The sequence below is a fragment of the Kitasatospora sp. NPDC058406 genome (assembly GCF_042722765.1).
Classification (GTDB): Bacteria; Actinomycetota; Actinomycetes; order Streptomycetales; family Streptomycetaceae; genus Kitasatospora.
In genome coordinates, this window is record NZ_JBHXKE010000014.1 from 1 (window position 1) to 46,738 (window position 46,738).

The 46,738-nt window shown below is 74.8% G+C and carries 37 protein-coding genes and 2 pseudogenes; 22 read left to right on the forward strand and 17 right to left on the reverse strand.

The features are described from left to right. A partial coding sequence (locus ACFWOG_RS04965; protein WP_380354895.1) for a sortase domain-bontaining protein occupies positions 1–287 on the forward strand: 287 nt, incomplete at its 5' end. A 109-nt stretch (positions 288–396) separates the two neighbouring features. Here ACFWOG_RS04965 and ACFWOG_RS04970 read toward each other — a convergent pair. The 3 genes from ACFWOG_RS04970 to ACFWOG_RS04980 form a co-directional block, all read right to left on the reverse strand. Beyond that, positions 397–1,428, reverse strand: coding sequence for a methyltransferase (locus tag ACFWOG_RS04970; protein ID WP_329951000.1), 1,032 nt, complete (start codon positions 1,426–1,428; stop codon positions 397–399). A 183-nt stretch (positions 1,429–1,611) separates the two neighbouring features. Continuing rightward, on the reverse strand, positions 1,612–2,709 hold the full coding sequence (locus tag ACFWOG_RS04975; protein WP_380354898.1) for a nitrous oxide reductase family maturation protein NosD: 1,098 nt from the start codon (positions 2,707–2,709) through the stop codon (positions 1,612–1,614). Positions 2,710–3,152: 443 nt separating this feature from the next. Next, a complete protein-coding gene (locus ACFWOG_RS04980; protein ID WP_380354901.1) occupies positions 3,153–4,469 on the reverse strand; it encodes a cytochrome P450 in 1,317 nt (438 codons plus the stop codon). Positions 4,470–4,658: 189 nt separating this feature from the next. Between ACFWOG_RS04980 and ACFWOG_RS04985 the strand changes: the two genes are divergently transcribed. The 4 genes from ACFWOG_RS04985 to sph all read left to right on the forward strand — a co-directional run bounded on the left by ACFWOG_RS04985 (position 4,659) and on the right by sph (position 10,182). Further along, a complete protein-coding gene (locus ACFWOG_RS04985; RefSeq protein ID WP_355405063.1) occupies positions 4,659–5,642 on the forward strand; it encodes a deoxyribonuclease IV in 984 nt (327 codons plus the stop codon). Positions 5,643–5,721: 79 nt separating this feature from the next. Beyond that, positions 5,722–6,879 carry a PQQ-binding-like beta-propeller repeat protein gene (locus ACFWOG_RS04990; protein ID WP_329950996.1) on the forward strand — a complete coding sequence of 386 codons (1,158 nt, stop codon included), beginning with the start codon at positions 5,722–5,724 and terminating at the stop codon, positions 6,877–6,879. Between the two features lie 93 nt (positions 6,880–6,972). Then, on the forward strand, positions 6,973–9,069 hold the full coding sequence (locus tag ACFWOG_RS04995; RefSeq protein ID WP_380354905.1) for an MMPL family transporter: 2,097 nt from the start codon (positions 6,973–6,975) through the stop codon (positions 9,067–9,069). 72 nt (positions 9,070–9,141) lie between these two features. Then, entirely contained in the window at positions 9,142–10,182 is a 1,041-nt protein-coding gene (gene sph / locus ACFWOG_RS05000; RefSeq protein WP_380354908.1) for a sphingomyelin phosphodiesterase, read from the forward strand. A 70-nt stretch (positions 10,183–10,252) separates the two neighbouring features. Here the strand turns inward: sph and ACFWOG_RS05005 are convergent, their stop codons facing one another. Both ACFWOG_RS05005 and ACFWOG_RS05010 read right to left on the reverse strand, forming a co-directional pair. Then, positions 10,253–10,492, reverse strand: coding sequence for a hypothetical protein (locus ACFWOG_RS05005; RefSeq protein WP_380354911.1), 240 nt, complete (start codon positions 10,490–10,492; stop codon positions 10,253–10,255). A gap of 9 nt (positions 10,493–10,501) precedes the next feature. Next, positions 10,502–13,669 (reverse strand): SNF2-related protein, encoded by a 3,168-nt coding sequence (locus tag ACFWOG_RS05010; protein WP_380354914.1) that lies wholly within the window; start codon positions 13,667–13,669, stop codon positions 10,502–10,504. 419 nt (positions 13,670–14,088) lie between these two features. Here ACFWOG_RS05010 and ACFWOG_RS05015 point away from each other — a divergent pair, with 419 nt between their 5' ends. Further along, positions 14,089–15,183, forward strand: coding sequence for a DUF5677 domain-containing protein (locus ACFWOG_RS05015; RefSeq protein ID WP_380354916.1), 1,095 nt, complete (start codon positions 14,089–14,091; stop codon positions 15,181–15,183). Between the two features lie 95 nt (positions 15,184–15,278). Here ACFWOG_RS05015 and ACFWOG_RS05020 read toward each other — a convergent pair whose 3' ends face one another. Continuing rightward, the gene (locus ACFWOG_RS05020) at positions 15,279–17,387 is read right to left on the reverse strand and encodes an ATP-binding cassette domain-containing protein (RefSeq protein ID WP_380354919.1); all 2,109 of its coding nucleotides are present in this window, start codon (positions 17,385–17,387) and stop codon (positions 15,279–15,281) included. A gap of 293 nt (positions 17,388–17,680) precedes the next feature. Then, a complete protein-coding gene (locus ACFWOG_RS05025) occupies positions 17,681–19,369 on the reverse strand; it encodes an FAD-dependent monooxygenase (protein ID WP_380354924.1) in 1,689 nt (562 codons plus the stop codon). A gap of 264 nt (positions 19,370–19,633) precedes the next feature. Here ACFWOG_RS05025 and ACFWOG_RS05030 point away from each other — a divergent pair, with 264 nt between their 5' ends. The 10 genes and pseudogenes from ACFWOG_RS05030 (at position 19,634) to ACFWOG_RS05075 (ending at position 33,615) form a co-directional block, all read left to right on the forward strand. Further along, positions 19,634–25,129 (forward strand): hypothetical protein, encoded by a 5,496-nt coding sequence (locus ACFWOG_RS05030; RefSeq protein WP_380354927.1) that lies wholly within the window; start codon positions 19,634–19,636, stop codon positions 25,127–25,129. Further along, positions 25,126–26,760, forward strand: a complete 1,635-nt coding sequence (locus tag ACFWOG_RS05035) for a CATRA conflict system CASPASE/TPR repeat-associated protein (RefSeq protein WP_380354930.1) — start codon at positions 25,126–25,128, stop codon at positions 26,758–26,760. Before ACFWOG_RS05030 ends, ACFWOG_RS05035 begins: the two co-directional genes overlap by 4 nt. After that, positions 26,757–27,092, forward strand: a complete 336-nt coding sequence (locus ACFWOG_RS05040) for a hypothetical protein (protein ID WP_355405082.1) — start codon at positions 26,757–26,759, stop codon at positions 27,090–27,092. Before ACFWOG_RS05035 ends, ACFWOG_RS05040 begins: the two co-directional genes overlap by 4 nt. Positions 27,093–27,329: 237 nt before the next feature. Further along, positions 27,330–27,521, forward strand: coding sequence for a DUF1508 domain-containing protein (locus tag ACFWOG_RS05045; RefSeq protein WP_329880092.1), 192 nt, complete (start codon positions 27,330–27,332; stop codon positions 27,519–27,521). Between the two features lie 123 nt (positions 27,522–27,644). Next, positions 27,645–28,799 (forward strand): annotated as a pseudogene (locus ACFWOG_RS05050) (glycosyltransferase family 4 protein); the annotation flags it as partial. 260 nt (positions 28,800–29,059) lie between these two features. Further along, on the forward strand, positions 29,060–30,256 hold the full coding sequence (locus ACFWOG_RS05055; protein WP_380354933.1) for a glycosyltransferase: 1,197 nt from the start codon (positions 29,060–29,062) through the stop codon (positions 30,254–30,256). Between the two features lie 147 nt (positions 30,257–30,403). Then, complete coding sequence (locus tag ACFWOG_RS05060) at positions 30,404–31,390, forward strand: SGNH/GDSL hydrolase family protein (RefSeq protein WP_380354935.1); 987 nt, start codon at positions 30,404–30,406, stop codon at positions 31,388–31,390. A 91-nt stretch (positions 31,391–31,481) separates the two neighbouring features. After that, positions 31,482–31,829 (forward strand): hypothetical protein, encoded by a 348-nt coding sequence (locus ACFWOG_RS05065; protein WP_380354937.1) that lies wholly within the window; start codon positions 31,482–31,484, stop codon positions 31,827–31,829. Positions 31,830–31,961: 132 nt separating this feature from the next. Further along, a complete protein-coding gene (locus tag ACFWOG_RS05070; RefSeq protein WP_380354940.1) occupies positions 31,962–33,083 on the forward strand; it encodes an NUDIX domain-containing protein in 1,122 nt (373 codons plus the stop codon). Positions 33,084–33,207: 124 nt separating this feature from the next. Next, positions 33,208–33,615, forward strand: a complete 408-nt coding sequence (locus tag ACFWOG_RS05075; RefSeq protein ID WP_329950987.1) for a DUF6188 family protein — start codon at positions 33,208–33,210, stop codon at positions 33,613–33,615. Positions 33,616–33,733: 118 nt separating this feature from the next. Here ACFWOG_RS05075 and ACFWOG_RS05080 read toward each other — a convergent pair whose 3' ends face one another. The 6 genes from ACFWOG_RS05080 to ACFWOG_RS05105 all read right to left on the reverse strand — a co-directional run bounded on the left by ACFWOG_RS05080 (position 33,734) and on the right by ACFWOG_RS05105 (position 37,749). Next, positions 33,734–34,141 carry a VOC family protein gene (locus ACFWOG_RS05080; RefSeq protein ID WP_380354942.1) on the reverse strand — a complete coding sequence of 136 codons (408 nt, stop codon included), beginning with the start codon at positions 34,139–34,141 and terminating at the stop codon, positions 33,734–33,736. 153 nt (positions 34,142–34,294) lie between these two features. Then, on the reverse strand, positions 34,295–34,669 hold the full coding sequence (locus tag ACFWOG_RS05085) for a hypothetical protein (RefSeq protein ID WP_329880100.1): 375 nt from the start codon (positions 34,667–34,669) through the stop codon (positions 34,295–34,297). 143 nt (positions 34,670–34,812) lie between these two features. Continuing rightward, complete coding sequence (locus ACFWOG_RS05090; RefSeq protein WP_329950986.1) at positions 34,813–35,220, reverse strand: roadblock/LC7 domain-containing protein; 408 nt, start codon at positions 35,218–35,220, stop codon at positions 34,813–34,815. 82 nt (positions 35,221–35,302) lie between these two features. Then, positions 35,303–36,547: a hypothetical protein gene (locus ACFWOG_RS05095; protein WP_380354944.1), complete on the reverse strand. Its 1,245-nt coding sequence runs from the start codon at positions 36,545–36,547 to the stop codon at positions 35,303–35,305. Beyond that, positions 36,544–36,927 (reverse strand): hypothetical protein, encoded by a 384-nt coding sequence (locus ACFWOG_RS05100; protein ID WP_329880103.1) that lies wholly within the window; start codon positions 36,925–36,927, stop codon positions 36,544–36,546. The genes ACFWOG_RS05095 and ACFWOG_RS05100 overlap by 4 nt, the downstream gene beginning before the upstream one ends. Positions 36,928–37,410: 483 nt before the next feature. Beyond that, positions 37,411–37,749 (reverse strand): hypothetical protein, encoded by a 339-nt coding sequence (locus ACFWOG_RS05105; protein ID WP_380354947.1) that lies wholly within the window; start codon positions 37,747–37,749, stop codon positions 37,411–37,413. Between the two features lie 226 nt (positions 37,750–37,975). On the opposite strand from ACFWOG_RS05105, the gene ACFWOG_RS05110 reads away from it, so the two are divergent. From ACFWOG_RS05110 to ACFWOG_RS05130, 5 genes are all read left to right on the forward strand, one after another. Beyond that, the gene (locus ACFWOG_RS05110) at positions 37,976–38,305 is read left to right on the forward strand and encodes a hypothetical protein (protein ID WP_380354949.1); all 330 of its coding nucleotides are present in this window, start codon (positions 37,976–37,978) and stop codon (positions 38,303–38,305) included. 366 nt (positions 38,306–38,671) lie between these two features. Further along, entirely contained in the window at positions 38,672–39,490 is an 819-nt protein-coding gene (locus tag ACFWOG_RS05115; protein WP_380354951.1) for a beta-propeller fold lactonase family protein, read from the forward strand. 133 nt (positions 39,491–39,623) lie between these two features. Next, positions 39,624–40,076, forward strand: a complete 453-nt coding sequence (locus ACFWOG_RS05120) for an iron chaperone (RefSeq protein WP_380354954.1) — start codon at positions 39,624–39,626, stop codon at positions 40,074–40,076. Positions 40,077–40,222: 146 nt separating this feature from the next. Beyond that, entirely contained in the window at positions 40,223–40,864 is a 642-nt protein-coding gene (locus ACFWOG_RS05125) for an alpha-ketoglutarate-dependent dioxygenase AlkB (protein WP_380354957.1), read from the forward strand. A gap of 147 nt (positions 40,865–41,011) precedes the next feature. After that, the gene (locus tag ACFWOG_RS05130) at positions 41,012–41,848 is read left to right on the forward strand and encodes a VOC family protein (RefSeq protein WP_380354959.1); all 837 of its coding nucleotides are present in this window, start codon (positions 41,012–41,014) and stop codon (positions 41,846–41,848) included. A 101-nt stretch (positions 41,849–41,949) separates the two neighbouring features. Here the strand turns inward: ACFWOG_RS05130 and ACFWOG_RS05135 are convergent. The 4 genes and pseudogenes from ACFWOG_RS05135 to ACFWOG_RS05150 all read right to left on the reverse strand — a co-directional run. Beyond that, positions 41,950–42,165 (reverse strand): annotated as a pseudogene (locus ACFWOG_RS05135) (nucleotidyltransferase domain-containing protein); the annotation flags it as partial. A gap of 55 nt (positions 42,166–42,220) precedes the next feature. Then, on the reverse strand, positions 42,221–43,069 hold the full coding sequence (locus ACFWOG_RS05140; protein WP_329880114.1) for a carbohydrate ABC transporter permease: 849 nt from the start codon (positions 43,067–43,069) through the stop codon (positions 42,221–42,223). Then, on the reverse strand, positions 43,066–44,043 hold the full coding sequence (locus ACFWOG_RS05145) for a sugar ABC transporter permease (protein ID WP_329950978.1): 978 nt from the start codon (positions 44,041–44,043) through the stop codon (positions 43,066–43,068). The genes ACFWOG_RS05140 and ACFWOG_RS05145 overlap by 4 nt, the downstream gene beginning before the upstream one ends. A gap of 33 nt (positions 44,044–44,076) precedes the next feature. Continuing rightward, the gene (locus tag ACFWOG_RS05150; RefSeq protein WP_329880117.1) at positions 44,077–45,387 is read right to left on the reverse strand and encodes an extracellular solute-binding protein; all 1,311 of its coding nucleotides are present in this window, start codon (positions 45,385–45,387) and stop codon (positions 44,077–44,079) included. A gap of 321 nt (positions 45,388–45,708) precedes the next feature. Between ACFWOG_RS05150 and ACFWOG_RS05155 the strand changes: the two genes are divergently transcribed. Continuing rightward, positions 45,709–46,590 (forward strand): IclR family transcriptional regulator, encoded by an 882-nt coding sequence (locus ACFWOG_RS05155; protein ID WP_329880118.1) that lies wholly within the window; start codon positions 45,709–45,711, stop codon positions 46,588–46,590. Positions 46,591–46,738: the final 148 nt, after the last annotated feature.

Genomic DNA, 46,738 nt, shown 5'->3' on the forward strand with positions numbered 1-46,738 from the left:
GGCACGTGGACACCACCAAGGGGCCCGCCGTCTTCCTGCTGCTCAGCCTGCTGATGCCGGGTCACAAGGTCGAGGTCCAGCGGGCCGACGGCACGATCGCCGTCTTCTCGGTGGACTCGGTCGAGACCTTCGCCAAGGACGCCTTCCCCGACCAGAAGGTGTACGGGAAGACGCCGGACGCCCAGCTGCGGCTGATCACCTGTGGCGGCGTGTACGACAAGAAGCGCCGCGACTACCTGGACAACGTGGTGGTCTTCGCGCACCTGGAGTCCTCGCGCAAGGCCTGAGCCTTAGGGCCCGGGCCTTCGGCCCGGGTGCGGCGAGGACGGCGACCGCCGGCCCCTTCTCCGAGGAGGGAGCCGACGGTCGCCGTCGTCGCGCGGACCGGAGCGGCGGTCAGCCGCGGACGGTGGCCTCGAAGGCGTGCAGGTAGGGGTTGACCGGGCGGACCTCCGCGACGGACAGGCCGGCCTCCTCCATCAGCCGGACCAGGCTCGCCTCGGAGTGCTTCGCACCGCCGACGTTGAGCATCAGCAGGAGGTCCATGGCGGTGGTGAACCGCATCGACGGGCTGTCGTCGACCAGGTTCTCGACCACCACGACGCGCGCACCCGGCGTGGCCGCCGCGACCACGTTGGCCAGCGTGCGGCGGGTGCTCTCGTCGTCCCACTCCAGGATGTTCTTGATGATGTAGAGGTCGGCGTGGACCGGAATGGCCTCCCGGCAGTCGCCCGGCACCAGCCGGGCCCGCCCGGCGAAGGCGCCGCCGTCCCGCAGCCGGGGGTCGGCGCCGGCGACCACCTTGGGCAGGTCCAGCAGGGTCCCGTGCAGGGTCGGGTGCTTCTCCAGCAGGCTGGCCAGGACGTGGCCCTGGCCGCCGCCGATGTCGACCACCGAGTCGATCCCGGTGAGGTCGAGGTACGCGGCGAAGTCGGCGGCCGACTGCCGGCTGGAGGTGGTCATCGCCTTGTCGAAGACCTTCGCGGAGTCCCCGGCGTCGCTGTGGAGGTAGTCGAAGAACTCCTTGCCGAACAGCTCGGGGAAGACGTTGCGGCCGGAGCGCACCGCCTCGTCGAGCTTCGGCCAGGCCTCCCAGGTCCACGGCTCGGTGCACCAGAGGGAGATGTAGCGGAGGCTGTTGGGGGCGTCCTCGCGCAGCAGGCGGGACATCTCGGTGTGCTCGAAGCGGTCGCCGCCCGCCTCCTCGAAGATGCCGTAGCAGGTGAGGGCGCGCAGCAGACGGCGCAGCTGCCCGGGTTCGGTGCCCAGCTCGGCGGCGAGGTCGGTGACGGTGGTGGGCGTGTCGCCGAGCGCGTCGGCGACGCCGAGCCGGGCGGCCGCGCGGACGGCGGCGGCGCAGGCGGCGCCGAAGACGAGCTCCCGCAGGCGCATGGCGGCCTGCGGGGTGGTGGCGGGTGCGGTGGTCATGTGCCGTCTCTCTGCTTTCTGCAGGGTTCTGCGGGTTGCTGCGGTCTCTGACGGGGGCGAACGAGGGTCTTCGGGGTGCCCGCCGCGCCTCCGGGGCCGGAGGGGAACCGGGGCCGGAGGCGCGGCGGGTGGGGTCGGGCGGTGTGCGGGCGGTGCGCGGGCGGCGGGGCCGGTCCGGCCGGATCAGCAGTGGCCGGCCGGCTCGGAGACCGCGCAGTGGTTGCGGGCGAAGGCGTTGTCGGTGCCGGTGTCGCGGTCGGCGAGGTCGGCCGGGCCGTTGCCGACGACGAGGTTGTCGGCCACGGTGTTGCGGGCGTTGGCCACGCCGACCACGCTGTGGACGAGCACGATGCCGCCGGAGAACGGCGAGGCCCCGACGTTGTCGCGGACCTGGTTCTCCGTCACCGTGGTCTCCTCGGCGCCGGTCAGCACGATCCCGGCCCCCTGGATGTGGTCCAGGCGGGGGTTCGGCGGGCAGTAGCGGTTGTTCGCGACGACCCGGTTGCGGGTGACGGTGAGCGCGCCGGCCCGGGGCACCCCTTCGTCGCCGACGACGAAGACGCCGCCGCAGTTGCCGTGGATCTCGTTCTGCTCGACGCTCAGGTCGCGCAGGCGGCGGACGGTGACCCCGATCCGGTTGTCGGCGAGCAGGTTGCCGCTCACCACCGTGCCGTCGGCGGAGAGGGCGCCGCCCTCGCTGTCCACGGTGTTCGCGAGGAAGACACCGGACTGGCCGTTGCGGGTCGACTCGTTGGCGGTGATCACGCCCCGGGTGGACCTCTCCTGGCTGATGCCCTGCTGGCCGTTGTCGTGGACGTGGGTGGCGCGGACGGTCATGCCGTCGGTGCCGGTGGCGTTGATCCCGTTCTTGCGGAAGCCCGTGACGGCGAGCGCCTCGACGGTGACGCCCGTGAGCGGCCGGTCGTCGGCGCCGACCACGCAGAGGCCGTGCCCGGCGGTCGCACAGGCGGCAGCCGTCTCGGGGACTCCTGCCCGGGCGGTGACGGCGGGCAGGATCACGCTCTCCGGGCCGGCGCCGCGCAGGGTGAGACCGGGGGTGGCGATCCGGACGCTGCCCCGGTACTCGCCGGGGAGCAGCTGGACGGTGTCGCCGGGGAGGGCCGCGTCGACGGCCTGCTGAATCGATTCTCCGGGCCGGACCAGGTGCAACGGCCCGGCGGCCTGGGCCGGGGCGGCACCGAGGGCGGTGAGGACGGTGGTCAGGGCTGTCGTGGCGGCGGCGGTGGCCGCGGCGAGGTGGTGGACCCGTCGCGTGGGCATGAGTGGTGACCTGCTTTCTGGCGCGCTCGCGGGGGGACGCCGGCGCGGTGACGCGGTGTGGGCGGGGGATGACGGCCGGTGGGTGTCGGCCGAACCGACGCTAGGTGCGCGCCGGTGCCCCCGCCACCAGGGTTGGGCTGCCGGACTGACGGAGCGTCGGACCGGGGCCGTGCCGGAGCGGGCGGCGGGCCGGAATGGCGGCGGGCCGGAACGGCGGCGGGCCGCCGCGGGAAGGCGACGGATGCCCGGAGCGGACCGGGAACGGCGTCGCGCCCGGCCGCAGGGTGCGGTCGGGCGCGCGGGGCGAGCGGGCTGAGCGGGGCGGGCGGCAGGGGGCGGCGGTCCCGGGGCCGGAGGCACGCCGGTGAGGGGTGGAGCGGGGGCGGGGGCGGGGCCGGAGCAGGGGCGGGGGCGGAGCCGGAGCGGACCCGGCGGTCGAAGGGTCAGCCGGCGGGTGTCCCGAGGCGGACCGGCAGGGCCGCCAGGTGCCAGGCGACCGGGTTGGGGCCCCGTTCGACCGCGGTGGGGGCGACGGCGAGTGCCAGCTCCGGATACATCCGCAGCAGGGCGCCGAACGCGGCCACCGCCTCCTCGTGGGCGAGTACCGCGCCGATGCAGCGGTGGGCGCCGTGGCCGAATCCTAGGTGGACTTCGTGGTGCGGCGCGGCGGCCCGGCAGAGGTCGAGCCGCTCGGGTTCGGCGAAGACCCGGGGGTCGTGGTTGGCGCCGGCGAGGATCGGCATCACGGCCTCGCCCTTGCGGATCAGCGTGCCCGCCAGCCGGAGGTCCTCCGTGGCGTAGCGGGGCAGCGCACCGAGCGTCGGACCGCACCAGCGCATCAGCTCGTCGACGGCGGCGGGCAGCCCGGAGAGATCGGCGCGGAGCCCGGCGAGCTGCTCGGGGTGGGCGAGCAGCGCGGCCGTCCCGTTGCCGATCAGCGTGGCGGTGGTCTCGTGGCCGGCCACGATCAGGTTGAGGATCAGCGAGACCGTCTCGACCGGGTCCAGGGCCGTACCCTCGGCGGCGGCCAGCTGCGAGACGAGGTCGTCGCCGGGCTCCGTCCGTCGACGGTCGATCAGCTCCCGGGCGGCGGCGACCATCGCGCGCAGCGCCTCGTCCAGTCCCTCCCCGGCGCCCCGGCCGAGGTAGGAGCTCCAGGTGCGCCACTGCGGCCGGTCCGGCTCGGGGATGCCGAGCAGCTCGCAGATGACGGTGACCGGCAGCGGGTAGGCGAAACGGGCGACGAGGTCGGCCGTGCCGTCGGCGTCCGCGTGCTCGCGCAGGGCACGGGCGTGCTCCTCCGCGAGCCGCTCGATCCGGGGGCGGAACCGGCCGACGGTGCCGGCGGTGAACGAGGGGTGGACCAGCCCGCGCAGCCGGCGGTGCCGGGCGCCGTCCGCGTCGAACACCCCGGCGCGCAGGTACCTCTCGCACTCCGGGGGCAGGCCGCGGGCCCGCCAGACCTGCTCGGTGCGGTGGGCGGGCGTGGCACCGGGCACGTTCGCGACGTCGTTGACGAAGCGCGGGTCGCCCAGGACGGTGCGGACGTCCTCGTAGCGGGTGGCGATCCAGACCGGGTCGACGCCCGGGACGGTGCCGCGGGCGAGCGGGGCCCGTTCGCGGATCCGGGAGAAGACCTCGAACGGGCGGCGCACCAGCTCCGCGTCGCGCAGGTCGACCGTCTCGAACGGCCCGGCGGCCCCGGTGGCCCCGGTGGACTGGGTGGACTCGGCAAACTCGGCGGGCTCGGTGACGGTCATGGGAGCCTCCCTCGGGCCTCGGTTCTCGCTGCTCCCACGGATAGTGGCGGGCCCTGCACCGGCCTGTCCGGCTTCCCGGCTCCGATTCACTCGATCGAGCAAGAACGAGGCAGTCCCCGGAGGGACCGTCCGTGCACGACGACAGCCCGGCATCGGACCGCCGGCGGCCCGCGTGACATGCTCGGAGCCATGGACACCGCCACCACCACGACCGTCGCACCCGCCGAGCCCGCGGCGGGGGCCGTCCCCCCGTTCGGCGCCCGCCGCAACCCGGTCGGCGCCCATGTGCCGGTGGCCGCGCGAGGGCTGGCCGGGACGGGCCTGGCGTACGCCCGGCGGGTGGGCGCGGAGACGGTGCAGGTGTTCGTGGCCAACCCGCGCGGCTGGGCCACTCCCCCGGGCAACCCGGCCCAGGACGCCGAGTTCCGGGCCGCCTGCGCCGAACAGTCGATCCCGGCGTACGTGCACGCGCCGTACCTGATCAACTTCGGCTCGGACAATCCGGCGACCCGGGAACGCTCGGCCACCTCGCTGCGCCACTCGCTGCTGCGCGGGCACGCGATCGGCGCGCTGGGCGTGGTGCTGCACACCGGTTCCGCGGTCGGCTCGGCACCGGGCGGCGGCTCCCGGCGCGACGAGGCGATGGCGCAGGTCAGGGAGGACGTCCGCCCGCTGCTGGACGAACTGGACGCGCTCGGCGAGGACGCGCCCTGGCTGCTCCTGGAACCGACGGCGGGCCAGGGCAGTTCGCTCTGCGCGCGGATGGAGGACCTCGCCGCGTACGTGGACGCGCTGGACGGCCACCCCCGGGTCGGAGTGTGCCTGGACACCTGCCACGCCTTCGCCGCCGGTCACGACCTGGCGGTACCGGGCGGGGTCCGGGAGACGCTGGACGCCCTGGTCGAGGCCGCCGGCCCGGGCCGGCTGCGGCTGATCCACGCCAACGACTCGGAGGACGTGGTCGGCGCGCGCAAGGACCGGCACGCCAACATCGGGGCCGGCCGGATCGGCGCGGAGCCGTTCCGGGAGCTGTTCGAGCACCCGGCGACGGCGGGCGTCCCGCTGGTGGTGGAGACCCCGGACCGCAAGCACGGCGGCGACGGCACCGGCCACGCGCTGGACATCACCGCCCTGAAGGAGCTGCGGGCCCGGGCGGCCGTCCCGGCGGTCTGATCCACCGGGTGCCGCATACCCGGCGAAATCCGTGCGCGACGGGGGGAACCGCCCGGGGCCGCAGACGGTCGTCCTCGGTGTGAACGCAAACGAACAACGGATCGACCCGGTGCCCCGGCCGCTCGGCCGCCGGCGTCTCCTGCTCAGCGCCGCCGGGGGCGCCGCCGCGCTCGCCGTCGGCGGGGGAGCCGGCTGGTGGGCGCGCCGCGACGCCGACACCGGCCACCGGCTGTGGAGCCGGACGCACACGGGCGGCCGGATCGCCCTGCCCCCGTCCCCCCGGTCCTCGTTGTACCTCGCGGGCCTCGACGGGACGGTCGAGGCCCTCGACCTGCGGACCGGGGCCGCGCGCTGGAGCACCGCGATCGGTTTCCGCAAGCCCGCCGACCCCTCGTACGGCTGGCCCGTCGCCGCCGGTGACGGACTCGTCTGCGTGGCCACCGACTCCCAGGTACAGGCCCTGGACGCCGCGTCCGGGACCCTCCGGTGGACCGCGGAGGCACCGGAGGCACCGGAGGGTCCGGGGTCCGCCTCGGTCCGGGGCACCGCGGTGGACGGCGGCGTCTTCGCGACCTACGACGACCGGCTGCACGCCTACGACACCGCCACCGGCGCCCACCGCTGGAGCACCACGACGGCGGGCGGGTTCGCACCCGTCGTCGCCGGTGACACGGTCTACCTCGCCGGGGACGAGGAGAGGATCACGGCGGTCGACGCGAGCAGCGGCGAGCGGCGCTGGGAACAGCGCGCCGTCGGCGGGCTGGGCGGCAGGCCCGTGGTCCACCAGGGCGTCGTCCACCTCACCACCGCCGACCAGCAGGCACCGTCCGTCCTCGCGCTGGACGCGGCGACCGGCCGGGTGCTCTGGCAGCGCGCGCGGTTCGGCCACTGGCTGCTCTCGCCCTCCTCGGTCGCCGACGGCACGGTCTGCCTGAGCCGGAGCGACCAGGTCACCGCACTGGACGCCGTCACCGGGGAGACCCGCTGGACCGCGCAGGTGCCGCCCGGCCTGGGCGCCGGCACGAGCAGCACGACCGTCGCCGACGGCATGGTCTACGTCGCGCTGAACGACGACCGGCTCCACGCGCTCGACCTCGCCACCGGGCGGTTCCGGTGGCGCGACGAGCCGTCCTCCTTCGGCACCCAGTACACCGACCTGTCACTCGCCGCCCACGACGGGGTCGTCTACCGCGGCAGCCGCACCGGCGTCTACGCGGCGGCGGCCTCGCCGACGTGACCCGCGGACGGACCGTGGCGTAACCCGGGCTGCCGAGGAGCGGAGGCGGTGGGAGGCTGGAACGACTGACGCCTCACAGGCTGGGAGTTTCCGATGAGCCCGTCCCGGAGACTGGCCACGCTGCCCTGCGGCCGCCGCAGCAAGTGGGTGGTGCTGGCCCTGTGGCTGGTCCTGCTGGTGGTGGCGGGCCCGCTGGCGGGCAAGCTCACGGACGCCGAGGACAACCAGGCCTCCAGCTGGCTGCCCGGCAACGCCGAGTCCACCCAGGTGCTCACCGAACAGCGCGCGTTCCAGCCGGTGGACACCGCCCAGGCCGTGGTGGTCTACGAGCGCCCCGGCGGGATCACCCCCGCCGACAAGGTCGAGGCGGCCCGGGACGCGGCGGCCTTCGCCTCGACCCCGCACGTGCTGGGCCAGGTGGTCGGGCCGGTGGAGTCGGCGGACGGTCAGGCCCTGCAGACCATCGTGCCGATCGACATCGGCACCGGCGGCTGGCAGGACCTCCGCCCCGCGGTGGACAGCCTGCGGGACACGGCCGCCGCGGACAGCCTCGGCATGACCACACACGTCACCGGCCCGGCCGGGATCGGTGCGGACCAGGCCGAAGCCTTCGCCGGCATCGACAGCACGCTGCTCGCGGCCACCGTCAGCGTGGTGATCATCCTGCTGCTGCTCACCTACCGCAGCCCGGTCCTCTGGGTGCTGCCGCTGTTCTCGGCGGCCGGGGCGCTGGTGGTCTCGCAGGCGGTGATCTACCTGCTGGCCGAGCACAGCGGACTGACCGTCAACGCGCAGAGCGCCGGCATCCTGATCGTGCTGGTGCTCGGCGCCGGTACGGACTACGCGTTGCTGCTCACCGCCCGCTACCGGGAGGAGCTGCGCCGTCACGAGGACCGGCACGAGGCGATGGCGTTCGCCCTGCACCGGGCCGGGCCCGCGATCCTGGCGTCCTCCGCCACCGTGGTCGCCTCGATGCTCTGCCTGCTGATCGCCGAGATGAACTCCACCAGCGGCCTCGGTCCGGTCTGCGCGATCGGCGTGGTGGTGGCGCTGGCCGCGATGACGACCCTGCTGCCGGCGCTGCTGGTGATCGTCGGACGCTGGGTGTTCTGGCCGGTCAAGCCCGCGTTCGGGACGCCGGAACCGACCCGGACCGGCCGCTGGGCGCACGTGGGGGCGTGGATCGGGCAGCGTCCGCGCAAGGTGTGGATCGGCACCTCGCTGGCGCTGGCGGCCTGCTGCGTCGGCCTCGTCTCACTGAACGTCACCGGTCTGAGCACGGCCGGCACCTTCACCGGCAAGCCGGACTCGGTGGTCGGCCAGGAGGTGCTGGAGCAGCACTTCCCCGCCGGGACGGGTGCGCCGCTGACCGTCATCAGCACGGCCGCGGAGGCCGAGGCGGTCCGCGCGGCGACACTGGCGACGGCCGGGGTGGCGTCCGCCTCGATGCCGAGGACGCACGAGGGGGAGGCGCTGTTCCAGGCCACGCTGGCCGACCCGCCGGACAGCCCCGCCGCCGAGAAGACCGTCGACCGGGTGCGGGACGCCGTCCACGCCGTGCCGGGCGCCGACGCCAAGGTGGGCGGCTCGACGGCGGTGATCCTGGACGCCGGACGGGCCGCGACCGCCGACAACCGGGCGATCATCCCGCTCGTGCTGGGCGTGGTGCTGGTGATCCTGGCGCTGCTGCTGCGAGCGCTGACGGCGCCGCTGGTGCTGGTCGCCACGGTCGTGCTGTCGTACGCGGCCGCACTCGGGATCAGCGCGTTCTTCTTCGAGCACGTCTTCCACTTCGAAGGGGTGGACCACGCGTTCCCGCTGTTCGTCTTCGTCTTCCTGGTGGCACTGGGGATCGACTACAACATCTTCCTGATGACCCGGGTGCGGGAGGAGTCCGCGCATCGCGGCACCCGGGCGGGGGCGGTGGCCGGGCTCGCGGCGACCGGTGGGGTGATCACCTCGGCCGGACTGATCCTGGCGAGCACCTTCGCGGTGCTGGGCACCCTGCCCGTCGTCGGGTTCGCCGAGATCGGGTTCGCGGTGGCGCTGGGGGTGCTGCTGGACACGCTGGTGGTGCGGTCGGTGCTGGTGACGGCGGTGACGATGGATCTGGACCGACACATGTGGTGGCCGAGCAAGTTGGCCAGGCAAGTTCCTCCGCCCAAGGAGGAGTTGGCCAGACAGCTTTGAGTTACCGATGAGTTCATATGGTTATCGTTCACTGTCTTGCCGGGCGTGGCCCGTCCCGCATTGACTGCGGTCATGCCAATTCCCTCCACGCGCCGCCCGGGCGCGCGCCTCGCCGCGGCCTGCACGGCCGCCGCCGCCCTGCTCGCCCCGCTCGCCGCCGCACCGAGCGCCGGCGCGGCGACCACCGCCCCCGGGTCCACCCCGGCCGCCACCACCGCCGGGGCCGCGGCGGTCCTCACCGTGCCGGCGCTCAAGGTGCTGACGTACAACGTCTTCCTGATGAGCAAGAACCTCTACCCCAACTGGGGCCAGGACCACCGGGCCAAGGCCATCCCCGCCGCCGGCTTCTTCCAGGGCCAGGACGTGGTCGTCCTCCAGGAGGCCTTCGACAACGCCGCCTCCGACCAGCTGGTCGCCCAGGCGTCGGCCGCGTACCCGTACCACACCCCCGTCGTCGGCCGCTCCACCAGCGGCTGGGACGCCACCTCCGGCAGCTACAGCTCCAGCACCCCGGAGGACGGCGGGGTCACGCTGCTCAGCAAGTGGCCCATCCTCCGCAAGGAGCAGTACGTGTTCAAGGACGCGTGCGGGGCGGACTGGTGGTCGAACAAGGGCTTCGTCTACGCCGTGCTCGACGTCAACGGCCTGCGCACGCACGTGATCGGCACCCACCTCCAGTCCACCGACACCGGCTGCTCCGCCGGCGAGCCGGCGGCCGTCCGGGCGGCCCAGCTCAAGACGATGAAGTCCTTCGTCGACGCCAAGAACATCCCGGCCGCCGAGCCGGTCGTCCTCGCCGGCGACCTCAACATCGACTCGCACGGCACCGAGTACCCCTCGCTGCTCGCCAACGCGGGCGTCGCCCCCGCCGACACCCGCACCGGCTGGGCCGACTCCTTCGACACCGCCGACAACTCGATCGCCGCCTACCGCTACCCCGGTGAGCCCAACGAGGACCTCGACTACGTCCTCTACCGCGCCGACCACGCGCGCCCGGCGACCTACGGCAACACGGTGGTCCGGTTCCACAGCTCGCCCTGGACCGTGAGCAGTTGGGGCAAGAACTACACCTACACGGACCTCTCCGACCACTACCCGGTGACGGCCGGCTAGCGACCTCCGCCGCTACGGCGGGCCCGCCCGGCGGCCCGCCGTACCGGCCCGCCGGGCGGCCGGCGCGTGCTCAGCCCGCGCCGGTGAACCGCCGGTAGGCGACGGCCAGGGCGGCGTCCAGCGGCCGGCCGCGCACGGTGATCCCCGTCGGGCCCAACTCGTCCAGCGCGGTGACCGGTTCGCGGCCGTCGTCGACGGGGGGCGGCACCCTCCCCTGCCAGAAGGTGTCGAGGAGCTCGGCAAGCGGACGCTCCCCCGATGCGGATCCCGACGTGGATCCCGGTGCGGCTCCCGGTGCGGATTCGGACACGGCTGCGGATCACTCCCCGATCACGTCGGCGGACAGGGTGAGCAGCTCACGCAGCCGCTCGGTGGGCAGTTCGGCGAGCCACTGCTCGCCGTCACCGACCACGGCGTCGGCCAACGTCCGCTTGGCCGCGATCAGTTCGTCGATCCGCTCCTCGACCGTACCGACGCAGAGCAGCCGCCGGACCTGCACCACCCGACGCTGCCCGATCCGGTGCGCGCGGTCGGTGGCCTGGTCCTCGACCGCCGGGTTCCACCACCGGTCCAGGTGGATCACCTGGTTCGCGGCGGTCAGGTTGAGCCCGGTGCCGCCGGCCTTCAGCGAGAGCAGGAAGACCCGCGGCCCGCCCGGCGACTGGAACCGTTCGACCAGCTCGTCCCGGCTCGCGCGCGGCACCCCGCCGTGCAGGTACAGCACCTCCTCGCCCAACCGCCGCCGCAGGTAGGGCCGGAGCATGCCGCCGAACTCCGCGTACTGGGTGAAGACCAACGCCCGGTCGCCCTCCGCCAGCGCCTCCTCCAGCACCTCCACCAGCCGTTCCACCTTGCCCGACCGGCCCTCCAGCGCCGTCCCGTCGTGCAGCAGCTGCGCCGGATGGTTGCACACCTGCTTGAGCCGGCCGATCGCCGCCAGCACCGCGCCCTTGCGCTCCACCCCGCGCAGCCCGCCCAACCGCTCCAGCAGGTCGGCGACCACCGCCCGGTAGAGGCCCGCCTGCTCGGCGGTCAGACCGCACCGGACGGTGAACTCCTGCTTGGCGGGCAGGTCCTGGACGATCGACGGGTCGCTCTTGCGGCGGCGCAGCAGGAACGGTCCGGCGAGCCGCCGCAGCCGCGCCGCGGCGTCGGCGCTGCCCGCCTGCTCCACCGGGATCGCGAACCGCTCCTTGAACCCCTCCGCGGTACCGAACAGCCCCGGGTTGGCGAAGTCCAGTACCGCGTGCAGGTCGGCCAGCCGGTTCTCCACCGGCGTGCCGGTCAGCGCGATCCGCGGGCCCGAGCGGAGCGACCGGAGCGCGCGGGACTGCCGCGCGGACCGGTTCTTGATGTGCTGCGCCTCGTCCGCGACGATCCTCCGCCACGGGATCCGGCGCAGCTCGGCGGTGTCCCGCTGGACCAGCCCGTACGTGGTGATCACCAGATCGGCGTGGTCGGCGGCCGGCCCGGGCTCGGCCCGGTCGGCGCCGTGGTGGACGTGCACCCGCAGGCCCGGGGTGAACCGGGCGGCCTCCCGCTGCCAGGTGCCGACCATCGTCATCGGGCAGACCAGCAGGACCGGCCCGGTGTCGCCGCGTTCCTTCTCCAGGGCCAGCAGCGCCAGGGTCTGCACGGTCTTGCCGAGACCCATGTCGTCGGCCAGCACGGCGCCGAGGCCCAGCCGGCCCAGCGCGTCCAGCCAGGCCAGTCCCCGCCGCTGGTACGGACGGAGCGTCCCGGTGAACCCGGCCGGCAGCACCGGCACCCGGTCGGCCCCGCCCGGCCGCCCGGCCAGCAGCTCGCCGATCGGCCCGGTGGCGTGGACGGCCGCCACCGGCAGGCCGTCGACCACCGCTCCGTCGTCCACGGCCAGCCGCACCAGCTCGGCCGCCGCCATGACCCCGCTGCCCCGCTCGGCCAGGAACCGCACAGCGGCGGCGAGTTGGGCCGCGTCGACCTCCACCCAGCGACCGCGCAGCCGGACCAGACCCTGCTGGGCGGCCGCGAGCTCGGCCAGCTCCTCCTCGGTGAGTCCCAGTTCGCCGATGGCGAGCTGCCACTGGAAGGCCAGCACGGCGTCCCGGTCGACCTGGGCCGTCCGCTTGACCGCGCCCGGCCCGTCGCCGGGCGCACCCGCGGTGAGCACCAGGCCGAGCCGGGGCCGCCGCTGCCACCAGGCCGGGAGCAGCACGCCGAACCCGGCGAGGGTGAGCGCGGGCGCGCCGTCCCGCAGGAAGCGCAGCGCGCCCTCCCGGTCGAGGTCCGCCCCGGCCGGAAGCGGCCCCGTCAGCACGGCGCGCAACGGCGGGTGGACCCGGGCGGCCCGCTCCAGCTCGGCGAGGAACGCCTCGGCCGGGTCGGGGACCAGCCGGGCCAGCGCCTCGTAGGCCGGGTCCGGATACCCCGGCCGCAGCGCGGCGGCCGGCACCACCAGCGACGGCCGCTCCACCGCCTGGACCATCAGGTCGAGCCGCCAGGCGTCGGCGACCGCCCCGCCGTCGGGGTCGTCCGGATCGGGACCGAGCGGTTCGGCGAGTCGGAACCCGAGCCGGACCGGAGCGTCCGCCGGCCGGGCCGACTGCCAGCCGGCCAGCCGCTCGGGCAGGCCGTCGGGCGGCGGTCCGCCCAGGCGGCCGTCGGGCGAGTGGAGCGCGGCGAGGAACGGTTCGGCGGGCGGGTCGAGATCCGCCAGGGCGGCGCGGGCCTCCTGGTCGACGAGCGTGCCCAGCACCTCGGCGAGCAGGGCGGCGGCCGTCGGGGCTGACGTGGTCGGGGTCGGGGTCGGGGTGGTCGGAGCGGCCACGGCGGTCGGGGTGGGTCCGGCGGGCCCGGACGCGGTCGGGGCGGCGCCGCCGGCCCGGTGGTCCTCCGCCCGGCAGACCGGCGGGCACCCGGCGACCAGCGCCGTCGCCTCACGGCGGGCCGGGGCGTCCAGGGCGGGTCGCCAGCGCGCGTACCACTCCCCCGCCTCCTCGGCCGGCGCAGGCACCAGCCGCCCCCGCCCGACCAGCCGCCAGGCGAGGTCGTGGACGGCCGCCAGCCAGCGCACCGACGCGCCGTACGCCAGCTCGGCCGACGTACCGTCCGGGAGCCGGACGGTCGCACCCGGCCAGTGCGGATCGTGCAGGGCGCCGAGCAACTGGGCCGCCTGCGCCGGGTCGAACAGCAGCGTCGGCACCCGCCAGGGGGCCAGCCCGATCCCCCGGGGCGCGGCACCGACCGGCAGGTCCGGCGACGGCACCGGGCGCCCGGCGAGCGAGGGCAGCAGCAGTCCGGTCCACCGCTCCGACGCCTGCTCCGCCAGCCACCCCACCCCCGGTCCGACCCCGCCCAGCAGCCGGACCACCTCGTCCGCCGCGCACGCGAACGGATGCCCGCCCCGGCCCCGCTCCACGGGGCCGCGATCACCCCGGTACGCCGCCGCGTCCTCCACCCACACCGCGAGCCGGCCGTCGGCCCGCCAGAGTGCGTGCAGGGCGTACATCGGCGGACGGAGCCTCTCGGAGGGGACGGCGGGGGTACGGGACCGTACGGGAACGACGGACCTCCCACCCTAGCCCGCCCCTCCGACAACACCCCCGAACGGCAAGCGGGGCGGCAACCCGGACGGCAAGCGGAGCGGCAAGCGGGGCGGTGCCCGCGGGCCGGGCGCCCGTCGGCGGACCCGGCCCGGCCTCCACCCGGATGCGTCACCACGCCGCACCACGCCGCACCGCGCCGGAAAGGACGCCCGGGAACGGTTCACCCGGCAGCGTCATCTGCGAAAGGATGCCGTCGTGCACAACGCGTCGAGCCGGTCGGAGAGCCCCGAACCGGATCAGATTCCTCTACGGCATCGGGACCACGGTCGCTGAAGCGCCGTCGATCCCGCCATGCCCGATCACCCGAGAGAGCTACGCTCACGTGACTGCTCCTGGAAACACCCGCACCGCCGGCACCTCGTCGGCCGGCCCCGCCCCGGCGGACCCCGCCGAGGAGGACGAGGCCGTCTCCTTCGCCCGCCGCTTCCTCGCCCGCGGTCCGGAGAGGCTGCTCGCCGAGGACCGCGCGGATCGCCGGCTCCGCCGGACCGTCCGGCGGCACTGGGGACCGGCGTTGGACGCCTACCGTCTCGTCCTCGCGGCGGTCCTCGACCTGCAGGGCGACCTCCACGCGAAGTGCTCCGCAGAGGCGGCCGCCCGGCAGGACGCCGGGTTCGAGGCGCTCTCCCGGTTGCAGGCGCGGGCCGTCCAACTGGCCAGGGACGTGCACGACGACCTCGACGGCGGATTCGTCGACACGGCCTTCGCCCGCTGGCGGGGCCTGCACGAAGTGTCCGTGATCGCGCAGGTCCTGGCCGAGTTCGGCCGGGTCCCCGCCTACACCGACCTCTCCGAACGCTTCCTCCTGCACGACATCGTCCACAACGCCGGCGACGCGCGGCTCTACCAGGAGCACTACGAGAAGCTCGGCTGGGAGTCGCTCTCCACCGACACCATCGCCAGGATCGAGGCGACCCGCGACGAGCTCGTGCACCAGTTCGGTGAGCACTACGCCTTTCCCTACGGCTGGGCGATCGGGCTGCCGGGGATGGAGGCGGGCGTCAACCAGAACGCCCTGTACCGGCTGGCCGAGATCCACCCCCTGCACCCCCTCCACCGCTGGTCCGGGCACTTCGTCCAGTCCGACGCCAGGAGCGCCGCGTTCACCGTGGTCGACCTGGCCGAGGGCGTGCGGCCGGTGGCCAGGACCACGACGTCCGGACTGGACGGGCCGGCCTGCTGGGCCATGGACTCCCTGTTCCGGTGCACCGCGGTGTTCGCCCTCTACGCGCCGCCGGCACCTTCGCCGGACCTGCTCTGCGTGGGCAACACCGGTCGGCTGGACGGGATCGAGATCCTCATCGACCACGCGGCGCAGCTGTTCGACGCCGCCGACGTCGCCGAGCGCCGCGCCACGGCACGGAACCTCGCCAAGCAGCGGACGAGGCCGCACGAGCCGGCCGACGCGTTCGGATAGGGCGCGTCCCGGCCGCGTCCCGGACTGCGAGGCCGGGCAGTGTTCCGAACCGCGTCGGGGGCCGGCCGGGGTGACCGGCCGGCCCCCGTCGCGGGTCAGGGGGCGTCGGAGCGCTGGGCCGGGACGGACCGGTCCCGCTGGAGGTCGAGGAGTTCACGGAAGAGCCCGCCGGGCCGGGCGGCGAGTTCGTCCCAGGTCCCGGTCTGGACGACGAGGCCCTGGTCCATGACGACGACGCGGTCGGCGAGGCGGGCGTTGGCGATGTTGTGGGTCACCAGAAGGATGATCCGACCGGGTGCGAAGCCGCGCAGGGCGTGCAGGATGCGGTGTTCGGCGCGCGGGTCGAGGTCGGAGGTCGGCTCGTCGAGGATCAGCAGACCGGGGTTGAGGGTGGTGCGGTAGAAGGCGCGCGCCACGGCCGCACGCTGCCAGCCGCCGCCGGACAGTTCGGCGCCGCCCATCCAGCCCTGGGCGAGCAGGGTGTGCCAACCGGACCGCAGCCGGGCGACGGTCTCGTCGAAGCCGGTGTGCCCGGCGGCCCGCCGGACCTCCGCCAGGGTGGTGTCGCCGACCGCCCGGGAACGGCCGGCCAGGTCGGCCCGGCCGGCCCGGTCCGGGTCCTCGGTGCGCTCGGCGTCACCGACGTGTCCGAGGTGGATGTTCTCGGTGGCGTTCAGCGGCCAGCGGGCGAACTCCTGCGGGACGCGCGCCACCCGGCGCCACAGGCCGTCGGCGTCGAGCTCCTCGATCGGCACGCCGTCCCAGGTGATCCGGCCGCCCTGCGGGAGGTAGAGACCGGAGATCAGCTTGAGGAGCGTGGACTTCCCGCTGCCGTTCTGACCGATCACCGCGACGATCTCGTCGCGACGCAGCGTCAGGCTGACGCCCCGCAGCGCCGGATCCTGCTGCTCGCCGGGGTAGGCGTAGCTGAGGTCGGTGACGGCGACCGTGGCCGGCGCACCGGGGACGACGGTGCCCCGCCGGATGCGGTGGCCACCGGCCTCGTCGAGGAAACGGAAGTAGTCGTCCAGGTAGAGGCCCATCCGGTAGAGGCGGGCACCGTTGCCGACCACGCCCTGGATGCCGCCGCCGGCGGTGCGCAGCGCGAAGGTGGCGGAACCGGCGGCGGCCAGCCCGATCCGGTCGGAGGCGACCAGGTAGAGCAGGGTGCCCCAGACCAGCGCGGCGCCCGCGCCGGTGCCGAACGCCGCGTACAGGGAGACCCGGGTGGCCCGGCGGACGGCCCGGTCGGTGGCCACGGCGATCCGGTCCTCGGTCTGCCGGTACTTGTCGAGCATGAACGGCGTGACCTGGTCCGACCTGACCTGGTCGGCACGGCCCTTGTCGATGAGGAACCAGCGGTAGACCCGCAGCGCCGCCCGCTCCTCGTTGGTGCCGACGGAGGCGAGGTAGTGGATGCGGGCGGTCCGCACGGCGGCGACGCCGGTCGGCACCGAACCGAGCAACAGGAACGGGACCAGCCACGGGTGGAGGGTGGCGAGGACGCCGGCCGCGGCGAGCAGGCTCACGGCGGAGGCGATCACGTCCTGGGCGTTGGAGAGCAGGTCGGGCGTGGTGGCGGCGCCCCGGTCGGCGGCCTCCCAGCTCTCCGCGTAGGCGGGTTCGTCGTAGGCGGCGAGCTCGGCGGCGCAGCCGGCCTCGATCAGTGCGAGGTCGGCCTCGCGGTTGATCCGGGGCGACACCCGCCCGGAGAGGCTGGTGACGGCGATGGCGAGGACGGCGCGCAGCGCGACGGAGGCGGTGAGGACGGTGAGGGAGGGGGCGGCGTCGCGGAGGTGGTCGGTGACGGGCCCGGGGACGAGCAACGCGTCGAGGGTGCCGGTGGTGAAGTAGAGGGCGAGGGCGCCGAACACACCGGACAGGGCCTGGCAGACGAGCAGCAGCACGGTGGCGGAGCGGTCCGCCCGCCACGCGAGGGAGAGCGCCCTGCGGACCAGGTGCGGCAGACGCCGCACCATGGCGAGGGTGGAGATCGACGCGCCGGCCTTGAGCCGGTTGTCGCCGTAGAAGCGGGCGCGGAACTCCTCGGAGTGCTCCGGCTCCCCGCCGTCCTGCCGGTCGGTCAGACCGTCCTCGGTCAGGCCGTCCTCGGGCAGGTCACCGTCGGTCGGACCGTCCTCGGTCGGACCGTCCTCGGGCCGGTCGCGGTCGGGCCGGTCATGTTGCGCGTGGGACTGCGTCACGTTGCTCCCTGGGTCGTCTGCCGGTGCGGCACGGGCGACCCCCTTCCCGCTGCCGGTGGGCGCGCGGGAGCGGCAGCCAAGCCGGGCGGCTCGGCTGCGGACGGGTGGGGTCTCGCCGGTGCGGTCCCCGATCCTGGCAGCGGTCCACCGGGCTCCTCGGCGTGTCCCGACGGCACTCACTCGATCCGGCGAAGTCCGTGTCGGCATCGGCGAGTTGGTGGCGATCAAGCCCCGCGCCCCACCGGTGCCGCGGCCACGGGAGACGGACGCCCGCGGCACCGGGCTCCCACGCGTCAGGCGGTGCTTCCCGTCGCGCCCGGGGCCGCGAAGGCGCGACGGAGTTCGGCGGCGGGGCCGCCCGGATCACCGGCGGGCAGGCGCGCGGCCAGGTAGCCGTCCGGGCGGATCAGGAAGGCCGCTCCCGCGCCCGTCCCCGCGTCCGCGCCGTCGCGTGCGCCGTCGCCCGGGGCGTAGGCCGCCCGGAACGCCCCGGCGACGTCCCGGACGTACGGGAGTCGCAGACCGTCCGGCCGGGAGTCCGCCCCGGCGGCCAGGACCACGTGGACGTCGAGGAGGCCGTGGGCCGCCGAACGCGCGGCGGCCGCGGTCCCGTGGAGTCGTTCCGCCGGTGTTCCCGCGTCGGCGTACAGCAGCAGGGCGTGCCGGGGGCTGCGCAGCAGGTCGAACAGGCGCTGCGGGAAGGCGGTCAGCGGCCGCTCCAGCCCGCCGCAGTCCGGCGCCCGGTCACCGGCGAGGGGGCCGTGGCCGCCGCCGGGGTCCCCGGCCCCGCCGCCGGGCGGGGTCAGCGGTCCGCCGCGGTAGCCGACCAGCAGTTGGGCCTCCCGGAGCAGCAGGGTGGTCAGGTCGTCCGGGTCGGCGTCGAAGCCCGCCCGGGCGTGGCGCACCGTGCGTCCGACGACCTCCTCGCCCACCGCGTGGCGTTCCGCGTGGTAGCTGTCGAGCAGTCCGTCGGCGGCGATCCCCCGGACCGCGAGGGCGAGCTTCCAGGCCAGGTTGTACGCGTCCTGGACCCCGGTGTTCATGCCCTGGGCACCGGTGGGCGGGTGGATGTGGGCCGCGTCGCCGGCGAGGAGGAGCCGGCCCTCCCGGTAGCGGTCGGCCAGCCGGTGGCTGATCCGGAAGACCGACGACCAGCGCAGCGCGGTGGCCGTGGTGGGCTGCGGCGACAACCGGTCGAGCACGGCCTGGATGTGCCGCAACTCCGGTGCGCGGCCGCGTTCGAGACCGTGAGCGACCTCCCCGGACGGCGCGGAGGCCAGCTCGGGCGGGACGAGCATCGACATCCGGTACCGCCGTCGGCCCGGCAGCGGTATGCAGACCAGCAGGTCGTCGGCGACCCCGTCGGCGTCCAGGTGGGTGGCGCGCACGCCGTAGCCGTCGGGGAGGTCCCAGTCGACCTCGACGTCGCCCAGCATGTACTGCTCGGGGAAGGCGTCGCCCTCGAAGGCGATCCCGGCCGCACGGCGCACCCGGCTGTGCGCGCCGTCGCAGCCGACGACGTACCGCGCGGCCGCCTCCCGCGGCCCGTCCGGCGTGGCGAGCGAGACGCGGACGTGGTCGTCGCGCTGCTCCAGGTCCAGCAGTTCGGTGCCGCGCTCGACGGCCGTCCCGTAGCCGGCGAGGTGGTCGGTGAGCAGCCGCTCCGTGGTGTACTGCGGGAGCGCGGCGAAGCGGTACGGCACGTCGGCGGGCAGGTCGAGGTCGATCCGCGGGCCGGGATCGCCGTTCACGAAAATCAACTGGCCCCGCATCGGCACGGCTTCGTCGAGGACCTCGCGGACCAGCCCCATGGCGTCCCAGACCTCCAGGGTGCGGGGCTGGATGCCGACCGCCTTGGCGTACGGCTGCGGGGCGGGCAGACGGTCGACGATCCGGCACTCGACGCCGCGGCGGCGAAGCTCCGCGGCGGCCGTCAGTCCGACCGGCCCCGCCCCCACGACCAGTACCTCGGTGTCACCCATGACCACTCCTCGGTGCCGGGAGCACACCCGTCCGTGGTTCCAGGCTGCCCCGCCCGCACGCCGACGCGCCACTCGGCCCGGCGCCGCGGCCGTCCGGCCCCCGCCGGCGGCCCACCGGCCCGGCCGGCCCCGGGCGCCCCCGGCGGGCCCGGCCGGTCCGGGACCGCGGAGGGTTTCCGTCGTGTCACGAAACCACCACAGCCGGACCCGGCGTGCGCCGCTCCTGCCAGAATCGTGACCGCGGACCGGCTACCAGGGGGAAGCATGGACCACACGCAGTCGGACCCGGCGACGGACGACGGCACGGCAGCCGGGCCCCCCGAGCCCGGCCCACCGACCGCGGGGCGGCACACCACCAGTACGCACTTCGTCGGCATCGGTGTGGCCGCGTACCGGGAGGGACTGCCGGACCTGCCCTCGCCGGTCCGGGACGTGACCCGCCTCGCCGCCGCGCTCCGCAAGGTGTGGCAGGGGCCCGCGGCCCGTACCGGCCACACCTTCTCGACCACCCTGCGCACCGACCCGACCTCCCGGGACATCGCCGAGCTGCTCGCCGGCCCGGCGCTGCCGCCGCACAAGATCCCGGGCCCGGCCCGGTCGTCCTACCTGTTCGTCCTGTGGAGCGGCCACGGTGACCTGGCCGGTGACCGGCTGCTGCTGGCGACGGCCGACACCGCCGTCACCGCCTCCGGGTGGGACCCGGCGGTCGAGGCCCGGAGTCTGGTCGCGTGGGCGGCCGCCGCCGGCGCCCGGCAGCTCCTGCTGGTGGTCAACTGCTGCTTCGCCGGGGCCGTCACCGGGCTGGAGGAGGTCGCCGACCGGATCGCCAACGCGGTCGACGAGGCCGAAGGCGCACGGGACTTCCTCTGGATCGGGCTGCTCGCCGGCGCCGACACCGGACAGCGTGCCGCGGACGCCCTGATGACCCACCACCTGCGACGGGTCCTGGAGAAGGGTCCGGCCGAAGCGCGCCGCGGCCGGGCCCCCTGGCTCGCCGGCCAGCCCATGGTGTCCGCGCAGGACGTCGTCGACGAGCTGATGGACGGCTGGTCGCAGGACGTGGGGCCGTACTCCGCCCAACGACCGGTGTTCCGCCCCAACCTGCAACGGCCCGACATGCGCCACCGCGACCGGACCGAGTGGATCGAGATGTTCCCCAATCCCCTGTACCGGCCCGGCACCGGCCCTCAGGTGGTCCAGCACCTGCTGGAGGCGGCGCGCGGCTCCGGCGTCCTCCCCGCCCAGTTGCTGTTCAGCGGACGGCGGACGGAGGTGGAGCTGGTGGTCGGCCGGGTCCGGTCGGGAGTGCCCGGGCTGCATGTCGTCACCGGCCCCGCCGGCACGGGGAAGTCGGCGATCGTCGGACGCGTCGTCAGCCTGTCCGACCCCGCGGAACGGGACCGGGTGCTCGCCGGGGACCAGGACCCCGGCCATGCCGACCCCGGAGCCGGCTCGGTGCACGCCAACGTGCACGCCCGTGGGCGTTCGGCCGAGGACCTCGCCGCCGAGCTGGACGACCAGCTGATCGGCGCCGGGATCATCGACGCCGCCGACGACGGGGAGCCCCGCACCTGCACGGCCCTGGTCGCCGCGGTCCAGGCCGCCCGCACCACGAGGAGGCCGCGCGACGACGGGAACGACGGGAGCGGTGCCGGTTGCCCGGTGATCGTCTTCGACGGCCTCGACGAGGCCCGGACGAGGCGGACCCGGACCGCCAACGACACCTGGCGCCGCGACGCGTTCGACATCGCCGAGCGGCTCGTCCTCCCGCTCGCCGAGACCGCCACCGTCGTCGTGTCGACCCGCGACCTGCCCCGGGACGACGGGCCCGGCGAGGATCTGCTGCGCCTCCTCTGCGGCGCGCGCCCGCCCGCCCTGGACCTGGCGGCCGAGGAGTACCTCGCCGGGGCGGAGGAGGCCGTCCGGGGCTACGTCCGGCGCCGGCTCACCGGACTGCCCGGACACCCGGCCGCCGGGCCGGGCGGCGCGGCAGGACCGGACGGCCCGCTGTCGGTCGCCGACGCCGACCGGGTCGCCGACCACGTCCTCGCCTCCGTACCGGCCGACCGTACGGGCGTGTTCCTGCTCGCCCGCGTCATCACCGACCAGCTGGCCGCGCGACTCACCGGTACCGTCCCCTCCGGCCGCGCGCCGGGCGACGCGACCGACGCGGACAGCGCCGGTGACCGCACGGCGGCCCGGCCGGACTGGCTGGACCGGCTCAGCGGCAGCCTGGAGGAGGCCGTCCGACGCGACCTCGCCGACGTCGCCGCCCCCACCCGCGAGGCTCTCGCCGCCGACCCGCCCGCCCACGCCCGGATCCTGCTCACCGCACTCACCTGGGCCCTGGGCGCCGGCTTCCCCGAGGCCGAGTGGCTGAGCGTGGCGAGCGCGATGGCCCGCCGGCGCGAGCTGCTGGCCCCCGACGACCGCTACCGGACCGAGGACGCCGACTGGCTCCTCGGCGCCCTCGGCCGCCACGTCACCCAGGACGTCCTGGACGATCCTGCGGGAGGGGTCGGCCCCGCCGTCTACCGCATCGCCCACCAGAGCGTCGTCGACCTGCTGCACCCGCCGTTCAGCCCGACCCGGGCGGCCCCCTTCGACACCGCCGCGCAGGAGGTGTTCGACGCGCTGTTCGCCGAGGCCCGCGACCGGATGGCGGACGGTCGGTCGCTGATCGAGGCCCGCTACCTCTGGCTGCGGCTCAGCGACCACGCGGCCCGGGCCGGCGAGGACGGCGTGGCCGGGATCGCCGCGCTCGGTGAGATCACCGAGAACCTGATCAGCCTGGCCGTCACCGCCGGCACGGTGGCGGAGCAACTGCTCGACCACGGCTTCGGGGACCGCGCCGCGGCGATGTACGACCTCGCGATCGGCAGCTGGCGGGCCGTCGCGGCGTCGGACCCGTACCCGGGAGTCCGCGGAGCGCTCGCCGAGACACTGGAGAACGCCGCGTCCGGTGTCCTCATCGGCGGCGGCGCCCCCACCGCCTACCTCGCGCTCATCCAGGAGGCCCGCGACCACTTCGAGTTCGTCGTGGCCGAACTCGGACTGTCGGCCGCGGGGAGCGACCTCGCCCGGGTCCTCGCCAAGGAGGCGGACCTGTGGACGACCATCGACCCCCCGCAGGGCCGCGAGCCGGCCGAGAAGGCGCTCCGGCTCACCCTGCACCGGTCCGCGGCCGACCTGCGGCTGATCGCCCTCGCCGCCAAGATCGCGGTGGAACAGTCCTGTGGCACACCGGAGAACGCCCTGAGCGCGCTGCGGGAGGTCCTGGAGCTGACCCGGCTCGGAGGCCGGCCGTCGGACGACCCGGCGACCGTGCCCCCGGCGACCTCCGAAACGCCGACCGGCGCCCCCGAGCCCCACGGGGCCGGCGAACTCCTGGACGACGACGTGGAGGCCCCCGACCCACAGACCACCGTCGTGCTGAACCAGGCCGCGACCGTCCTGTACCGGCTCGGCCGGTTCGCCGAGGCGGAGACGGCACTGACCCGGGCCGTCGCGGGCTGGCGGGCCATGGCCCGCACGACGCCGGAACGCGTCCGGTGGCCGATGGGTGACACCCTCGGCGTCCTGGCCGGCGTCAGGTGCGCGCGCGGTGACGCCCGGCGGGCCGTCGAGGCCGGGCGGGAGGCGGTCGAGCTGCTCGACGTGCCCCACCGCGACGGGGGGGCGAACGTCCTCCTGCTGGCCAAGGCCGAGGCCAACCTCGCCGAGGCCTACGCCCTCGACGGCTCCGCCCGCGAGGCGATCACCGTGGCCACCAGCGCCGTCGGACGGCTGCGCCCGCTCGCCCCGGACCAGCCGGGCGCGGCGGTGATCCTGACGGTCGCGCTGTTCAATCTCGCCGGCGGGTACGCCATCCACTCCGGGACCTCCACCGCGGCGTCGACGCGCACCGAGGGGCTCCACCTCGTCCCCCTGGCACTCGCCGACGAGGCCATGGACCTGCTGGACACCCTGGTCGGAGCGGATCCGGTGCGCTTCACCTCGGACTGGCTGACCGGGGCCGGCAGCTACCTGGCGGTCTGTCTGACCCTGGGGAGGCCGGAGGACGCCCTGCCCCGTCTGGACCTCGTCCTGGAGACCGCCCGGCGCCGGTACACCGGCGAGGGCGACCCGGACCCGGCCGTCTTCGTCAAGGCCCTGCGCCACGTCGGCGAGGTGCTGGAGGACGGCCGTCCGCGCGGCGACGGAGCCGAGGACACCGCCCGGCGGCACACGATGCTGGTCCGGGCCGTCTCCTGCACGGAGGAGGCCGTCGAGGTGCTGCGGAGCTGGGCCGAGCGGGAACCCGACGCCGTCGCCGACCTCTGCGAGGCCCGGTTGGACCTGGCCCGTCTGCTCCGCCTGCTGGCGGCCGAGTGGCAGGAGACCCGGCCCGGCGACGCCGAACGGGCCGAGGGCCTGGAGACCGAGACGCTGGAACGTCTCCGTACCGCCCGGGCAGCCGAGCCCGACCGGTACGCCGACCAGCTCGCCGCGGCCCTCGACTCCCGCGCCCGCCGGGTCCCGCGGGAAGAGGCCGTCGACCTGCGCGGCCAGGCGTTCGAGCTGCTGCTCGGGCTGGTCCGGGCCGACTCCTTCGACGACACCACCCAGCGCACCCACGCCGTGGCGGGCCGGCTCGCCGCCGACCTCGACGCGCTCGGCCGAGGTGCCGAGGCGGCGGTCGTCTGGGAACGCCTGGCCGCGCAGCCGTCGCCGTTCGCCTTCACGGCCCGGTTCCGTCAGGAGGGCTGGGACACCGCCGCCTGCGTCGCCTACCTCGTGGAAGCCTTCGCCGCACCCGGGCTCACCGACCAGCTCACCCTGGAACTCCTGCTGGCGGCGCAGCAGTTGCGAGTCGACGACCCGGAGGAGTTCGACCGGCGCTGGCTCGAACTCTCCGGCGAACCGCCGCCGCCCGGCATCACCGAACCCGTCGACCTCGACCAGGTCTCCCTCCTCGAAGTCTGGCTGCTCCAGCCCACCCTGGAGGCTCAGCACGACATCCTCACCCGACATCCTGAGCTGCTGGGCCCGGAACTCGACGAGGTCGTCGCCGACCTGCCGGACGTCATGGCCCGCCCCCTCGCACCCGGCGTCGCCCCGCTGCCGATCCCGGTACTGCGCGGGCTCCGGTGGCTGGCCCGCACCTACGGCGTGGCCGAGAGCGCGGCGGACGCCGTCCGGGCGCGGATCGAGCGGTTCCTGACCGCGCCCCCCGCCGAGCAGTTCGCGATCATGGAGGAGGACGGCCCGTTCCTCGTCGGAGTCGCCGACACCCTGCTCCCCGAGGAGCCGAACTTCTGGCTCGCGGAGCCGGGCCTCGTCATCGCCTGGTGCCTGATCGCACTGGAGCGTACGGAACACCCCGGCCCCGACCCGGGGTGGCGGCGACGCGCAGCCGCGGAACTCGCCGATCCCGGCGGCCTGATCGATCTCAGCCGCGAGTCGCTGCTCGGCGCCGTGGACGGCCGGCCGGCCTTCGCGCTCGCCATGATCGCCCACCACACGGCGGACGACGAGTTCTACGGCGGCGTCGCCCTGCTCTTCGCCGCCATGGGAGGGATCCTGGCCGGCGTGTGGGCGCCCGACACCTGGGCAGCCGCCTTCACCGACGCCTTCCGCACACTCCCCCCGGAAGCCGCCGCCGTCATCCGGTCCGACCTGCGCGCGCTGGCCGCGTCGGACCCACGGTTCGCCGCACTGGCCGAGGTCGAAGGCGAGACAGGCAGCGGAGCCGCCGGCGGCGTCGAGGGGGACCGATGACGAATGCGGGCACCGCGCCGAACGGCCGCCCCGGCCCCGCACCACAGCCGTCCGGCCCGCCCGGCACCCCCTCCGCCGCCCTGGACCAGCAGTGCCTGATCGGGTACGTCTTCACCCCCGCCGACGCCCCGGGGCTGGCCCGGATGGCCGAGCTGTGGGCCGACGCCGTCCGGCACTGGCCCCTGACCGCCGGACCGACCGGCACACCGGCCGTCCGACCGGGCGTCCCACCCGCCGTCCCACCCGCCGACCTCCCGGCCGCCGACGGCGTGCTGTGCCTCGCCCCGGCCCGGCCCGGCACACCGGGCCTGCATCAGATGCTGCTCCGCCGCTACCGCGACCGGCTCTGCCTGGCCGTCACCCTCTCCCCGCCCCACGGCGACTGGACGGCGCTGTACGAGCAGTGGCGCCGGGCCGTCCCGGGCGACCACCCCGCCGAACTCGGGCAGGCCGTCGTCCTCACCGCCGTCACCCCCCTCGCCGGCCCGCCGACCGCGCCTCCGCCGGCCACCACCCCTTCGCCGTCCGCAGCGGCCGCCGCAGGCGCCCTCCACGACGCCGTCCTCGCCGCCCTGCCCGGCACCCCGCCGACGGCCCTCGCCGTCGCCCCCGGCCCGCTGCCGGTGTTCGAACCCCCGCCCCGCGGTACCGTCTCCGCGCCACGCGTGCTCGCCGTCCTCTGCGCCCCGGGCCAGGAGGCCGAACTCGACGGCTGGACCTGGAGCGACGGCACGGCCGCACTCACCCCGCTCGCCCGGTACCTCCTGCACGCGGCCGGTCTCCGCCGCCTCACCACCGCGCTCGACACCCGGCAAACCCGGGCCGACACCGTCGCCGCCGACCTCGAACGCGCCATCGCCGCCCTGCACGCCCTGCTCGACGGGCCGTCCACCGACGACCTCGTCCCGCACGGCCGCCGCCTGCTCGTCCGCACCCGGACCGAGCTGCTCAGCCTGGTCACACTGCGGACCAGGCTCGCCCAGGACGCCCGCGACGCCGAGATCGTCGCCCACAACCTCCGGGTAGCCCTCGGCGCCCGGCACACACCGGGGCAGGACACCACCGACTACGGCTTCGGGGCCGACCTCGCGACCGCCGCCCGCCTCGCCCACCGCGCCCAGGACGGCGCCGCCTGGCTCGCCTCCGTGGAGGAGCGCACCCAACTGATCGTCGCCGCCGCCGAGACCGCCGTGGCCGAACAGCTCCGGCTGCGGTCCGAGCGGGAGTCCCGCCGGTTCGAGCAGGTCACCCGGCGGAACACCGCGATCGTCGGCTCCCTCCTCATGCTCCTCGCCGCCGTCCAGTCGCTCCAGTACGCCGTCCCGCTGCCGGGCCGCCTCAAGCCCGCCGTCATCGCCCTGCTGGCCGCCCTCGCCCTCCGGCTCTCCCTCACCACCCCACCGGGAGTCCCCCGGCGGACCCGCTACTCCGTCGTGGCACTCGCCGTCACGGCCGGCACCCTCGCCTGGTGCGCCGAGGGCCTCGGCGGCGCCCTCCTGCACGCCGCCGTCAGCCCGGGCCGCAGCCTCGCCGTCGCCCTCGGCGCCGCGCTCTGCGCCACGGCCGCCGAACTCCTGCGCCGACGCGGCCGGTCGTCACGGCCGCCCGGTTCCTCTACTCTCGGCCCATGACGGCCAACCCTCCCACCCCGCTCGCCACCCGCATCGGACCAGAACTGGCCGAGGAAGCCGAGGAGTTGCTCGACCTCGTACGCCTCTGGCAGCTCCGCGCCTGGGCCGAGGTCGACGGCCTCCTCGCGGAGGTCGAGGCGGCCGTCGCCGCCGGCGACCGCGTGACCGTCGGCCGCCTCCTCAACGCCCTGCGCACCAAGGCTCCGGAGATGGCCGTCCAGGAGGTCAACGACCTCCGCCCGATCTCCGCCGACAGCGCCGAACGCATCGACCGCATCCTCGTCAACGACACCACCCCGGACAACCCCGCTCCCCCGCCCCCGGCCGCCTGACCCCGGCCGCCCCCGCCCCGCTCCCGCCGGCCCCGCGTTCACGAGGCCGCCGCGACCGTCGCCGGCCGGTACGAGGCACTCCGCCGCCACCGTGCCGCCGGATCGGCGCGCCGGTCGACAGGGGCCGCCCGTGACCCGTTCGGCGGAAACCCGAATGCATCATCTGGCAAGCAGCAGAAGGCTTTTGAGCCTACGGTGCGGTTCGAGGGGGCTTCCAGACGAGAGGTGAGCACTGCCATGGCAGGAAAGTTCGAGCTGTACACGGACGAGAGCGGCATGCACCGGTTCCGGCTCAAGGCGAGCAACGGCACCGTCGTGGTGACGGGCGACCCGCAGGAGAACCGGGACGACTGCATCAAGAGCATCGAGTCCCTCCGGAAGCTCGCTCCCTACGCGGAGCTGAAGGAGGCGGCCGCCCGGCCGGCCTGAGCGCCCCGGTAGGCCCCTCGGCGGGCGGGGACGCGGGTCGGCGGGACAAATCGCCGACCCGCGTTCGTTTGTACGACAGATCCCTTTGGCCACGTGCACGCCGGACCCGGACAGAACTCAGGCATGCGTGTCGTCATCGTCACCGAATCCTTTCCCCCCGAGGTCAACGGCGTCGCCCACAGCGTGCTGCGGACCGCCGAGCACCTGCTCCGCCGGGGCCACCAGCCGCTCGTCGTCACTCCGGCGCCCGCACGCGGCGCGCAGAGCCCGTCACACACCTTCGGTGCCGGTCCGGCCATGGCCGACCTCCCCGTGGTGCGGGTCCCGTCCGTCCCCCTTCCCGGCTACCCCCAGGTCCGGATCGCACTGCCCAGCCGCCGGCTGGCCGCCGCGATCCGGGGTCACCGGCCGGACCTGGTGCACCTGGCCAGCCCGTTCGTGCTCGGCGCGCGCGGCGCACAGGTCGCCACCCGGCTCGGCCTGCCGGTCGTCGCCGTCTACCAGACCGACCTGGCCGGGTACGCGCACGCCTACCGGGCCGGGCGCGGACTCGGCGAGGCCGCCGCCTGGCACCGGATCCGCTCCGTCCACGGCCTCGCCTCCCGGACGCTCGCGCCGTCCACCCCCGCCGCGCAGGACCTCACCGCGCACGGCGTCGCCCGGGTCCAGCTCTGGCCGCGCGGCGTCGACTCGGCCCGCTTCCACCCGCGCCACCGCGACGAGGCCCTGCACCGGGCGCTCGCCCCCGGCGGCGAGGTCCTGGTCGGGTACGTCGGGCGGCTCGCGCCGGAGAAGCGGGTCGACCTGCTGGCCCGGACCTCGGCCCTGCCGGGGGTACGGGTCGTGATCATCGGCGACGGACCGTCCGCGCCGGGGCTGAAGGCCGCCATGCCCGGTGCGGTGTTCCTCGGCCGGCGCACCGGGGAGGAGCTGGCCCGCTGCTTCGCCACGCTGGACGTGTTCGTGCACACCGGGCCGCTGGAGACCTTCTGCCAGACCATCCAGGAAGCGATGGCCAGCGGGGTCCCGGTGGTCGGCCCGGCCGCCGGTGGACCGCTGGACCTCGTCGCGCACCACCGCACCGGCCTGCTCGTCCCGCCCCGGGACGGCGCGGCGGTCGCCCGGGCGGTGACCGCCCTCGCCGAGGACGCCGAGCTACGGGCCGCGTACGGCCGGGCGGGGCGGGCCGAGGTGACCGCCCGCACCTGGGAGGCGGTCGGGGACATGCTGCTGCGGCACTACGCGGAGGTGCTGGCGGAGCACCACGGGGCGACGGCGGCGACGGCATCCACGCCGGAGCCGGTAGCCGTGCCGGTGCCGGTGCCCGCAGCCGTGCCCCTACCGGTAGCCGTGCCGGTTCCGGTGCCGGTGCCGGTGCCGGGGAGCGTGCAGGCCGCTGCACCCCGGGCGGACACCACCGGCCGGAACGGCCTGCACGCCGTCCAGGAGACCGCCGACGCCGCCGGGAGCGCCGCGGGAACCCGCGCGCACGCCACCCGGGACGCGGCCGGCACTCCGGTCACGGAGGAGCTGACGGCATGACCGCCGGACCGCTGCGCATCGTCCGGGTGGCGAACTTCGTCACCCCCGTCTCCGGCGGGCTGCGGACCGCACTGCGCCACCTCGGCGCGGGCTACCGGGCCGCCGGGCACGCACCGGTGCTGGTCGTCCCCGGCGAGCGGCGAGCCACGGAGGAGGGCGAACAGGGACTGGTCGTCACCCTCCCCGGGCGGGTCCTGCCCGGCAGCGGCGGCTACCGCCTGCTCACCGACCGGCGCGCGGTCGCCACCGAACTGGAACGGCTCGCACCCGACCGGCTGGAGGTCTCCGACCGGACCACCCTGCGCTGGACGGGCTCCTGGGCGCGACGGCACGGCGTCCGATCGGCGATGGTCTCGCACGAGAGTGCCGCCGGACTGCTGCGCACCTGGGGCCTGCCCGGCCCGGTCGCCGGCGCGGCGGCCGACCGGCTCAACGGCCGCACCGCCGGGTCGTACGACACGGTGATCTGCACGACGGACTGGGCCGCCGCCGAGTTCCGCCGCCTCGGCGTCCGGAACGTGGCCCGCGCGCCGCTCGGCGTGGACCTCGCCGCCCTGTGCCCGCCGGGCGCCGACGAACGGGCCGAGGAACGGGCCCGGTACGCGACACCTGGCGAGGTGCTGCTGGTGCTCTGTTCGCGGCTCTCCCCCGAGAAGCGTCCCGAGCACGCGCTCGACGCCCTCGCCGAGCTGCGCGCGCGTGGCCTGCCCGCCGTCCTCGCGGTGGCCGGCGCCGGACCGCTCAGGTCGCGGCTGGCCGCCCGGGCCGCCCGTGACCGGCTGCCCGTGCACTTCCTCGGGCACCTCGCCGGGCGCGACGCGGTCGCCCGCCTGCTCGGCTGTGCGGACGTGGTCATCGCCCCCGGGCCGGTGGAGACCTTCGGGCTGGCGGCGATGGAGGCGCTGGCCTGCGGCACGCCGGTGGTCGTCAACCGCTGCTCCGCCCTGCCGGAGCTGGTCGGCCCGGCCGGGGTGGCCGCCGAACCCACGGGCGCCGGGTACGCCGACGGAGTGCACGACCTCCTCGCGCGCCCCGAAGCGGCCCGGCGCGCCGCCGCCCGCGCCCAGGCCGAGCGGTACGGCTGGCCCGCCGCCGTGGCCGCCTTCCTGGCCGCTCACGGTGCATCCGGCACACCGGGCGCACCACATGCATCCGGCGCATCCGGCGCACCGGGGACCCACGACGCGGGATAGCGGAAGCCCACGGGCCGCAGGCAGGGAGCCGCAGGACCGGCGCGGAGCAGGAGGGCGGCCCCCGTCCTCCCGCTCCGGCGAACGCGCATGCGCATGCGCAGGACGGAACGGCCGGGCCGGAGGGCCCGGGAAGGTGTGGGAGGTGCGATGAACACGATCGCGGCGGTGGACGAGGGAGACGGCACCGTTCCGGGTGCCGCTCACGGGGCGACACGGGCGAGTGCACGACGGACCGGCGAACCGGTCCGGTTCGTGGCACTCGGGGATTCACTCACCGAAGGGATCGGCGACCCGATCGCCGACGGATGGCGCGGCTGGGCGGCGCTGCTCGCCCGGTCACTGGCCCCGCCGCACACGGGTGTCGAGTTCACCAACCTCGCACGGAGCGGCGCACTCACCACCGACCTGACGGCCGAGCAGCTGCCGACGGCCCTGGCGCTGCGTCCGCAGCTGGCGGCCGTGGTCGCCGGCGGCAACGACACCCTGCGGTCCGGCTTCGACGTCGCACGGACCGCGCGGGCGCTCGACGCCGTCCTCGGCCGGCTCACGGACGGCGGCGCGCAGGTGCTCACCGCCTGCCTGCCCGACCCGGGCACGCTGCTGCGGCTGCCGCCTCCGCTCGCCCGGCCGCTGGCCCGGCGGATGCGGGCGGTGAACGCGGTGGTGCACGCCCTCTCCGTCCGCCACGGGAGCGTCCACCTGCACATCGCCGACCTGCCCTGGAGCGCCGAGCGGCAGTTGCTCAGCGTCGACCGGCTGCACCCGAGTGCCGAGGGCCACCACCTGATCGCCCGGGGCTTCCACGGCCTGCTCGCGGACGCCGGGCGCCCGCTCGGTCCGGCCCCCGTCCCGGAGCCGGTCGAACCGCCGCCGGGCACGCTGGCCGACCTCTGGTGGATGGCCACCCGGGGCACCCGCTGGGTCGTGGACCGCAGCACGGACCTGCTCCCGGGCCTGCTGGCGCTGGCCGCCGTCGAGGGCTCCGCCCGCCTCCGGGGCACCACCTGCCGTCAGGACGAGCTGATGACCCGCGCCACGACCGCCGCCCTCACCTCCCTCCCGCCCGTCACCTCCCTCGGGCGGGCGGCCGGCTCCGAACAGGACGGCGGGGGCCGCCTCCCGTCCGGCAATTGATCTTGTGCTGCGGTCGGGGCCGGGCCACCATGTGGTGCACCAGGACGCGGCCGACCGAGGTCACGCCCGCCTCCGCGAATGGGGTGACCCGTTGTCAGGTGTGGATTCCACCGGTCCCGGGAAGCTTCGCTGGTCCGGCCGACTCGGCCGGCAGCCCGCCTCGCTCCGCGAGGTCGACGGCCGGCACCTGCTGCAGATCGGTGACAGGTCCACCCTGCTCGACGCCCGCACCGGCGTCCGGCACCGGAGCAGCCTGCTGAGCAGGCGCATCATCGTGCACCACCCGGACCGGGCCCCCTTCGTCCACCGCTACCGGCTCCCGTGGATGCTGCAGCTGGCCCCGCTCTGGGAGACCGCGTACGACCGCTGGTCCGCCGAGGCCGACGACCCGGGCCTGACCCTGATCGAGCTGCTGGGCGGGGCGGACGACTGGGACTAGCCGAGCAACCCGGATCGGCCAGCTGCCCGGCCGGTCGTCGACGGACCGGCTCCGGCCGCTCCTCCGGACCCGGGGAACCGTCGGGGGCGGTCGGGGTGTCAGGGTAGGGAGGACGGCGGAGGGAGCGGAACGTTGACGGAGCGTACGGGGCATGCGGGGCGCGAGTTGTTGGCGGCGGCCGGGGTGTTGTTCCCCGACCGGCGGGGGCGGGTGCTGGTGGTCCGGCTGCCGTACGACCGGGAGCACCCGGTGGCCGTACCCGGCGGGGGCTGGGAGCCGCAGGACCGTTCGCCGCGCGACACGGCAGCCCGGGAGATCGCGGAGGAGCTGGGGTTCACGCCCCGCCTCGGGCCGCTGGCCTGCCTCGACTGGACGCTCGACCACTCCCGTCCGCCGATCGCCGCCCACCTCTACTGGGCCGACCCGCTGACGCCGGAACAGGCGGCGGCGATCAGGCCGGACCGGGCCGAGGTCGGCGGCTGGGCGTGGCTGACCCCCGAGGAGGCGGGCCACGCGCTGCCACCCCGGCTCTCCCGGCGGGTGACGGCGTGCCTGCGGGCGCCGCGCTCGGCCGCGCCGCTGGAGCTGGAGGACAGCCTTCCGGCCGGGCACACCCTCGACCACCTGGCGGCGGGACCGCCGCCCGCGTACACGGGACTGGCAGGACTGCGGCTGGAGGGAGCGGAATCGCCGGGCGTCGCGGCGAGGGCCCCCGGGCTCGTCGCGCCCCCGCTGGACCGGGAGGCCTACATCGCCACCCGGCCACGGATCCGGGCCAAGGCGCGGACGGTGTTCACGGACCGGGCGGGCCGGGTCCTGCTGGTGCGGCTGCGGCCGTGGGACGGCCCGAAAGGCAAGGTGCCGTACTGGGTGCTGCCGGGCGGCGGCGTCGAGGCGGACCGGGAACTGCCGCGCGCCGCGGCCCGCCGGGAGGTCCGCGAGGAGCTGGGGTGGGCGTGCGAGCCGGGCCGGCTGCTGGCCGTGGACTGGCTCCCCGGCCGGGACGCGGACCCGGCGAGCACCCGGGACACCGCCGTGCTGGTGTACGTCTTCGACGGTGGCACGGTGACCGAGGAGCGGCTGGCCTCGATCGCCCTGGCCGAGGACGAGCTGGTCGAGTGGCGGCTCTGCGATCCGGCCGAGGCGCGGGCGCTGCTGTCGGCCTCGTCGTGGGCCAGGACCTCGGCCGCGCTGGCCGCCCGCGGGCGGCCGGGCGGACCGGCCGAGCTGGTCGGCGGCCGACCGGCGCACTGAGCGCCGGGGCACGCGGAAGCGGCCGGACGGCCGGCGCACCGGGGTGACGGGCCGGGTGGCGGCCCGGCCGACCGACGGGACGAGCGGCGAGACAGGTGGCGGCCCGCCGGTCCACACTGGTCGCATGCAGAACGGGATCGGAGCACGGCAGACGATCGAGGACGCCCTGGCCGGCCGCCGGGTGGCGTCGGTCAGCGGCGGCGGACGGCTCGACCTCACCCTCGACGGTCCGGTGACCGTCCGGGTGGCGCACGAGTTCCGCTTCTCCGCGCCGTCGGAGGTGGAGCACTTCTACCCGGAACTCACCGTCCATCCCACCGGCGCGCTGCTCGGCCTGGTGGGCCGGACCGTCGACGGGGCCCGCGTGACCATGGCCGGAGGGCTGGAGCTGGTCTTCGACGGGGTCGGCACGCTGTCCGTCCCGCCGCACGCCCTGCTCGCGCCCTGGCGCGTGTTCACGCCCGAGGGCGCGGTCTGCACCGGTCTGCCCGGCGGCGAGGTCGCGTGGTCGGAGGACGGCAGGACCGGCTGAGCCCGCCCGGGCAGGCCCGAGCACGCCCGGCACCTGCTGTCCCGAGGCAGCCGACCGGGCGGCCTTCCCGGAGTGGCCCTCGGCCCGGAACGGCCGTCCGGGGTGAACGGTCGACCCGTCAGTCCTGGGCGATGGCCGGGTCCATCCAGATCACCTCCCAGAGGTGCCCGTCGAGGTCGGCGAAGGTGCGCCCGTACATGAACCCACCCTGTTCGGTGGCCTCACGCGGCTCCACGGCTCCCGCGGCGACCGCCTTGTCCACCAGCGCGTCGACCTCGGCGCGGCTGTCGACACCGAGCGCCAGGATCGTCTGGGCGGTCGCGGAGGTGTCCGGGATCTCCTTCTCGGAGAAGGACTTGAAGAACGGCTCGGTCAGCAGCATCGCGAAGATGGAGTCGCTGATGACCAGACAACCGGCCTTCTCGTCGGTGAACTTCGGGTTGAAGGCGTAGTCCATCGACGTGAAGAACTCGATGGACCTGGCGAGGTCCTTCACGGGGAGGTTGACGAAGATCTTGGTCGACATTGCACGGGCCTTTCTCGTCACGACGTCCGTCTCGACGGCCGTTCTGCTGAACGAACCTCAGCCTTGCAGACGGCACCGACACCCGGCCCGGACCCCGCGCCGCGCGTCGCGGGGTCCGTCGCCCGTACAGAGGCCTGAGCGGTCGGAGGCCGGTCAGACCTCCAGGTCCGCCTCGATCTTCGTCAGCTGGTGGCGGGCCATCGCCAGGTTGGCCCGGCCCTTGTCCAGGGCCAGGTAGAGGAAGAGCCCGTTGCCGCTGCGGCCGGTGAGCGGGCGGATCAGGTGGTACTGGCTGCTGAGCGTGATGAGGATGTCCTCGATCCCGTCCTTCAGGCCCAGCATGTCCATGGTGCGCATCTTCGCCCGGACCACGTCCGTGTTCCCTGCGGCCGCGACGTTGAGGTCGATGCCACCGGCTCCGTCGAGGGTGGCCAGGGCCATCCCGCTGTTGTAGTCGACGAGGGCGGCGCCGATGGCGCCTTCGATCACGGTGAGGGCCTGCTTGAGCGCGCCTGCGGCGTCCGTCATGTCGGTTCTCCGGTTCGGTGGTGGGGTTTCAGGTCGGACAGGTCAAGAGGGTGGAGCAGGTCGAGAAGGTGGAGCGGTCGTGAGGGAGGAGCAGGTCGAGAAGGTGGTCGGGTCGTCGGGTGTCCGGTGCTGCGTGCCGCCGGTCAGAAGGCCGCTTCCCTGGACTCCCGCACCTCCTTGGGCGCGAGGGTGTCGTCGAGGAGCGCGGCGATGCGCTGGGCGGAACGGCGGGCCTCCAGGTGCAACCGGCCCACGTTCGCGTCCGGGTGGGCGAGGAGCGTGAGGACGCAGCTTCCGCCGGCCGCGTACGTGGCGACGTAGCCGTGCTCGCCCCGGACGAGTGACTCCCGGAAGTCGCCCTGGCCGGTGCTGTCGGCGAGCCGCTGGGCCAGGCCGAGCGAGGCGGCGGTCATCGCCGCCAGGCTCGACGGCTCGGTCCCGTGGGTGTCGTGCGCGACGAGCTGGCCGTCGACACCGGCCACCAGACCGCCCGCGAGGTGTGGTACCCGATGCCTGAGGGCGCGGAGTTCGGCGAGCAGTTCGGTCTCCAAGGCGATCAGTTGTCTCCTTCCGACACGCTGCTTGAGCGCCCGCCTCATGGCCGTGAGGGCGGGGTCGCGGGCGGAGAGTGGTTCAAAGTCGGGCCTCCAGAAGGGTTCTGACCCGGATCAGCAACGCGATGTCCGGATCGGGGGCGGTCAGCGGGTGGGCTGCCGGGGTCGAAGGTCGGGCGGAGGCGGCGGAGGCGGCAGCGACGGACGCCGCGTAGGCGGCCGGGGCCAGCGCGGCCAGCGCCGCACCGGGTACCCGCCGGTGCAGACCGCCGGACGCGGACGGTTCCCCCGGGGCGTCCCCGCTCCCCGACCCGGCCCCGCTCCCGACCCCGGGGTCGGAGCCGGCAGCGACACCGGCACCGGAGCCGGGCTCGGACTCGGCCCCGGGCCCGAGCAGCAGTCCTGCGGCGGCCAGCCGGCGGACGTCCACCGTGGTGGCGAACGCCGAGCGGCCGAGCAGCCGCGCCAGCTCCGCCGGGGTTCTTCGGCCGTCCGCGTGGTCGAGCAGGTCGCGCTGGTAGCGGCTCGGCGGGCGGATCCGGCGCGCGTGGCGGCCGGGGGCGGCGGGGAGCCGTGCGGCCGGACGGACCGGCGCGGTGTCGAGCTGGGGCCACGGCCAGATGCGGTCCAGCAGGATCCGCCGGCGTTCGGCCTCCCGGCGGAGCCGGGGGACGCCCACGGCCGCCACGGGGCCGAGCCAGTGCCGCACACCCGGTGCGAAGGTCCGGAAGGCGAGGGCGGCCGGGGCGTCCAGGAGGAAGCAGGCCGCGTCGTAGAGGGCGCCGAGGTGACAGAGCTCCAACTCGCCGCGGGTGAGCCGGCCCTGTTCGACCAGGGCCTCGCCGACCCCGGCATACGGGCCGGACCGACGGACCTCCTCCTGCCAGGTGGCGGGGGTGAGCCGGCCGCAGGCGGTGAGCAGGGTGGCGAGGTCGGGTGTCCGGTCGGACTCGGCGTGGGTGACCAGGCCGTCGACGAGGTAGACGGTGCCCGCGGGCCCGCGCAGGGCACCGGTGGCGTGCTCGGCGGCCAGCCGTTCGACAACCGCGCCGGGCGTCCAGCCGGGGTGCACGGGAAGGGGTGCGGCGCCGGGAGCGGACACCGGTGCGGCGCCGGGAGCGGGCACCGCGGCAGGGCCGGGACCGGGCGCCGGTGCGGGGCCGGAGGAGGGAGCGGGGCCGGGGCCGGAGGAGGCGGTACGGGCCGCGGGGACGGAGCCGAGGGCGACGGCCTCGGCCGGAACCGTCGGCCGCCCGGCGGGTGGCCGAAAGCCGACGACCGTCCCGCCCGCCGTAGCCAGGTCACTCGTCCGGAAGTTCGTCATCCGAGCACCAGTTCCTCGGCGAGCGACTGGAGACGGTAGCGGGCGCCGGCGAGATTGCCCTCGCTGCGGTCCAGCCAGAGGTGCAGGACCAACCGGCTGTCGAAGACGGTGTCGATGAAGCACAGCAGGTGGTAACTGCGGCCGGCGGTCACGATAATGTCCTGGAGCGGCGCCTTCGAGTCCTCCGAGCCGGTGAAGGTCGGGCTCTCAACAGCCGCTCGTACCAGGTCGGTTGCCTCCGCAGCCGACGTATCATGGTCGCCGGTGGGGCTGACGCCGACGCTGCCCAGTGCGAGGCCGCTGCTCCAGTCGACGAGACTGGCGGCGCGGGCTCCTGCGATCGCCATCGCCTCGGTCAGGCATTCGTCGATACCCGGCACTCGGGCTCCTTCGGAGGGTTCGGGGAGGCTTCGGGGAGGGGTCCGGGACGGCCCCGCCGAGGTGGCTTCGCAGGCCGGAGGGTGTCGGGGAGGGTTCCGGGCAGCCGGGCGCACGCACCTCCGGGCCGCGCGGCACCGGCCGGACCGCCACGACCAGTGGCGGGTTCGACACGGAAGGCTACTGCCGGAATCTGTACGACGAACATTCCAATGGCATATTCACACCATTGGGGCCGACTTTCGGCCAACCTTTGACGGACCGTCAGCCCGCAGGTCACCGCAAAGTCGCAGACCGGGAGAGTGCGCTCGCGAAGGGCCGCCGATCCACCTGGAGCGCGACCTTGGCGGGTTGTCACCGCCGCCGACGGGTTTCGGCCGGGCCGTGCGATAGGACCGATCCGCACAACGACGAAGCGGCCGCCCCCTCGGAGAGGGGACGACCGCTTCGGATGGAGCGCCAGGCCCGGGTTGAACGGACTCTCCCTACTGAAAGTAGGACGTGCTCCGGTAGCACCACTGACGCCTGCTCGGGAGGCCGCTCTTCGCTTCGCGAAGATCGTTTCCTCTCGACGGGTTGAACACTAGCAGGACATCACGCCTGGTCAGAAATCGAACGGCAGGGGCCCTCGGCGTCGGGACGGCGCGCTCGTACAGCTCGTGCGTGAACGGTTCGGCGGACGGGGCCGCGGCCGGCAGACGGATGATCCCGGGGTGCTCGGCGAAGGTGTCACGGCAGGCGCGCGCAGGGGTGCGCAGCGCGTCCTCCCACGGCCGGTGCCGGACGCACTGCTCGCCGATGGTGCGGACGAGGTCGGCGCGCACCAGGGCGACAATCTCCGCCCGGCCGGCGACGTGGTCGTCCGGCGCGGGCGCGACGGACGGACCGAGACTGTCGACCTGGCCGGCGGCGCCCTACTGCCCTGGGGGGCGACGGCCACGCCCACCGCCACCGGCACCACCACCGCCGGGCACTGCTCGGCGGCGCGGTGGTCCGGCTGCCGGGCTTCCACTCGGCAGACCTCGGGCCGGGATCGTCCGCTCCCTGCTGGTGCTCGCCCTCGCCGTGCCGACCAGGGGCGGGGCGTTCGGCGACTCCTTAGTGGTGGCCGCCGCCACCGACGACCCGGCCGGGGTGTTCTCCACCGCCATGACGGATGACGTCGGCGGCCGGGCTACGGACGCGCAGCGGGTCCTGATCGTCACCAGCCGGCCGGCCGCGCGGCTCGCCTGCCGGCTCACCTCACCCGAGGTGAACCGGCCCCTGGTGTCGATCGGCCCGATGGCCCTCCTGATCGGCGTCGGCCTCGCACCGAGGAGGCGGGCCCACCGGCCGGAGGTGTACGCCCGGCTCGGCGGCAGCAGGGTGGTCGCAGCCTGATCCGGCCCGATCGAAGGGGGAAGTGCCGCGCTCCGCCCGTCCGTTGGGCCGCCGACGCGGTGGGCAGCGGACGTCGGTGGGCGTACGATCGAAGGGCGACGACCACTCGACCGGCCACGCGGTGGCCCTCTCCGTGGCGGCCACGCGGCGACCGCCTCCGGGTGTGTCGGGGGAGGGTTCCCGCTGTGCGCACTCCGCCCGGGACGGCCGGACTCGCGCCGGTGACGGCTCCCGGCGGGCGGGCGCTCCGCCCGGGCGCGCGCGACAGACCGGATCCGCGGGCCTGTGGGCCCGGCGCCGCACCCGACGACGTGATCGGCAGCGGGCCCGACGTCCGGCCCGACGACGGAGGAGGAGTAGCAGCGCATGTCAGTCTTCACCACCCCCACAACCGGGGCTCACGGCGATCACCAGGCCATCGAGACGATCCCCGTGGGCCAGACCCCGCACAGTGTGGCGGCGAGCCGGGACGGTCGCCGCGTCTACGTCACCAGCTTCCTGGACGGGACGGTGACCGCCGTCGACACTCCGGCGAACACCGTGGCCACGACCTTCCCCGCCGCCGTCGGCCCCTACGGCGTGGCCGTCGCGGCCGACGGCGCGCGCGTGTTCGTCGCCGAGAACAGCTCGACCTTCATCCACGTGTTCGAGGCCGCCACCGGCGACCAGGCCGTCTCCACCGGCTTCGGCACCCGCCCGTACGGCCTGGCGATCACCGCCGACGGATCGCGACTGCTGATCGCCAACGCCATCGACGACCAGGTCCTGGTCTCCGACACCCTCACCAAGACCCGCGGGATCCTCACCGGTGTGGACTTCCCGGTCGCCCTGGCCGTGAGCCCGGACGGCCGCCTCCTCTACGCCAGCAACTACTTCCGGGACTCGGTCACCGTGATCGACGCCACCGGCATCCCGACGCTGGAGGAGACGGTGCCCGCCGACGTCGTGGCGACCGTCCCGGTCCGGCGGGGACCGTACGGGCTGGCGGTCAGTCCGGACGGCGGGCGGCTCTTCGTGGCCCACTTCCCGTTCGACACCGTCTCGGTGGTCGACACCACCACCCACACGGTCACCGGCACGATCCCCGTCCCGGGCGGCCCGCGCGGCGCTGCGACCAGTCCGGACGGGTCGAGGCTCTACGTCACCAACTACTTCGACCGGACACTGTCGGTGATCGCGGTCTGAGACTCGCCGGCCGGACCACCGGCGCGGCGGCGCAGCGGCACTGTCGGTACGTCAGGATATGGTCCCCTCTCAAGATCCCGTACCGGAGAGCCGGTTCGAAGATCCGTTCCACTCTTCAAGGGGGAGCCCGGCCATGGGCAGCACCGACAGCGGCGCGTACGAGGGATTCACGGCCGAGGAGCGGGCCGCGATGAAGGACCACGCCAAGGAGATGAAGACGGCCGCGCGCCGCGGCTCCCGCGCCGACAAGGCGGCGGAGGCCGAGCGGGACGTGCTCGCGAAGATCGCCGAGATGCGGGACTCGGACCGGATCATGGCCGAACGCGTCCACGCCGTCGTCGCCGCCAACGCCCCGACCCTCGCACCGAAGCTCTGGTACGGGATGCCCGCCTACGCGCTGGACGGCAAGGTGGTCTGTTTCTTCCAGAGCGCCGAGAAGTTCAAGGCGCGCTACGCGACGCTCGGGTTCAGCGACCTGGCGCAGCTCGACGAGGGCCCCATGTGGCCGGCGGCCTTCGCCCTGACCGAGGTGACGCCCGAGGTGGAGGCGCGGATCGCCGACCTCGTCAAGCGATCGGTGAGCTGAGCCCCCCTCGGCGAGCACCCGGCCCGGCCCCGACCCGACGGCACCGCCCGGCCCGGCCCGACGGCGCCCGGCCGGGGCCGGCTCCGGGGCGCGCGCCGCTCGCAGTCTTTTCGCTCGCATGTTCGATTACGGCGTACGCTGGGCTCATGCGCAGCACGCTCCACCTCCAGCCCTCCCTGTTCGACGATCCCGGCCGGGCCGGGACCGCCCTCGGGCCGCTGTCGGGCGTTCGGCGGACGGTGCTGGGCGCGGGGGCGTGGCTGGACCTGCTGCCGGGGTGGCTCCGCGGGGCGGACCAGCTGTTCGAACACCTGGCCGCGAAGGTGCCGTGGCGGGCCGAGCGGCGCGAGATGTACGAGCGGACCGTCGACGTGCCCCGGCTGCTCGCCTCCTACGGGGAGGAGGACGCACCGCCGCACCCCGTGCTCGGGGAGGCGCGGGCGGCGCTCGGCGCGCACTACGCGGACGAGCTCGGCGAGCCGTTCAGCACGCTCGGGCTCTGCTACTACCGGGACGGGCGGGACAGCGTGGCCTGGCACGGCGACCGGATCGGGCGGGGCGCGCACGTGGACACCATGGTCGCGATCCTCTCGATCGGCGAACCGCGGGCGCTGCTGCTGCGGCCCCGGGGCGGTGGCGGGCCGGTGGTGCGGCACCCGGTCGGGCACGGGGACCTGCTGGTGATGGGCGGTTCCTGCCAGCGGACCTGGGAGCACGCGGTACCGAAGACGGCGCGGCCGGTGGGGCCGCGGATCAGCATCCAGTTCCGGCCGCGCGGGGTGCTCTGACGGGCCCGGGGGCGACCTGACGGACGCGCGGGGGCGCTGCGACGAGCGCGGATCGGCCCGAGGGGGCGCGGACCGGTTGCCGGGCGCCGGGCGGAAGCAGAGGCTGGCCCCAGGGGCCCGGGTGGTTCCGGCGGCGAGGAGGGCGGCATGCCGAAGGCGGGCAGGTACCGCGACGGCGTCCCCTGCTGGGTCGAGCTGGGGACCCCGGACCTCCCGCGGGCCCGGCGGTTCTACGGCGCGCTGTTCGGGTGGGAGTACGTCGGGCTGCCCGGGTACACGGTGGCGACGCTGCGCGGGGCACAGGTCGCGGGGCTGGTCCGGCGGCCGGCGGGCGAGGAACGCTCGTGGACCACGTACCTCGCGGTGACGGACGTCGGACGGGCGGCCGAGGAGGTCCGGACGGCCGGCGGGCGCGTCGTCCGAGAGCCGTTCGAGAGACCCGAGCAGGGGTGGGCGGCCGTCGTCGCCGACCCGACCGGCGCGGTGTTCGGGCTCCGGCAGGGGCTGCTCTGGCAGGGGGCGGGTCTGGTCGACGAACCGTCCGCGTTCAGCTGGAGCGAGCAGCTCTCCCCCGACCCGGCCACGGCCCGGACCTTCTACCGGCGGGTCTTCGGGTACGAGTACGGGTCGGGCGCGGACGGCGGCACGGTGTTCCGGGTCGGCGGAGCCGTGGCCGGCGGCATCGGCGGCGGCCACGGGGCCGACGCCGACCGGACGGGCCGGACGGGCCCGACGGGCCGCGCAAGCGGGAGCGGGAGCGGCGGGACGGGCCTGGGGGCGGCCGGTCCGCCGCCCGTCTGGAGCGTCCACTTCGGCACGGACGACACCGACCGCGCGGCCGAGCGGGTGCGCGAGCTGGGCGGGGAGGTGCTGGCGGGACCGCACCCGACACCGTTCGGACGGCGGGCGGCGGTCCGGGACGACGGCGGGGCGGAGTTCACGCTGATCGGCCTCCCGTCCGCAGAGGGGACCCTGGCCGCGTAGGAGGGCGGAACGCCCGGTGCCGCCGCAGCATCCCCGGAGCGACTCAGGGGAACGGGGAACTGCTGGCCCGGCGGCGGGCCGTCGAGCCGGCGGTAGCCGAGTTCGTGCAGGCCGGCGGCGAGCGCGGGGGCGTCGGCGGCCGGAACGAACCAGTCGATGTCCTCGTGGTCGCGGGTGAGCTCGCCGAGGAAGAAGTCCATCGCCCAGCCGCCGCGCAGCCGGACACGAGTGCCGAGACGGCGGGCGAGGCCCACCGTCTCGGCGATCTGGGCGAGTTGCCCGTCGGCGCGTTCCCTGTTCATGGACCCCACCTCCATGATCGGGACGCTACACCCGCCGCAGCCTCTCCCCCGCGGCACCGGCCCTCGCGGGCTAGTCCTTCACAGCGCCGGCCAGCCCGGAGACCAGCTTGCGCTGCACCGCGATGAAGAAGATCAGGACCGGCACGGTCATCAGCGTCGAGGCCGCCATGATGCCGCCCCAGTCGTTCTCGTCCGGTTTGAAGAAGACCAGCAGCGCGGAGGGGAGGGTCTGGTTCTCGGTCGCGCTGATGATGAAGGTCTTGGCGAAGACGAAGTCGTTCCACGCCGCGATGAAGGAGAACACGCTGGTCGCGGCCAGGCCCGGGGCCACCAGCGGCAGCAGGATCCGCCAGAGGATCCGGCTCCGGCTCGCACCGTCGATCTGCGCGGCCTCCTCGATGGAGACCGGCACCGCGGCGACGAAGCCGCGCATCATCCAGATCCCGAAGGGCAGCGAGAACGCCAGCTGCACCAGGATCAGCGAGGCCAGGGTGTTGAGTCCGACGCCCGGCGCCAGCCGCCCCGCGTCGCGGAACATGAAGAACAGCGGGATGGTGAGCGCCTCGACCGGGATCATCTGGGCGATCAGGAACATCACCATGATGGTGGTGCGGAACCTGAACCGGAACCTCGTCACGGCGACCGCCGCGAGGAAGACCACCAGGGCCGACAGCACCACCACCGACAGCGCGATGATCAGGCTGTTGACGAAGTACCGGCCGAACCCGTCGACGCTGAGCACCTGGCGGAAGCTCTCCAGCGTCGGGTGCGCGGTCCACGGTCGGGGGTCGAGCGACTGCACCTCGCCCTTCGGCTTGAACGCCGAGAGCACCATCCAGAAGATCGGGAAGGCGGTGACCACGGCCACCAGGATCGCGAGGGAGTTGGCGGCGAGCCGCCTGCGGCCACGGGTGTTCACAGTTCATTCCCCGTCCGTCGCAGCGAGCGGATGTAGAGGACCGTCGGGATCACCAGGATCAGCAGCATGATCACGCCGATGGCCGCGCCGAGTCCGTACTGGGAGGACGCGAACGCCTTCTGGTAGGCGTACACGTTGAGGACGAGGTTCTGGCCGGCGATTCCGCCGCCCTCGGTCATGACGTAGATCTGGGTGAAGACCTTGAAGTCCCAGATGACCGACTGGATCACCACGATGGTCAGGATCGGCCGGAGCATCGGGGCGGTGATCCGGCGGAAGGTGGCCCAGGTGCCGGCGCCGTCCAGCGCCGCGGCCTCCAGGATCTCGGTCGGGATCGCCTTGATGCCCGCGTAGAGCGTCACCATGACGAACGGGAAGGAGTGCCAGACCACCACGGCGCCCACGATCAGGAACGCGGTCCACTTGTCGTAGAACCAGTTGAACTCGTGGAAGCCGTTCAGACCGATGCTGACCAGGGTCTTGTTGACCAGACCGAGGTTGGTGTCGAAGAGGAAGCTCCACACCGTCGAACCGGTCATCGCCGGCGCCGCCCAGGCCGCCATGGCGGCGGTGGTCAGCACCAGTCGGGAGATCCGGCCCACCCTGGTGAGCAGCACCGCGAGGGTGGCGCCGACCGCCAGGGTGGCGACCACACAGAACGCGGCGAAGCCGATCGTCTGCGTCAGCACCGACCAGAACTGCCCGTCACCGAGGATCTTCTGGTAGTTGCCGAGCCCGACGAAGCTGGTCGGCACACCGCCGGAGGCCTGGGCCTGACCGAAGTCCAGCACCGACAGCAGACCGAGCTGGTAGATCGGGTACGCCACCAGGGGGATCATGATGATCGCGGCCGGCAGCAGGAGCAGCAGCGGGGGGCGGCGCCGGCCGCGCGGGGGCGCGGCCGGGCCGGTGCCCCGGCGCCGCCCGCTCGGGGAGGGCGGCGCCGCCGGGGCGGTCGTGGTGGGTGCGGACACGTACGGGACCTGCTCTCTTGCGGGGGCCGGCGATCAGCGGGCCGCGAAGGCCGACGTGATCTGCGTGGCGGCGTCGCCCGAGGCCTTCGCCACGTCCGCCTTGCCGGTGACGATCTGCTGGAGCATCGTCGGGATGACGGCCTGCGCGTCGATCTGCGCCCATCCCTGGTCCAGCGGCACGAACTTGGTACCGGCCGCGATGGTATCGGTGAACGGCTTCAGGAAGGCGTCCTTGGCGGCGACCTTGGCGTTGACCGGCTTCAGCGTCGGCAGGTTGCCCATCGCGTCGTACATCTGCTCCTGGTACGCGGGGCTCGCCAGCAGTTCGGCGAACTCGACGGCCAGGGTGCGGTGCTTGGCCGCCTTCATCACGCCGAGGTTGTTGCCGCCGGCGAACGCCGGGGCGATCGAACCGGGCTTCTCGCCGGGCAGCGGGACGACCCCGTACTTGCCGTTGACCGGGCCCGCGTCGACCTTGCTGCGGCTGGAGTTGGGCAGGATCGCCATCGCGGACTTGCCGGCCGCGAAGAGGTCGACGGTCTTGCCGCCGGTGAGGTCGGCGCACTGCTGGACCGGGCAGCCGCTCTCGCCGAAGAGGTCGGTGTAGCGCTTGATGCCGGCCTGCGAGGCGGACGAGTTGATCGTCGGCTTGTAGGTGGTGCCCTCCTTGGCGGCGATGTCGCCGCCCGCGTCCCAGACGAAGGGGAGCGCGCCGAAGGTGTACTTGCCGCCGACCGCGATGCCGAAGGTGTCCGGGTGCGCGGCGTGGATCTTCTGGGTGGCCGCGACCAGCTCGGCGTAGGACGTCGGGGCCGCGAGGCCGGCCTCGGTGAACAGGTCGGTGCGGAAGTAGAGCGCCCGCACGGCGACCCACCAGGGCAGGCCGTAGGTCTTGCCGTCGAGCACCGCGGTCTTGGCGATCGCCGGGTCGAGGTCGCCCTTGTCCTTCCACTTGTCGAGGTCGGCGCCGATCTCGGCGAGGCCGCCGGCCGCGACGTACCCGGGGAGGTCGGTGTTGCCGAACTCGACCAGGTCCGGGGCGCTGTTCGGGTCGTTGAACGCGCCCTTCATCTTGGCGGCGCGGGCCGAGGCGTCGGTGTCGATGTAGCTGACACTGACGGTGACGCCCTGGTGGGAGGCCTGGAACTCGGCGACGGCCTTGCTGACGACCGCTTCCTTCGCGGCGTTGCCGGCCTCGTTGTACAGCCAGACCTGCAGGGTGCCGGTCTTGTCGTCGGCCGCCTTGTCACCGGCCGGCAACGCGGTACCGGGCGAACAGGCGGCGGCGGCGAGACACGTGGCGGCGAGGACGGTGGCCGCGGCGGCCCGTCTGACGATTCGCATGGGTGGAGACCTCCCCTCCCGACAGTTGCCGCCGAGACGTGCGCCGCTGGGGACGGGCGCGTCGAAGCAGGCCCTGACCGGGGCCGATGGTGGGTGCGTGAACGCATTGATGTGGGGGTACGGCAGAGCGACCGCTCGGGTGGGCTACGTCGCCTGCTCGATGCCAGGGACGTTAGGCGCGGGCGCTCACGGCCAACAAGAGGCCGTTCGGGAAGTTTTGCAATGCACAACGGTGTATCGAAAAAGCGGTAAGCGAGGTGCGGGAGGGTACGGTTCGACAACCGCCGCAGTCCGGTGGCGGAACGAGAGGGGAACGGACCGATGACGGAGAAGGCGGTCAGCGCGGCCGGCACGAGCGCGGGCCCGGCAGCCGGCGCGACCGCGGGCGGCACGGCCACCGGCGCGGAGAAGCCGAAGAAGACCACGGGCGAGCGAAACCAGTCCTCCTCCCTGCGTCGCGCGCTGTCCGTCCTCGGCTACGTCCGCGACCACGGCGACGGCCGCGGCGTCCCGCTCGCCCAGCTCGCCGAGGCTCTCGACCTCAACAAGTCGACGGTCCTGCGGCTGACCGGCCCGCTGCTGGACGAGCACCTCCTCGACCGCGACCGGGAGACCGGCTGGTTCCGGCTCGGCCACGGCTCGCTCCGACTCGGCCAGGCCTACCTCTCCACCCTCGACCTGCGCAGCGTCGCCGCCGAACACCTGCGCCGCCTCCAGCGGGAGGCCGGCGAGACCGTCCACCTGACCGTCTGGCAGGCGCCCGGCATCGTCTACCTCGACAAGGTCGAGGACGAGACCAACGTCCGGATGGCCTCCCGGGTCGGCAGTCGGGCCCCCGCCTACTGCACCGCCACCGGAAAGGCGATCCTGGCGTGGCTGCCCGAGGAGGCGGTCACCGAGGTCGTCGCCGCCGGACTGCGCCCCGTCACCGCCTGGACCATCTCCGACGAGACCCACCTGCGCGCCGACCTCGCCCGGATCCGCGCCCGCGGCTACTCGATCGACGACCGCGAGAACGAGCCCGAGGTCCGCTGCGTCGCCGCCCCGATCTTCGACCACACCGGCGAGGTGACCGCCGCCCTCTCGGTCTCCGGCCTCACCTCACGGATGACCGCCGCCCGGGTCCGCGCCCTCGGCCCGGTCGTCGCCCAGGTCGGCCTGCGCATCTCCCGCGAACTCGGCTCCGACCGCGCGGTGACCTGACCGGCGCGGCCCGCCCGGGCGACCCCGGTGAACGCGAACGGGGCCCGGCACCTTCTCAGGTACCGGACCCCGTCCGACTCGGAGCGCCAGGCCCGGGTTGCACGGACTCTCCCTACTGAAAGTAGGACGTGCTCTGGTAGCACCACTG

Excerpts from the sequence above, each read along its gene's own strand:
- ACFWOG_RS04980 (WP_380354901.1), bottom strand. The coding sequence starts at position 4,469 with ATGACCGTCACCGAGCCCGCCGAGTTTGCCGAGTCCACCCAGTCCACC.
- ACFWOG_RS05085 (WP_329880100.1), bottom strand. The coding sequence starts at position 34,669 with ATGACGGACGCCGCAGGCGCGCTCAAGCAGGCCCTCACCGTGATCGAA.
- ACFWOG_RS05155 (WP_329880118.1), top strand. The coding sequence starts at position 45,709 with ATGACGGAGAAGGCGGTCAGCGCGGCCGGCACGAGCGCGGGCCCGGCA.
- ACFWOG_RS05060 (WP_380354935.1), top strand. The coding sequence starts at position 30,404 with ATGAACACGATCGCGGCGGTGGACGAGGGAGACGGCACCGTTCCGGGT.
- ACFWOG_RS05010 (WP_380354914.1), bottom strand. The coding sequence starts at position 13,669 with ATGTACGCCCTGCACGCACTCTGGCGGGCCGACGGCCGGCTCGCGGTG.
- ACFWOG_RS04985 (WP_355405063.1), top strand. The coding sequence starts at position 4,659 with ATGGACACCGCCACCACCACGACCGTCGCACCCGCCGAGCCCGCGGCG.
- ACFWOG_RS05040 (WP_355405082.1), top strand. The coding sequence starts at position 26,757 with ATGACGGCCAACCCTCCCACCCCGCTCGCCACCCGCATCGGACCAGAA.
- ACFWOG_RS05150 (WP_329880117.1), bottom strand. The coding sequence starts at position 45,387 with ATGCGAATCGTCAGACGGGCCGCCGCGGCCACCGTCCTCGCCGCCACG.
- ACFWOG_RS05115 (WP_380354951.1), top strand. The coding sequence starts at position 38,672 with ATGTCAGTCTTCACCACCCCCACAACCGGGGCTCACGGCGATCACCAG.
- ACFWOG_RS05055 (WP_380354933.1), top strand. The coding sequence starts at position 29,060 with ATGACCGCCGGACCGCTGCGCATCGTCCGGGTGGCGAACTTCGTCACC.
- ACFWOG_RS05035 (WP_380354930.1), top strand. The coding sequence starts at position 25,126 with ATGACGAATGCGGGCACCGCGCCGAACGGCCGCCCCGGCCCCGCACCA.
- ACFWOG_RS05080 (WP_380354942.1), bottom strand. The coding sequence starts at position 34,141 with ATGTCGACCAAGATCTTCGTCAACCTCCCCGTGAAGGACCTCGCCAGG.
- ACFWOG_RS05125 (WP_380354957.1), top strand. The coding sequence starts at position 40,223 with ATGCGCAGCACGCTCCACCTCCAGCCCTCCCTGTTCGACGATCCCGGC.
- ACFWOG_RS04995 (WP_380354905.1), top strand. The coding sequence starts at position 6,973 with ATGAGCCCGTCCCGGAGACTGGCCACGCTGCCCTGCGGCCGCCGCAGC.
- ACFWOG_RS05025 (WP_380354924.1), bottom strand. The coding sequence starts at position 19,369 with ATGGGTGACACCGAGGTACTGGTCGTGGGGGCGGGGCCGGTCGGACTG.
- ACFWOG_RS05120 (WP_380354954.1), top strand. The coding sequence starts at position 39,624 with ATGGGCAGCACCGACAGCGGCGCGTACGAGGGATTCACGGCCGAGGAG.
- ACFWOG_RS04975 (WP_380354898.1), bottom strand. The coding sequence starts at position 2,709 with ATGCCCACGCGACGGGTCCACCACCTCGCCGCGGCCACCGCCGCCGCC.
- ACFWOG_RS05095 (WP_380354944.1), bottom strand. The coding sequence starts at position 36,547 with ATGACGAACTTCCGGACGAGTGACCTGGCTACGGCGGGCGGGACGGTC.
- ACFWOG_RS05030 (WP_380354927.1), top strand. The coding sequence starts at position 19,634 with ATGGACCACACGCAGTCGGACCCGGCGACGGACGACGGCACGGCAGCC.
- sph (WP_380354908.1), top strand. The coding sequence starts at position 9,142 with ATGCCAATTCCCTCCACGCGCCGCCCGGGCGCGCGCCTCGCCGCGGCC.
- ACFWOG_RS05045 (WP_329880092.1), top strand. The coding sequence starts at position 27,330 with ATGGCAGGAAAGTTCGAGCTGTACACGGACGAGAGCGGCATGCACCGG.
- ACFWOG_RS04970 (WP_329951000.1), bottom strand. The coding sequence starts at position 1,428 with ATGACCACCGCACCCGCCACCACCCCGCAGGCCGCCATGCGCCTGCGG.
- ACFWOG_RS05130 (WP_380354959.1), top strand. The coding sequence starts at position 41,012 with ATGCCGAAGGCGGGCAGGTACCGCGACGGCGTCCCCTGCTGGGTCGAG.
- ACFWOG_RS05075 (WP_329950987.1), top strand. The coding sequence starts at position 33,208 with ATGCAGAACGGGATCGGAGCACGGCAGACGATCGAGGACGCCCTGGCC.